Source organism: Halorubrum amylolyticum (assembly GCF_004114995.1).
In the GTDB taxonomy this organism is placed as follows: domain Archaea; phylum Halobacteriota; class Halobacteria; order Halobacteriales; family Haloferacaceae; genus Halorubrum; species Halorubrum amylolyticum.
Window position 1 is genome coordinate 1 of the sequence record NZ_SDJP01000025.1, and the last position, 42,200, is coordinate 42,200.

The 42,200-nt window shown below is 64.5% G+C and carries 32 protein-coding genes and 4 pseudogenes; 8 read left to right on the forward strand and 28 right to left on the reverse strand.

The features are described 5' to 3' along the window. Positions 1-606 (forward strand): transposase (locus ESO89_RS14330; protein WP_241686243.1); only part of this gene is annotated, 606 nt, incomplete at its 5' end. Between the two features lie 144 nt (positions 607-750). Here the strand turns inward: ESO89_RS14330 and ESO89_RS14335 are convergent. Then, the gene (locus ESO89_RS14335) at positions 751-2,082 is read right to left on the reverse strand and encodes a nucleotide sugar dehydrogenase (protein ID WP_128906151.1); all 1,332 of its coding nucleotides are present in this window, start codon (positions 2,080-2,082) and stop codon (positions 751-753) included. 228 nt (positions 2,083-2,310) lie between these two features. After that, complete coding sequence (locus ESO89_RS14340) at positions 2,311-3,345, reverse strand: DUF354 domain-containing protein (protein ID WP_128906152.1); 1,035 nt, start codon at positions 3,343-3,345, stop codon at positions 2,311-2,313. A 395-nt stretch (positions 3,346-3,740) separates the two neighbouring features. Between ESO89_RS14340 and ESO89_RS14345 the strand changes: the two genes are divergently transcribed. After that, positions 3,741-4,721, forward strand: coding sequence for a DUF1616 domain-containing protein (locus ESO89_RS14345; RefSeq protein WP_164932809.1), 981 nt, complete (start codon positions 3,741-3,743; stop codon positions 4,719-4,721). A 27-nt stretch (positions 4,722-4,748) separates the two neighbouring features. Here the strand turns inward: ESO89_RS14345 and ESO89_RS14350 are convergent, their stop codons facing one another. Continuing rightward, positions 4,749-6,662 (reverse strand): hypothetical protein, encoded by a 1,914-nt coding sequence (locus tag ESO89_RS14350; protein WP_128906154.1) that lies wholly within the window; start codon positions 6,660-6,662, stop codon positions 4,749-4,751. A gap of 121 nt (positions 6,663-6,783) precedes the next feature. After that, positions 6,784-7,575, reverse strand: coding sequence for a glycosyltransferase (locus tag ESO89_RS14355; protein WP_206731771.1), 792 nt, complete (start codon positions 7,573-7,575; stop codon positions 6,784-6,786). A gap of 644 nt (positions 7,576-8,219) precedes the next feature. On the opposite strand from ESO89_RS14355, the pseudogene ESO89_RS14360 reads away from it, so the two are divergent. Further along, positions 8,220-9,556: pseudogene (locus ESO89_RS14360) on the forward strand (ISH6 family transposase). A gap of 181 nt (positions 9,557-9,737) precedes the next feature. On the opposite strand, the gene ESO89_RS19050 reads toward ESO89_RS14360, so the two are convergent. From ESO89_RS19050 to ESO89_RS14375, 3 genes and pseudogenes are all read right to left on the reverse strand, one after another. Beyond that, a complete protein-coding gene (locus ESO89_RS19050; RefSeq protein ID WP_241686244.1) occupies positions 9,738-11,501 on the reverse strand; it encodes a TraM recognition domain-containing protein in 1,764 nt (587 codons plus the stop codon). A gap of 437 nt (positions 11,502-11,938) precedes the next feature. Then, positions 11,939-12,187: pseudogene (locus tag ESO89_RS14370) on the reverse strand (hypothetical protein); the annotation flags it as partial. A gap of 238 nt (positions 12,188-12,425) precedes the next feature. Next, positions 12,426-12,673 (reverse strand): annotated as a pseudogene (locus tag ESO89_RS14375) (transposase); the annotation flags it as partial. 84 nt (positions 12,674-12,757) lie between these two features. Here ESO89_RS14375 and ESO89_RS14380 point away from each other — a divergent pair. Further along, complete coding sequence (locus tag ESO89_RS14380) at positions 12,758-14,149, forward strand: ATP-binding protein (RefSeq protein ID WP_128906156.1); 1,392 nt, start codon at positions 12,758-12,760, stop codon at positions 14,147-14,149. A gap of 155 nt (positions 14,150-14,304) precedes the next feature. Here ESO89_RS14380 and ESO89_RS14385 read toward each other — a convergent pair. From ESO89_RS14385 to ESO89_RS14455, 15 genes and pseudogenes are all read right to left on the reverse strand, one after another. Continuing rightward, positions 14,305-15,129 (reverse strand): annotated as a pseudogene (locus ESO89_RS14385) (IS5 family transposase). Between the two features lie 64 nt (positions 15,130-15,193). Further along, positions 15,194-15,469: a hypothetical protein gene (locus tag ESO89_RS14390; protein WP_128906157.1), complete on the reverse strand. Its 276-nt coding sequence runs from the start codon at positions 15,467-15,469 to the stop codon at positions 15,194-15,196. A gap of 36 nt (positions 15,470-15,505) precedes the next feature. Then, positions 15,506-16,045 carry a CBS domain-containing protein gene (locus ESO89_RS14395; protein ID WP_123620037.1) on the reverse strand — a complete coding sequence of 180 codons (540 nt, stop codon included), beginning with the start codon at positions 16,043-16,045 and terminating at the stop codon, positions 15,506-15,508. Between the two features lie 105 nt (positions 16,046-16,150). Further along, entirely contained in the window at positions 16,151-16,531 is a 381-nt protein-coding gene (locus ESO89_RS14400; RefSeq protein ID WP_128906158.1) for a DUF555 domain-containing protein, read from the reverse strand. Positions 16,532-16,626: 95 nt separating this feature from the next. After that, positions 16,627-17,625: an isocitrate/isopropylmalate family dehydrogenase gene (locus ESO89_RS14405; protein WP_128906159.1), complete on the reverse strand. Its 999-nt coding sequence runs from the start codon at positions 17,623-17,625 to the stop codon at positions 16,627-16,629. Next, positions 17,622-18,278 carry a 3-isopropylmalate dehydratase small subunit gene (gene leuD / locus ESO89_RS14410; protein WP_128906160.1) on the reverse strand — a complete coding sequence of 219 codons (657 nt, stop codon included), beginning with the start codon at positions 18,276-18,278 and terminating at the stop codon, positions 17,622-17,624. Before leuD ends, ESO89_RS14405 begins: the two co-directional genes overlap by 4 nt. Continuing rightward, entirely contained in the window at positions 18,275-19,741 is a 1,467-nt protein-coding gene (leuC, locus tag ESO89_RS14415) for a 3-isopropylmalate dehydratase large subunit (RefSeq protein ID WP_128906161.1), read from the reverse strand. Before leuC ends, leuD begins: the two co-directional genes overlap by 4 nt. Before the next feature lie 70 nt (positions 19,742-19,811). Further along, positions 19,812-20,870: a ketol-acid reductoisomerase gene (ilvC, locus tag ESO89_RS14420; RefSeq protein WP_128906162.1), complete on the reverse strand. Its 1,059-nt coding sequence runs from the start codon at positions 20,868-20,870 to the stop codon at positions 19,812-19,814. A gap of 34 nt (positions 20,871-20,904) precedes the next feature. Then, the gene (gene ilvN, locus ESO89_RS14425) at positions 20,905-21,624 is read right to left on the reverse strand and encodes an acetolactate synthase small subunit (RefSeq protein ID WP_128906163.1); all 720 of its coding nucleotides are present in this window, start codon (positions 21,622-21,624) and stop codon (positions 20,905-20,907) included. Beyond that, the gene (ilvB, locus tag ESO89_RS14430; RefSeq protein WP_128906164.1) at positions 21,621-23,447 is read right to left on the reverse strand and encodes a biosynthetic-type acetolactate synthase large subunit; all 1,827 of its coding nucleotides are present in this window, start codon (positions 23,445-23,447) and stop codon (positions 21,621-21,623) included. Before ilvB ends, ilvN begins: the two co-directional genes overlap by 4 nt. Before the next feature lie 403 nt (positions 23,448-23,850). Further along, the gene (locus tag ESO89_RS14435; RefSeq protein ID WP_128906165.1) at positions 23,851-25,032 is read right to left on the reverse strand and encodes a homocitrate synthase/isopropylmalate synthase family protein; all 1,182 of its coding nucleotides are present in this window, start codon (positions 25,030-25,032) and stop codon (positions 23,851-23,853) included. 363 nt (positions 25,033-25,395) lie between these two features. Then, on the reverse strand, positions 25,396-26,223 hold the full coding sequence (locus tag ESO89_RS14440; protein ID WP_128906166.1) for an ABC transporter ATP-binding protein: 828 nt from the start codon (positions 26,221-26,223) through the stop codon (positions 25,396-25,398). After that, positions 26,207-27,016, reverse strand: a complete 810-nt coding sequence (locus tag ESO89_RS14445) for an ABC transporter permease (RefSeq protein WP_128906167.1) — start codon at positions 27,014-27,016, stop codon at positions 26,207-26,209. Before ESO89_RS14445 ends, ESO89_RS14440 begins: the two co-directional genes overlap by 17 nt. 1 nt (position 27,017) lies before the next feature. Further along, entirely contained in the window at positions 27,018-28,001 is a 984-nt protein-coding gene (locus ESO89_RS14450) for an aliphatic sulfonate ABC transporter substrate-binding protein (RefSeq protein WP_128906168.1), read from the reverse strand. Positions 28,002-28,253: 252 nt separating this feature from the next. Next, entirely contained in the window at positions 28,254-29,813 is a 1,560-nt protein-coding gene (locus ESO89_RS14455) for a hypothetical protein (RefSeq protein ID WP_128906169.1), read from the reverse strand. A gap of 152 nt (positions 29,814-29,965) precedes the next feature. Here ESO89_RS14455 and ligA point away from each other — a divergent pair, with 152 nt between their 5' ends. Together ligA and ESO89_RS14465 are read left to right on the forward strand one after the other, a co-directional pair. Further along, positions 29,966-31,846, forward strand: coding sequence for an ATP-dependent DNA ligase LigA (ligA, locus tag ESO89_RS14460; RefSeq protein ID WP_128906170.1), 1,881 nt, complete (start codon positions 29,966-29,968; stop codon positions 31,844-31,846). A gap of 75 nt (positions 31,847-31,921) precedes the next feature. Continuing rightward, positions 31,922-32,656 (forward strand): MBL fold metallo-hydrolase, encoded by a 735-nt coding sequence (locus ESO89_RS14465; protein WP_128906171.1) that lies wholly within the window; start codon positions 31,922-31,924, stop codon positions 32,654-32,656. Positions 32,657-32,696: 40 nt separating this feature from the next. On the opposite strand, the gene ESO89_RS14470 is transcribed toward ESO89_RS14465, so the two are convergent. From ESO89_RS14470 to ESO89_RS14495, 6 genes are all read right to left on the reverse strand, one after another. After that, complete coding sequence (locus ESO89_RS14470) at positions 32,697-33,710, reverse strand: ABC transporter permease (RefSeq protein WP_128906172.1); 1,014 nt, start codon at positions 33,708-33,710, stop codon at positions 32,697-32,699. Beyond that, entirely contained in the window at positions 33,707-34,840 is a 1,134-nt protein-coding gene (locus ESO89_RS14475) for an ABC transporter permease (RefSeq protein ID WP_241686246.1), read from the reverse strand. The genes ESO89_RS14470 and ESO89_RS14475 overlap by 4 nt, the downstream gene beginning before the upstream one ends. Further along, positions 34,837-36,420, reverse strand: coding sequence for an ABC transporter ATP-binding protein (locus ESO89_RS14480; RefSeq protein ID WP_128906173.1), 1,584 nt, complete (start codon positions 36,418-36,420; stop codon positions 34,837-34,839). Before ESO89_RS14480 ends, ESO89_RS14475 begins: the two co-directional genes overlap by 4 nt. Before the next feature lie 47 nt (positions 36,421-36,467). Continuing rightward, positions 36,468-37,580 (reverse strand): BMP family lipoprotein, encoded by a 1,113-nt coding sequence (locus ESO89_RS14485; protein WP_128906174.1) that lies wholly within the window; start codon positions 37,578-37,580, stop codon positions 36,468-36,470. Positions 37,581-37,845: 265 nt separating this feature from the next. Then, positions 37,846-38,619: a hypothetical protein gene (locus tag ESO89_RS14490; protein ID WP_128906175.1), complete on the reverse strand. Its 774-nt coding sequence runs from the start codon at positions 38,617-38,619 to the stop codon at positions 37,846-37,848. 134 nt (positions 38,620-38,753) lie between these two features. Beyond that, positions 38,754-39,899 (reverse strand): PGF-CTERM-anchored ABC transporter substrate-binding protein, encoded by a 1,146-nt coding sequence (locus tag ESO89_RS14495; RefSeq protein WP_128906176.1) that lies wholly within the window; start codon positions 39,897-39,899, stop codon positions 38,754-38,756. Between the two features lie 62 nt (positions 39,900-39,961). Between ESO89_RS14495 and btuC the strand changes: the two genes are divergently transcribed. After that, positions 39,962-41,104 (forward strand): vitamin B12 ABC transporter permease BtuC, encoded by a 1,143-nt coding sequence (btuC, locus tag ESO89_RS14500; RefSeq protein ID WP_128906177.1) that lies wholly within the window; start codon positions 39,962-39,964, stop codon positions 41,102-41,104. Further along, on the forward strand, positions 41,101-42,200 hold a 1,100-nt coding region (locus ESO89_RS14505; RefSeq protein WP_128906178.1), incomplete at its 3' end, for an ATP-binding cassette domain-containing protein. The genes btuC and ESO89_RS14505, both read left to right, overlap by 4 nt.

The window sequence follows — 42,200 nt, forward strand, 5'->3', positions numbered from 1 at the left end:
GTCTCCGAATTGTCGTTGCTATTACCAATTTTGAGCGGGGAAATAATCCGGGCCGTGAGAAGCTCAAGCTATGAGACGGATTCTATGACAGGCTCTGAGTGGGTACTCCATCGTCTCTCCCGTGCTGTCGTGGAGTTCGCAGAGCAATTCCCGAACCCAGTAATTGTGTTCGAGGATATGGAAGGTATCCGCGACGAAATCAAGTACGGCACGTATATGAACCGACGGTTACACAAACTGCCGTTCCACAAGTTCGAGAAGTTCGTCTCGTACAAGGCGACGTGGCGAGAGATTCCTACGGACACGGTGGACGCCTACTACAACTCGAAGACGTGTTCGTGCTGTGGTGAGCACGGGTATCGGCAGGGACGGCGGTTCTGGTGTTCGAACGACGAGTGTGGCGTGGTGCAAGACCACGCCGACCGGAATGCGTCGGTGAACATTGCGTGGCGTGAGAAGGCGAAACTCGACGGCAACGAATCAAATCACCGGACTCACAAAACCCAGCCGCAGGTTCGGTTGGTGCGTCTGTCCGGGTCGGGGCGTGTAAGCCGCCCAACCTCATCCCGCTCGCTTGCCGAGCAGGGAGTGCTAGCGCACGGCTGAGGAAATTAGAAAAGCCTCGGGTCACCGCGCCCGAGGCTGTTTACCCTCGCTAAAAGCGACTTTCTGGACAGCCACCCATCTTTTGACGCCACCACCCATGGAGAGAGCCGGGAGCAACCCGACGGCAGGGACAGGTCGACTACTTCATAGCTGCTTGTAGGCGAATCCGCAACGCTCCGCGTTCTCGGCGTCGAACATGTCCTCGATATCGACCAGAAGCGGAGCTTCGTTCATCTTCGAATGAGCGTCTTCGAGGGAGAGGGACTGAAACTCGTCGTGACCTGTCGTGAAAATTAGTCCGTCGACACCGTCGAACGAGACTTCTTCACAAATGGGGATGTCGAACTTGGATCGCAACAGTTCGTCGTCGACTTGCGGGTCATATCCGGCGATCGAGATGTCGTACCGTTGCAGCTCGGAGATGAGATCGTTCACCTTCGTGTTTCGGACATCGTCTACGTTGGCCTTGTACGAGAGCCCGAATACGAGCAGACGGCTCTCTTTCGGAACCTTTCCGCAGTCGTTGAGCCCGCGAATTGTCAGTTCCGTGACAAATTTTGTCATAAACTCGTTCATATCGCGTGCCGTATTGACGATCTGTGGCGTGAATCCCGCGACCTCGGTGCTATGAGCGTAGTGTGCGGGGTCGACCGGTATGCAGTGACCCCCGACTAGCCCCGGTGAATACTCGTGGAAGTTCCACTTGGTCCCGGCAGCCTCAAGCACCTCATCGGTGTTCAGCCCCAAGTGCTCGCAGGCGACCGCCAGCTCGTTTACGAGAGCAATGTTCACGTCGCGCTGGACGTTCTCGAACACTTTCATCATCTCGGCGACCTCGATGCTGGGCGCAGTCCGAACCCCGGCGTCGATAACATTGCTGTACAGTCGTCTGATCCGTTCTCTCACCTCTCTATTCTGCCCACTAACGACTTTTATGACATCCTTGATACCGCGGTTCTGATCGCCAGGTGAGATACGCTCCGGGGAGTATCCGACATCGAACTCCTCACCCGCGGTGAATCCGGATGTCCGTTCAAGTGCCGGAATCAGTACTTCGCGTGTCGCTCCTGGGAATACCGTCGATTCGAGGACGACTGTCGTTCCCGGAGAAAGATTCTCTCCGATCGTCTCGCCAGCCGACTTTACGTAGTCAAGGTTTGGTGTCTCTCGATCATCTGTCGGTGTCGGCACAGCAATAATAACGAAGTCGGTGTCAGAGACGAACCCAGGGTCCGTGGTAAAGTGGATGTTGAGATCTGAGAGTTCCCGTTCTGAGATGACATTCGAAGAAGGGTTACCGTTCCGCAACCGATCGATAGTTGATTCACTGATATCGTATCCTACTACGTCCCAACCCGTCCTGTCGAACGCTACTGCCACTGAAAGCCCGACGTATCCAAGACCAGCCACTCCGACCGTCTCAGTCGACCGTTCGACATCCACTTCGGATGAGGTTTTTACATCCTGTTTGCTCATGTGAATTGGTTGAGCAATGATACCAATATCATATTGTTATAGAGACATTACAGACCTCGGGATCACAATTCAGAAACTGACGGCTTTGCCGACAGACTGGAGAAGACAAAGATGTATCTATTCAGTAATTGCTGGACCATGATGTGTATCAGGAATCATTTGGTGGCGGCCATGAAACGCAATAGGGCAGCCGGCTGACGCGGCAAGTGATATGCCACCTGCAACCAGTCAATTGTGGGACGCCACCGCGCGGATCTGTTTGAGAATGGCGCACGTGGTGTCTACCTTGTCTTCGAGGAGGTCGTCGCGACGACTGCGCCACGTTTCGGCTGAGTATCCATCGAGTATCGAAACTGCCTTCGAAAGCCCGCGGAACTGACGGTCGTCACCGTCGAACTGGAAGACAAGCCCGTATTTGTCGGCCAACTCGTCGATGTATCCCAGATGGATCGGACTCACGAAGATCGCCGGCGTGCCGAGAACGGCCGACTCGGCCGCCATCGTCGCACTCTCGCCGATGAAGAGGTCCGCATCACGTAGCACCTGATGGATCTCCTCAGGCGCCGTCGGCATCAGATAGTCGTCGAATCGATCCGGGAGTTCGCTTTCGGACGTGATGATGACGCGGGTGCCCGTCGATTCAAGTTGCTCAATGACCGCCTCAAGTTCACTAAAGCCGGCACTGCCAACATCGTGGAGGGCGTTCCAAGCCACAAGGCGAAGCACTACGTACTTATCGTCGGGATCAACATCTGTGTCGTCAAACACCGACGGATCAGGCGTGAACCGATCGGGATGTAGGTACGCTAGTTCGTGGTACCCTGGATATGTCCATTGCTTCTTCCCAATATTGTCCCAGTAGCAATCGGGGGTACAGATCCGGTCAGCGAGGGGGAAGGCGAGCATGTTCTGTATCGTCGCGTTCTCTGTATCCGTGAATATCAGTCCATTCGTCTGTAATAACGTCGCGACGTGCGACACCCCCGGTTCACCCATCCCGACGATGACATCAGGATCAATCCGCCGGCAGTTACGGAGGAGACGAGTCTCGTAGAGCGCCTGCGTGAGGACGAGTCCCGCAAAAGACTTTGTCTCTGAGGCCAATCGGTTGTACTCAATACCGTAACCGTCGAGCAAGTCCGTCGCGACATCGTTCTCCCTGACAAACACGAACACGCTGTCCCCCGATTCGACGAGCTCGCGGATCGCGTTCCTGAACAGGTGTACGTGCGCAGGATGCTGGATCGTGAATGCAACCCGCATTCTCAAGTCCTCTCCTCAAGGGATCCGTTGTGAGAGTGATATATACGGACAGTTCCAGATCGATGTTTCATTCCCATTTCTTGACCGTACCGTGTACCGGATGGGGAAAGACAGCTATTGTTATGTATTTGTTAATTGATGGGGCGACTCATAATATAATCCACAGCGATGAATCCACCTTGTTGGACGATTCATACCGTTCAACAGGAGGTTCCTAATTATACGGATTCGTCACTATATCCGAAACGAGGCGAGCTGAGCAGCTCACCGAAATCACGAGCAGACTACCACACCGAAGCCACGACTCATATGCGAGCACTCACACACGATTCATTCACGGAGGGCATGACGACGGCTGGAGAATGCCGCAATGCTCAATTTGGAGCAATCAGCAGATGATTCAGGATATTCCTGACGACGTATGGGCCTCGTTGGCCGCGGCCGTCGTCCTCGTCACCGTGGTCATACTTGAACTGGAGTCCAGTATCAGAGTCGCTATCGTGCTCCCCATACTCCTATTCTTGCCCGGATACGCTCTTATGACCGCTTTGTTCCCCGAGAAACGCATAAATGTTCCGAACGCTATCGGCCGACGCGCTCCCCAGAATCTGACAACATTTCTGCTGGGCGAAGATCCAATTCGACTTTCACCGACTATTCGGTTTGTCCTCGCCGTGGGGGGCAGCGTCGCGTTACTTCCGTTGTTGGGACTACTTACGTCGGCCGTGACCGGAACAATCACGGCCAAGACGGCAGTGGTAACCTTGGCTCTCTTCATCTTCGTCGCCACCGCCGTTGGGACGGTGCGCCGGCTTCAAACGCCCATCGATGACCGCTATGCGCCATCGTTCGCAGGGAAGGTGTCACTGATTAAAGCAAGTGTTTCCGGGCAAACACGGTGGGAGTCGATACTCAATACCACCCTCGGAATCTCTCTTCTAGTTGCCGTCTTCACCACCGGTTTCGTACTGACCGTCCCCAATGACGGAGAATCCTACTCGACCGCCGCCCTGTACGGGACGGACGACGACGAACTCGTTTTGGGAAACCTCCCAGACGAAATGACCCGAGAACAGACCGAGGAGGTCATCTTTGTGGTGAATAACCACCACGATCAGAGTGTCGACTACACCGTGGTCGTAAAGTTGCAACGGCAAAACTCGGACGGTACGGTGATCGATGAACAACGGCTCGACACGTTCAACAAAACCATCGCGGCGGATCAGAGGTGGCGGCACTCACACGGACTAAGCCCGACATTCGTCGGTGAGCGAGTCCGCGTCATCTACCTCGTGTATGAAGGGAAGCCGCCGGAGACGCCGACACGGTCGAATGCCGACGCCGATGTGTACCACTGGCTAACCGTTACGGAGTAGTGACGTCCGTACAACCACGCCCCACTATCAAACCGCCGACGGTGCTAAGAATGTCATCCGTCTAGGTTCGGAGACTACGTCGCTAGGATCTCCCATCGTCGTTTCGTACGTTGGTTCGATATAGTAGAGGCGGAAGCTATCGTTCGAGATGAGTTTGCTCACGCCGGGTTGCTCGTCCAAGTGATCAAACCCGCGACTGGTAAACCGGAACCCGTTGTAGACGATAACTTCTCGATCGTAATCGCGTTGTAGGACAACTAGATAATGCGGATCGTCGTAGTATGTCGTCATATTTCCACGGTTGAATACCTGATCCGGAATCGGCTCATCGGCTCGATTGATATCCATCTTTTCACTCCCGTTGCGGCCGTACACCGCGTCAGCATAGCGTGCCGTCCCACCACGGATATTTGTGAAGATCACTTCGTCGCTTCGGTTATCGATAGCAGTCTCATATCCCGTCAGTTCCATCTCTGTGATATGGGCCGACTGCTGATACATATAGGGCGACTGATACACAGAGGCAGTTGATAAAAGCAACATGACGACGAGAATGGGTCCAGCGACTCCGACGACCGACCGGGTGGAGAACCGATCGGCGAGCACGGTCAAGCCGTCCGACAGCATAACCGTGCCGAGTATCGACGCAACCATCGCGAGGAGCCCGAGCTGTCGGTAGTGCTGTGTCGTCACGCTCGACAGGAAGTACATCAGGAATATTACCGTCAGCGTCGAAAAGGATATTGAGAGGTACTTGATAACGGTTCGTTGATTCACGTCTTTCCAGTTCACTCTACTCACGTAGCTGAGAAGCATCAACAGTCCAGCGACGATGAAGAACAGAAGTGTCACGAGAAACAGTTTGACAAAGAGTTCCTCGATACTGCCACCGATATCGCTTAGCGACCTCCCACGTTGTGTGGCACCATCAACGGGTGATTCACTGGAGCCGGTGACAAATTGGATAATCCGTTCGATGATGATACTCCCTGATCCGGTTGCTCGTGAGTGTTGTGGTACCCACAGTCCGAAGAGGACGCCAAGAAAGAGGGCAGGAGGATAAGCGAGCCGCTCTGTGGCGATATCATAGTTACCGAGTCGATCACCGACACCTCGATATATCGTCTGTACAACCGAGATAGTCACGAATATGACGAGAAGGTTTGCAGCCTGCTGTGGGTGGACGAAGAGGAGGGACGCCACCGCGACGTACAAGAGTACACTCCACGAGCTCGCGGAGAAGCCGAACCACTCGATATCAGAGGGCCCCCTGAGATACCGAAACGTCACAAAGAACACGAACGGAAAGAAGAGGATGGCTTGCGTCGTCGGATGCATCATCCTGAAGACGCTCACGTTGTTGACGGGCAAAAAGAGGGCGGCGGCGTAGAGACCAAACGGGACCGCCCAGTCGCTATCTGAGAGGTAGGCAACACATAGTGGGAGAAACAGGAGGTACAGTACGAAGTAGATGACGACAGTCAATTGTCCCGCCCGCGGAAGCCGCATACCGCCAACTTCGCCGAACAGAAGCGCGATGACGTGTGTTGCCGGATAGAGAATATCGAAGGGTTGCAAGGCTCCCGTACGGAAGTCGAGAACCCAACCGAGGTGAGTCAGTGAGTCTGCCGGACCAAAAAAATGGTAGTTTCTAACGATAGGGATCGAGATGATGGCCACGAAGATGCTTACGCCGAGAAAGAGCGCTATCGTCCGCAGATGCGGCGAACGGTCGCGATCGAACGCGACGGCTAGCGAGGCGAGAGTACTCAGCGCCATGCAAGCCCAGAAGGGAACTGGCGTCGAGGTGTATGGAGACAGTTCGTATCCCGAGGCCGGTTCGGTGTATGCTGCAAGGAGCCCGACCGTAAGCAGTACGAACCCGAGCGTGAGGAGAACCTTCGATCGAATAGCCCCGCGCCGGTGTTTCCTACGAGACATCGGAACGGATCACATCTGAGGAATCGTCACTGTCAGATACGACTCGGCCCATCTCTGCTACAGTACCACAGCGGATTTGTACTTTGTTACGCCCTAGTTATTGGTCCTCAGACCATACATTCTAGTCGACATCGGGACACTGCACGCCGACAGACTCGTAGATATTGAGAATACTTTCCTTCATGTTCGTGAGACTCGTTATGTTTTCTGACTCCCGGCCATCTGATCGTTCGCCGGCAGCGAGAACGGAAACAAGAGCGTTCACCAGCTCCTGGTCGCTCTCGCAGACGTACGAATGAGAAACGTTGTTAACGCGTTCAGCGACATCGCCGACATCCGTTGAAACGATGGGCAAGTTACATGCGAGTGCCTCACGGACGGCGTTGGGTGACCCTTCCCACTTCGATGTCATGAGAAAGGCGTCCGCAGCGTTGATGTAGAGCGGAACTCGTTCGTGTGGGACATCGTAGACGGTCTGTATCACTACGTTCTCATCCACCTGACCAGCCGCCTCATCAACGATGCGCTCCGCGCGAGGGAAGTCTTTGACGTGTCGGTCCGGATCGTATGGAAAAAGAATGTGTTTCGCATTGGCGTTCCAGTCCACTTTGCGTCTGGCCTCCGCCTGTGGAATCGGCTCGAACAAATCGAAGTCGACACCGTGCGGGATAACGTTTGTCTCCACATTCACCGCGTCGTTCATCTCATCGGACATGACGATAACGGCGTCGGTCCACTGGATGCATCGGTCTGTGACCCAGCCATATTCCCCGAAGACATCCGTTCCCCAAAGAGAGGCGACGACCGGTCGAATCGGTTGAGCGAGTGCAAACGGGAGCGTGAGCCCAAAGTTCGCATGGATCAAGTCGTACTCCTCTGTCACCAGTTTCGAGAGGATACGTCCGTAGAACATTGCATACTCATGTCCCACCCGATGTCCATCCGCAGGCGGAACTCGAACGACGGTTGACGACACGCCGCTCCGCTCAAGAACTTCCACCTGTTGTCGAAAGAACGGCCGTGGCGTCGTCACGAGTTGCAAGACGTTGATCGACTCCCCGTCAGATCTCATTGGTCACTCCCAACAATTTTCGTAAGGACCCGCCGTCGGGTGTTCGATAATTCGGACTGGAACCCATAATTGAGGCGGTGCGTTTCGCATCCTCCTATTGGCGGACGTATCGTTCTCGAACTGGTATACGGAGACGGTCTCCTCTCGGTGAGACGTGCTTTCGAACTGTCGTCCATCTTCTCTCCGTCTTTTTGCTCTGACATTATTGTTATGCGTTGATTGCATCGACCGTCAAGCACACATCGTCGTCCCGGATGATATGCGATGATTCGTGACTGTGACGCAACACAATAGATACTATTAATAGAGAATTAACACTTTTTTGTCATTTGTCCTGCAGTCTCGACGCGTCCGATCGCTTCGAGATCATATATTGGTCGCGTCGCAGAATCGTTTAGAATCAGGTCGCCACTCACCGCAACGAAGTAGCAGTTGATACGTCACAGGAAGGGGACTGCTCCGGTGTTGGAATGGAAGAGTCCCCGATCGAGATCACACTCACCGTCCAATTGACTCTGACGATTGATCCTACCGAGCAGTATCCACTCGCAGTGATCAGTGAGGTTCTCGCCAAGCAGAACATCACTTCCATCCTCGTTGAGGCACTTGTTGAGTGCCTCAACGAGCGTCTCGTCGAGAGCTTCTGCGGTGTAAAACACAGCCACGGCAACGGAACCGAGCGGTTTCAACGCTCTGCGACGTGTACTCGCTCGGCGGTGACTACCGCCGGCGAGCACACGTTCACGCTGGACTACGTCGAGGACACTGCTGCCAGCGAAGATGAGCAGTCTCACTTCCGCCCTGTCGAGAACCTCATCCAGTTCGATGGAAAGAAGTGCTATCAAGAGGATATCTCCGCCAAGGCAGTCAATCTCGCCATGACACTGTCGTATCGGGACGCTGCGTCGGCGGGCGACGGCTTCGAGAAGACGCCGTCGCCCGACACCATCCAGCGGCGAGTTAAAGAGTACGGGAAGAAACTCTCAGCATTCGTTTCTGACCACATTCCAGGTACAGAAGCTGACACCGTCATTCCTATGGGACGAAGTGCCACAGTCAGGATGACAACCGTAGCCAGCACGAAGTTCAGATCACACTCGCAGAGGACGATGATGGAGAATCTCGATCAGTCCTTGATGTCTCGGTTAACGCTGACTGGAACAGCATAGCCGCTGATCTTGACGAGCAGAACGCGATCACTGACGACGCGGCGGTCGTCAGTGATAGCGAAGACAGACTTGTGACGGCCTTTACTGGAGAGGATCGTGAACATCAACTTGATCTCGCCCATGTTCCGCGGTCACTCAGACACAGGTTGTCTGTTGATGGCGCACTGGAACTGGAGACACGGAAAGAGATTATTTCAGACGTGAGTGGAGAGTTGTTCCATCTGAAGAATTCGGTGGAGAAACACCGTCCAGCGGAGGAGTATTCGGCGATCCGTAACCGGATCGCGCGAACGCGCGAGCGAATAGAGAAGACAGCGTGGCAGTTGGGGCAGTTCTGCTCGGATAAAGCAGCAGCGTATCTGCGACGTGGACTGCCATCAATGCTGACATTTGCAGAGGAAGCACTCGACGGGGTCGAGGTGCGGTGGACCTCGAACCCCCTCGAGCGGGCAATGGGAGAAGTCGCCAAACGGTGCAAGCGGGACTGGATGCAGTGGAGTCGGGACGGATTGAATGCGGTACTTCAGCTCCGGCTGGTCAGGTACCAGGACCCAGAACGCTACAGCCAGTTCTTCGATGAGGTTCTGTGCCGATCAACTCACGAGGAAATTCACTGCACCGCCTCGGTCGAGGCTACTGGGGGTGAAGTCTAAACGGTTCTGCGACGCGACCAAAAAATCACCACGATTCCATGATGAGTTTTGGGAAGTATTCAAGCAGTACCAGTGATATTGTCACGTCTCGATAACGGATAGCCTACCCCGCCGCCCACGTTACTATCATATAGTAACGAACACTCGCCATCAACGCCGATCTCCGGTTGTCGCCCCGGACCTATTTACGCCGTACTAACCCGTATACACCTACACACCGGCACCGGCCGGCACAACCCCCTATGAGCGATAGGGACACACCACCGAGAGACGAACAGTACTGCTCTTCTTCGGGCGGGCCACGCCGAAGCGACGCGCCCGGACGCCGGTAGCGCTTGTTGGGGAGTCGAGTGACGTCGTCGTCACCGATCGTCCCAGCTGCACCGGGCGCTTCATCGCCTGCGGAGATGTGCTGTGCGCCGTCATTCTCGCCGGTGAGTGCGCCCCACGCGTCCCGGAACGTTTTCAGCTCACCATCGCTCTCGACGAGCCGGTCGATAGTCGTGTCACCCGTCGCTGCGAGGGTGAGGTCACCACGGAACTCGCCCGGCTTGGGGTTCGAGATGAACAGCACGTCGCCGACGCTCGCCATCGTCTCGATCTGGGACTTGCGCCACACCGTGAGCTTCACCTCGCCGCCCACCTGCCCCGGCTCCGCCACGTTGGGCGCGATGTCTTCGAGGTAGAGAATCTGTTGTTGACCGTCGGGCGCGTTGGGGACGTACGCCTTCGTGACGCGCGCCATCACCGTACAGCCGGGCCAATCGCCGTCGATTTCGGCGAACGACTGCGTGGCGTCGCCGTGCCACAGCTGCTCCATCGCCGGCTCAAGCGTGTCGTAGTCGCCGGGCAGCGCATTGAGGGCGTTCTGTCGGATCTGCTCGGCCCACACCGCTTCGAGGAAACACTTCGTCAGGTCGCTTTCCCCACCGAGGTGCATCAACGCGTGTTCGGATTCGTCAAGGTTCTGCTCAAGGGCGTCGACGCCGTACTCCTTGAGGTTCTCGCCGATGATCGCTTCGGCCTCGGCGGGCGTCCGCCGCGCCGGATAGGGCGCGAACGTGTCCGGCGCAAGCGGGTCCGACCGCATCGGGCCGTCCTCGTCCATCGTCGAGATCGTCGTCAGGGCCGTATAGGCGGGCAACGACATGAGCGTCCCCGAATCGATGGCGTCCTCGTCGAACCGCTCGGAGATGATCCGGGCGTCGTCCACCTCCGTCACACCGAAACTCAACAGCGTATCCGTGTTCCCGAACATCTGCTTGAGCGTCTGCGGGGCGATGTCGCGCACCTGTGAGGGGTTCTGGAGACGGGTGACGACCCCCATCTTCCCGGAGCGCGCCTTCGAGAGCATCTTGTCGAGTGCCATGTTCTCGGAGGCGATGTCGTCAAACTCGTCCATGATCGCGAAGAAGGGCTCGCGATCCGCCTCTTCGACCTTCTCGCGTTTCCGGATGGTTGACCACACCCGACGCATGATTCCCGTCGAAACGACCTTCCGGATCTCGTCAGATCGGACGGTGTTCCGCACGAGGATGATCTTCCCCTCTTTGACGGCGTGTGAGATGTTGATTGTGCCGTCTCGATGGGCCACGATCCCCCGACTCACGGGGTCCTCCACCCAGTCCTGAATCCGCCGCAAAACCGGGTCGATCTCCTCGACATCCATCTCGGCGATTTTCGTCGTGTACTCGTGGATGAAACTCATCCCCACTTGGCTGACGACGTTCGAGAACTTCGCGCGGCTCTCGTTGTCGGCCAGCACGTAGTACATATCCACGACGTCGAAGATATCGTCACGGGCGTCAAGCGCGTCGAGGTCGATCTCCATCTCGTCGGCCCGGCGCTTCTGGAACTTCCGGATGAGGTTGTCCGCGACGTTGTCGTTGTACTGGCTCTTGATCTTCGCGCGGGTGAGCTCGCCGTGGATGAACTTCCGATACACCTCGTTGAACGTTCCTGCTTCTCGGGCGAGGAGTCGATGTCGACCGTCGCCGTGGGTGTGTCCGCTTCGTCAGCGTCGCTCTCGGTCTTGTCGTCGAAGAAGAACCGCATGAGGGTGCCGAGCCCCTTCATGAATACCGAGTCCTCTTGCTCGGGGGCGTCCGTTCCCACGGTATCCGACGCTTCGGCACGGTCACTCGACAGCGACGCCATTGCGGACGCCTCGCCGCCGAGTTCCGACAAATCGCGATTGACCCGCATGTCGGGCGGCTTGGTCGTCCGGTTGGCCTGTGCCGGCGGGCGGTTCCCGACACCCTTCCGCGTCCAGTCGATGTTGGTCTGATCGACGTCCTCGCCGGGGAGGTGAGCTAAAACTCAGTAGCTAATCGCAATCGGAGCAGAATTCCTCCCGGCTGAGAATGGCAACAGAGGCGCTACTTAATCCAGATCGTATCCCCACTCCCGGAGCGTTGCAGCGATCTCATCCGTGTGTTGAAGCCCAACAAGGAGCGCAGCCTCACGGAGATCGGCCTTCTTGACCTGTTTGCCGAGCTCTGACTCAAGCGTTCGTGTCGCCTCCCGCTGTGTGTTGACCGTTGACTGTTGGAGGTGGAGCTGCACTGTTTGATCGCGGCCGTCAGTGATACGGTTCCGCGTGAGTGCCCACGGGAGATCTCGCTGAGACGATTGGACCACACTTTCTGTCGTTCGTAACTTAACAGTGCTGTTTGGAAGACCCACAGTTCCGGAGGATAGATCAATTTTGGGTTGAACTTCCATCAATTCGTAGTGATATTCACCGATCAATCATCGATTTTGAATCCTTGTGGTTGGACTGCCGGGCGAACGTGAGAAATTGCGTAGATTTTGATGCTGCTGAATAGCGTTGCCACTCTTGAGCAGCTAACTGGCGAGAGTCAGACGGTTAGTCAGCCGGAATCAGCGCGGAGGCAATCACCTCCGCAGATTCGCCCGCAGTCAACACGGGCGCGTAGGCCATCTCGCCGTCGACACCCGCTTTCAGCAGGAAGTCGGTCAGCCGCCAGATGTTGTACAAGGGTACCGCGAACACGAAGTAGAACAAGCGAACCCAGTAGTCTTTCGAGGAGGTCTTCGCGAGAAAGTCGTTTTGATCGATTTGTACTCACTCTCGATCTGCCAGCGGCGGCTGAACTATCAACAGAACGTGGCTGGTCGGGAGTATCTCGTTCACGCCGAAGAACATAAGTCATTATCTCAATAATCATTAAGCAAAGTATGACCTTCTATAATCGGCAGGATGAACTCGATTCACTAGAAACGGCGTACTCATCGCCGGGCTACGCCTTTTACGTTGTATATGGGCGTCGGCGGGTTGGGAAAACAGCGATGCTCAAAGAGTTCTGTGCTGATCGGCCGCATCTGTACTATCTTGCGGCTCAAGAAGCTGAAGATCGTCAGCGAGAGAAGTTTGTCGAACAGATTGCCGACGGGTTCGATGACCGTGTCCCACGTATCGACCATTGGGACGATGCATTCGAGTACCTTGGTGAGAAGCTCAAAACGGACGACTGCATTGTCGTTATCGACGAGTTTCCGTATCTGGTCGCAGAGAACGATTCTCTGCCGTCATACCTCCAAGCGTTCGTCGACGAGCAACTGCAGCACACTGACTCGATGCTGGTTCTGTGTGGGTCAAGCGTGAGTACAATGGAGTTGGAAGTGCTCGGTCACGAAAGTCCGTTGTATGGTCGCCGGACTGGACAAATCGATCTTAACCCGTTTTCGTTCCAGCAAGCCAATGCTGTCATTGCGTACGATATTGCAGACGCGATCCGGTCGTACTCGGTCACCGGTGGGACGCCGATGTATCTCACCCTCTTCGACTACAACCAATCGATAGCCGAGAACATCCAAACACAGATTCTCTCACCGACAGCAGTACTCTATAACGAACCAGAGTTCCTGCTTCAAACGGAGTTGCGAAATCCGGCCCGTTACCTCAGTATTCTTGAGGCAGTCGCAATCGGACACACGACACCCAACGAGATCTCTGGTGCAACTGGGATCGATTCAGGGCCGCTCTCGAAATACCTCCAGACACTTCGCCAGCTTCGGCTTCTCAAGCGTGAGGTACCGATTACAGCGTCCGGTCAGAAGTCCAAACGATCTCACTACCGCGTCGACGATGAGTTCCTTCGATTCTGGTTTCGCTACGTCGAACCGAACCGGTCTAGCATCGAAGAAGCGCCTGCGATGGTCTTCGACGGCACGATTGAACCTGACCTCCCAACACACGTCTCGACGACATTCGAAGATATCTGTACAGAGGCTGTCTGGGAGCTGATCAGACGCGGCGAACTCGACTCGTATTCAGCCGTCGGGCGATGGTGGTACGGTGAAGACGAAATCGATATTGTGGGACTTGCTCCCGCAGATGATCGACTCCTCCTTGCCGAATGTAAATGGACCAATGAGCCGGTGAGCCACGGACTTGTTGATGATCTTCGTTCGAAGGCCGACAGCGTCCGATGGGGACCAAGCGATCGGTCTGAACAATTCGCGCTGTTTTCCAGAAGTGGATTCGTCGATGGTCTTGCTGGCGAGCTCAACGATAACTGGTCACTGTTTGAACTCGACGATCTCGAACAGATATTCAGCAGCATCTAGAATCTGTTCACTATTCTCCATCTGATGAGTCGCCAAACTTCTTCTGAAAGCCGTCGAGAATTCGTCCAAAGCCGGACTGGAGGAAGAACTCGGCATCCTCCTTCGATTCAAGAAGATGTTTTTGTCTGCTGTGTTGAATAGATGCTGAGTCACGGTTACAGCGGTTCACACACCGATTCGATGTTGATGATGGCGAACATCAGAACGATTTCACGGAACTGTCGATACCAGCCGAGCGCTCGCACGGCGTCGCCGAGCGAGCGCTTCGTTGTCGAATACGATGTTTCGGCCATCCACCGCTGAGAGTAGCCGTTTGCTCGGTTGAGCGCGTTGTTCGCGGCTGCGTTGGCTGACGAGCCGCGGTAATGAACAAGGTACTCAACGTCATGTGCGGCGATTTCGTACTCGGTGTGCCAGTCTTGGAAGCCGTTGTCGGCGGCGACGGACTGCAGGTCGTCCGCGTTTCAGCGGACGACCTGCAGTCCGGTCTTCGTATCGTGCTTCCACCGCGCTGTGATGTGAACGTCAAGAACAGCAAATGATTCCACATCAGCCAATATCGTCACTTTCAGCGTCTGTACCGTCCGTCCTGCCCGCTGGCGAAAGTACGATGATGCACGTCGGCGGTCGAAGAACGTGCTGTCGAGAGCGGCATGGCCGGACTGCGTGTACTGCTGCGCGGAAACGCGCAGCAGCGCCCGCCACACCCACATTTTGAGCCGATCAAACGACTTGTAGAGCGTGGTGTGATCGGGGAGGTCGTCCCGATCAAGATTGAGAGCGTCACGAACTTCAGCCATGTACTTCAGCCGATTCGGCGTTTCACGGTAGCTGTGGCCGTTTTCGAGCCGAAAACAGTGCAGAACGACGTGGACCCAGCGGGCGAACCCGCCGCTGGCGGGCTCACCCGCGTGCTTCCCCAACGCTTGTTTAGCTAGATCACGACACTGCTCACTGAAGTCGAGGATATCGATCTCCATGGCAGGTTCGATCTCCTCGGCTTCATCCTTCTAAACCGGTGATATCGGCAGATACGATCGCTATTCAACACAGCAGTTCTGATTTCTTTCCTAAGTCAACAATGGCATCTGTCCATGACAAGATCGCAACTACCAAAGCCACCGTAAGGAGAAATTCTCGGGATGCAGCTTCCCAAATAATGGCACCTGCTAATAGTGCTGTTCCGACCGCAACTGCTAGTGAAATAACACGGTCGATTTTCTCGTACCACTCTGCCATTAGATAGTGAGTTTTATATACATATTTTAGATTCGCAATCACCTCCTCGACGCGATCTACAAGTGGAGAATCATCAGTCATGGTCTAGATGGTACTCTTATTTTTGAATAAATCTTCCTACGACAGATGCGCGGCGATATCGGCCTCGGTGATGATTCCGACCGTCTCCCCGCCGTCGGTCACCATCACGGCCTTGTAGTGGTCGAGTAAGTTCCGGACCTCGTCGACGGTCGCGCCCGGCGCGACCGTCGGGAACGACTCGCTCATCACCTCGCTGACCGGGTGGTCGCCCACGTTCTCGCCCGCGTGGACCACGTCGCCCTGACTGATCGAGCCGACCGGAACGCCGTTCTGTAACACCGGGAGCTGTGAGTACGCCTCCTCCTCCATCAGTTCGACCGCCTCGCGCACCGCGTCGTCCGGCGCGACGCTGATCACCGTCTCGTTCATCAGGTCGCTCGCGCGGACGACCTCGCCCTCCGCCTCCTGCAGCGCGTTGACGATCCGGCGGAGCGTCGAGAGCCGCGGGTCGACGTCGCCGCCCTCGATCCGCGCGATGAGCGGCTGGGAGACGTCCGCGGCGTCGGCGAGCTCGCTCTGCGTCAGCTCCAGCGTCGTCCGCCGCTCGCGGAGGTCCTGTGGCGTCGGGAGTTCCATACGCTGAATAACTAGGGGTTATTAGAAAAGGTTTCGGCAACGACCGATATCGCGGGCGAGGCGTCGTCCCCGCCGACCGATCCGACAGTCACCCGTCGGAGAGGCTCACTCCCCGGCGTCGACGTCGGCGTCCTCCTCGTCGCCCTCGGTCTGGATGACCTCGATGATTTCGAGGGGAACGTCGCGGAGCGCGCCGCCGACCTCGCTTTTCGCGATCCGCTCGGCGTGCTCCTCGCTGTCGGCGTTGAAGATGTCGATCTCCAGAAGAAGTCCGACGAGGGCGGTGTTCGCGGCGAGGAACGCGGCGTCGAACGGCTCCCCGCAGACCGGACAGCCGGTGACGCCGGGCTCGACCTCGACGTACTGCTTGTCCGTCTCGTTGAGTCGCTTGCCGGCTTCGCTGACCGCGACGCCGATGGCGTCGTCGGTCTCCTCGACGTCACGGACCAACCAGGCGGCTTCCATCGCGACTTCGTAGTTGCTCATACGAGAGTCGACGGGCCGCAGGGTTTCCTTTCTTGTGGTTCGCCCGCGGTCACGGACGGACCGTCGATCGGAACGGATTCGGGACGGTTCCGCGCTTACAGCCGGTCGACGATCGCGGCCGTGACCTCGTCGGTCGTCGCGTCGCCGCCGAGGTCGCCGGTTCGCGGGCCGTCGGAGAGGACGACCTCCACGGCGTCTCGCACTCGCTGGCCCTCCTCGACGTGGCCGAGGTACTCCGACAGCATGGCCGCCGAGAGGATCGCGGCCGTCGGGTTCGCGATCCCCTCGCCCGCGATGTCTGGCGCGGTGCCGTGGACCGGCTCGAACAGCGCGTTGTCGTGGCCGACGTTCGCCGACGGGAGCAGGCCGAGCCCGCCGACGAGGCCGGCGGCCAGATCGGAGAGCACGTCGCCCGCGAGGTTCGGACAGACGATCACGCCGTACTGGTTCGGATCCAGCGGGAGCTTCGTCGCGAACGCGTCCATCAGCTCCTCATCGGCGTCGACGCCGCGCTCCTCGGCGACCGCGAGCACCTCCTCGCGGAACCGGCCGTCCGTCTCGCGCATCACGTTCGCCTTGTGGGCGACCGTGAACCCCTCGTCGCGATCGCCGTCGGGACCCCGGCCGTCCTCGACGAACTCGCAGGCGAACTCCGCAATCTCCCGCGACGCCGACGAGGTGACGACCCGCGTCAGCGTCGAGAGGTCCTCTGAGAGCCGGTCCTCGTGGCCCGCGTAGACGCCCTCGGTGTTCTCGCGCAGGAAGACCACGTCCGTCTCCGGCCGGAGCGCGTCGACGCCGGGGTACGCCGTGGCGGGCCGGACGTTGACGAACGAATCGACCGCCTCGCGCAGCGGAAGGATGACGTCGGCGGCGCTCTCGCCGGCCGCGCCGAACAGCGTCGCGTCCGCGTCAGCGGCGCGCTCGTACGTCTCGGCGGGGAGCGCTTCTCCCGTCTGCTCTTCCACCGCGTCGCCCGCCTCGGCCGCGACGAACTCGAAGTCGACCGGGAGCGCCTCCAGCACCTCGATGGCCGCCGGGACGACCTCGCGGCCGATCCCGTCGCCCTCGATGACGACGACCTCGTGGGTCACGCCTCGTCCCCCGAGATGTGCTCGGCCGGCACGTACGGCAGCGACCGGGCCGTCTCGCGGACCGCGTCCTCGTTCGCGCCCATCAGCGCCGTGGTGTCCCAGATGCCCTCGACGAGCGCCTTCCGTTGGGCGTCGTGGACCGTCGCGTCGATCACGGTGTCGCCGTAGGTGATCGTCTCTTCGGCCACGTCGATGTCGACATCGGTGTCGGGGTTGGCCTCGACGTAGTCCTGCAGCGCCTCGATATCCTCCTGGTCGGCCGTGACCGTGGGAATGCCGAGCGCGAGGCAGTTGCCCGCGAATATCTCCGCGAACGACTCGCCGACGACCGCGTCGATCCCCCAGCGCATCAGCGCCTGCGGAGCGTGCTCGCGCGAGGAGCCGCAGCCGAAGTTGGCGTTGACGACCAAGACGTTCGCGCCCTGATACTGCTGTTCGTTGAACGGATGGTCCTTCTCGTTGTCCTCGTCGTCGAACCGCTGGTCGAAGAAGGCGAACTGCCCCAGTCCGTCGAAGGTGACGACCTTCATGAACCGCGCCGGGATGATCTGGTCGGTGTCGATGTCGTTGCCCCGGACCGGAATCCCGGTGCCGGTGACCTCGGTGACCTTCTCCGCCGGCGCCTCGCCGTCGCTGAACTCGGGCGAACTCATACGGTCGCCACCTCCTCCATCTCGCGAACGTCGGTGACCTCGCCGGTCACCGCCGCCGCCGCGACCATGATCGGGCTCATCAGCACGGTGCGCCCGTCCTTCGAGCCCTGCCGGCCGACGAAGTTCCGGTTCGACGAGGAGGCGCTCGCCTCGTCGCCAACCAGCTGGTCGTCGTTCATGCCGAGACACATCGAACAGCCGGGTTCGCGCCAGTCGAAGCCGGCCTGCTTGAAGACCTCGTCGAGCCCCTCGGCCTCGGCGGCGTCGCGGACCCGCTGGCTGCCGGGGACGACCATCGCGCGCACGTCGTCGTCTACCTCGCGGCCCTCGACGAACGCCGCGGCCTCGCGGAGGTCCTTCAGCCGCGCGTTGGTACACGAGCCGAGGAACGCCACGTCGATGTCGTACCCCTCCATCGTGTCGCCGGGCTCGACGCGCATGTGCTTTTGCGCGCGCCGCGCCGTGTCTTGGTCCTCCTCGGACAGGTCGTCGGGGTCCGGGATCGGTTCGGTGATCCCAGCCGTCTGGCCGGGCGTGGTCCCCCACGTCACGGTCGGCTCGATCGCCGAGCCGTCGATGGTGACCACGTCGTCGTACTCGGCGTCGTCGTCCGTGGTGATCGATTCCCAGTAGGGTTTCAGCCGCTCGAACTTTTCGGGATCGTCACCGGATTCCATCCGGCTGCCAGAGGCGCTTTGCGCCTCGCTGTCCTCGAAGGCGTCGGTCTCCTTCAGCCACTCGTAGGTGGTCTCGTCGGGGTTGACGTACCCCGCGCGGGCGCCGCCCTCGATCGACATGTTACAGATGGACATCCGCCCCTCCATCCCGAGATCCTCGATGGCCTCGCCGGCGTACTCGTACACGTAGCCGACGCCGCCGTCGGTCCCGAGCTCCCCGATGATCGTGAGGATGATGTCCTTCGCGGTGACGCCCTCGCCGAGCTCGCCCGTGACCTCGATTTTGCGGACCTTCTGTTTCTCCATCGCGACACAGCCCGTCGCCAGCACGTCGCGGATCTGCGAGGTGCCGATGCCGAACGCCAGCGCGCCGAACGCGCCGTGCGTCGAGGTGTGCGAGTCGCCGCAGACGATCGTCATTCCCGGCTGGGTGAGCCCCTGCTCCGGCCCGATGACGTGGACGATCCCCTGATCGCCGGAGTCCGGGTCGGAAAAGTCGATACCGGAGCCGCGGACGTTCTCTTCCAGCTCCGCCATCATGTTTTCGGCGGCCTCGTCGCGGTACGGCCGGTCGCGGTTGCCGGTCGGCACGATGTGGTCGACCGTCGCATGCGTGCGCTTCGGGAACGCGACCTCCTTGTCGCGCTCCTGTAACATTCCGAACGCCTGCGGGCTCGTGACCTCGTGGACGAGGTGGAGCCCGACGAACAGCTGGTCCTGTCCGGTGGGTAACCGAGTCACCTTGTGCCGGTCCCACACCTTGTCGTACAGCGTTCCCTCACTCATCGGCACTCACCCGCGTGACGCGCCGACGGCGTGGTTTCGCGGGACCGGTTCGCGTCGCCGCGTACCCCCATCAGGCGGTCACCTCGGCCGACTCCTCTTCGTCCGCTTCGTCCTCGTCCTGCCACGCGAACAGGCCGCGCAGCTCCTCGCCGACGGCCTCGATCTCGTGGTTCTTCTCGGCCGTCCGGAGCTGCGTGTAGGAGGGCCGTCCCGCCTGATTCTCGGAGATCCACTCGCGGGCGAACTCGCCGTTCTGGACCTTCTCTAGGACCTCCTCCATGTTCTCGCGGGCGTGCTCGTCGACGACCACGTCGCCCTGCGTGAGCCCGCCGTACTCCGCGGTGTCGGAGACGGAGTCCCACATCTCGCCGAGCCCGCCCTCGTACATCAGATCGACGATGAGCTTCAGCTCGTTGAGACACTCGAAGTACGCCATCTCCGGGGAGTAGCCGGCGTCGACCAGCGTCTCGTACCCCTGCTTCACCAGCGAGGTGACGCCGCCACAGAGGACGGCCTGCTCGCCGAACAGGTCGGTCTCGGTCTCCTCGCGGAACGACGTCTCGACGACGCCGGCGCGGGTACAGCCGATCGCGGCCGCGTACGCGAGCCCCTCGTCGTGGGCGTCGCCGGTCGCGTCTTGGTACACCGCCAGCAGGCCGGGCGTCCCCTCGTCGTTCTCGTAGTTGCGGCGGACGAGGTGGCCCGGCGACTTCGGCGCGACCATCGTCACGTCGACGTCCTCGGGCGGCTGGATCTGGTTGTAGTGGATGTTGAACCCGTGCGCGAACTGGAGCGTGTCGCCCGCCTCTAGGTTCGGCTCGACGGCGTTCTCGTACACGTCCGGCTGGACCGTGTCGGGCACGAGCACGCTCACGATGTCGGCCTCGGCGGCCGCGTCCGCGGGGGTCTCCACGCGGAGTCCGTCGCTCTCGGCGGCGCTCCGGGAGGAACTGTCCTCGCGGAGGCCGACGATCACGTCAACCCCGCTCTCGGAGAGGTTCTGCGCGTGCGCGTGGCCCTGCGAGCCGTAGCCGAGCACGGCCACGGTCTTGTGGGCGATCGCCTCCTCGTTCGCGTCTTCGTCGTAGTATACTGTCGAGTTGAACGTCTGCGTGTCGTCTTCGGTCATGTGTATCGTGTGAGTTCGCGTGTGTGTTCGCGCGTCAGTCGTCGTGCGTGGTCGGTTCGCCGGCCGTTCCGGGTTTCTCTCCGGGCGCCGTCGGCGTGTTGCCGCGCGCGAGGGCGGTCGGTCCCGTCCGCGCGATCTCGACGATGCCGAACCGCTCGAAGGCGCCGATCGCGTTGTCGATCTTGGCGTTGTCGCCGGTGAGCTCGACGGTGATCGTCTCCGGGCCGGCGTCGACCGTCCGGCCGTCGTACATCTCGGAGACGGCGTGGACCGCCGCGGGGTCGTCCGCCTCCACCTTCAGGAGGACGAGCTCCGAGGTGACCGCGTCGCCGGCGACCTCGCCGACCGAGATGACCGGCTTCAGCTTCGCGATCTGCTTTTCGATCTGGTCGATGCCGGGGTCCGTCTCCTCGACGACCATGGTGATCCGCGAGTGGCCCTCGACGGTCGTCGGGCCGACGGTGAGGCTCTCGATGTTGAACTGGCGGCGGGAGACGAGCCCGGAGACGCGCGCGAGCACGCCCGGCTCGTCCTCCACCAGCGCCGAGATGACCGCGCGGCGCGACTCGTGTTCCGCCTCGACGACGGGGTCGATGCGGATCCCCGCGAGGTTTCGGCGCCCCTCGGGGTGGTCGCGTTCCTCGGGACCGGGCTGCTCGCTCGGCACGGGACGGGAGTCGGCCTCGGGAGCGCCGGCAGAGGAGGCGGAGCCGCCGTCGGTTGCGGGTCGGGAGTCGGGCGAGTCGCCGCTCATAGCTGGTCCTCCGCGGTGGCGAACTTCCCGTTCGCGCCGCCGCTCGGCACCATCGGCAGGACGTTCTCCTCCGGATCGACGTGGAAGTCGATCACCGCGGGGCCGTCGTAGTCGAGCGCCTCCTCGACCGCTGGCGCGACCTCGTCGTAGTCGTCGACGCGGAGTCCGAGGGCGCCGAACGCCTCGGCGAGCTTGTCGAACTCGGGCATCCACGTGTAGTCGGAGGCCATGTGACGGCCTTCGTAGAAGGCGTCCTGCCACTGGCGCACCATGCCGATGTACTCGTTGTTCAGCACCGCTATCGTGACATCGAGGTCCTCGCGGACGGCCACCGACAGCTCCTGCATCGTCATCAGGAAGGAACCGTCGCCGTCGAAACACACCACGTCGCGGTCCTGCTCGCCCATCGTGTCGGCCGCGACGCGCGCGCCGACCGCGGCGGGCACGCCGTACCCCATCGTCCCCAGCCCGTGCGAGGAGACCCACGTCCGGGGCTCCGAGTACGTCCAGAACTGGGAGGCCCACATCTGGTGTTGGCCGACGCCGGTCGTCACGATGGTGTCGTCGTCGGTCGCCTCGTCGAACGCCTCGACGACGAACTGCGGCTTCAGCGGCTCGTCGTCGGGCGTCGCGTACGTGAGCGGGTACGTCTCCTTCCACTCCGCGCAGCGCTCGCGCCACGCCTCGGCGTCGGGCGCCTCGCGGACCGCCGCGGTCAGCTGATCGAGGACGCGCTCCGCGTCGCCGATCAGCGGGTAGTCGGCGTGGACGTTCTTGCTTATCTCCGCCGGGTCGATGTCGACGTGGACGACCTCGGCCTCCGGCGCGAACGTGTCGATCCCGCCCGTCAGCCGGTCGTCGAACCGGGTGCCGACCGCGATCAGGCAGTCGGTGTGGGTGATCGCCATGTTGGCGTAGCCGGTGCCGTGCATCCCCGCCCACGAGAGGCACAGGTCGTCGTCCTCGGGGAACGAGCCGATGCCGGGCATCGTCGTCGTCACCGGGATGCCGTACGTCCGCGCAAACGTGCGCGCGGCGTCGCTCGCGTTCGCCTTGATGACGCCGCCGCCGAACAGGCAGACGGGCCGTTCGGCCGCCTCGATCGCGCGGGCCGCCTCCTCGACCGCGTCCGGGTCGGCGTTCGGGTCGGGGTCGGTACCCGCCGGCGGCGTCGCCGGACCGGGCGTCTCGTTCGTCTCGTCCTGCGTCACGTCCTTCGGCAGGTCAACGAGCGTCGGCCCGGGGCGGCCCGCGCGCGCCAGCTCGAACGCCTCGCCGACGGTGTCGCCGACGGTGTCCGCGCCGTGCGCGAAGTAGTTGTGCTTCGTGATCGGGCGAGTGACGCCGACCGTGTCGGTCTCCTGGAACGCGTCGTTGCCGACGAACTCGGTCGGGACCTGTCCCGTCAGCGCGAGCATCGCGTCGGAGTCCATGTCGGCGTCGGCGATGCCGGTGACGAGGTTCGTCGCGCCCGGCCCCGAGGTCGCCAGACAGAGCCCCGGTTCGCCGGCCACGACGCCGTAGGCGTCGGCGGCGTGGGACGCGCCCTGTTCGTGGGCCATCGTCACGTGGCGGATCGAGGAGTCGTACAGCGCGTCGTAGACGGGCATGATCGCGCCGCCCTGCACGCCGAAGGCGGTCTCCGCGCCGGCGGCCTCCAGCGCGGCGACGACCGACTCGGCGCCGGTCGACACCGGTCCCGCGGCGGGACCGTCCGCGTCGGTCGGGTCGTCGGTATCGGCCGCGGCCGACTCGTCCGCGCTCGCCGCGTCGTCCGGCTCCTCCGCGTCGTCCTCTCGTGGCTGTGCTGCTGTGTCGCTCATTGTCGTGGTGGTGTTCGGTGGTGCATCTCGCGGGTGTGAGACTCGGTCGGTCCGAACGCCGCGTCGCCGGACAAGTACGTTCTCGCCCGTCGGCGTTCGTCGATGCGTGGCGTCGGTGAGGAAGGAATGGTGTAGGGGGTTATACCCCTACAATACGCGGCGCGACGGCTCCGGCGACGTCGGCGGTCGTCGGAATTTCGGGGTGTCGTCGCATCTCGACTCCACCAACGCGACCGGGGTATAAATCCCTGTCGGGGAGCGGAACCGGCGGACCGGTTCCGGAGGCCGGATCGGATCGGGCGACCAGATCGGAGCGGGCGACCAGATCGGAGCGGGCGATCGGTTCCGCCCGCGCGACCGCACGGCGGTCGCTCGGCGGGCTCCCCGTGCAGGGAGGCGGCCATCAGACCCGGACCTCCTCCTCGCGGTCGACGTCCGCCTCCTCGGCGAACCGCTCGACGTCGCCGGCGGTCACCTGCCGCTTGCCGGAGCCGTACTCCTTGACGCGCTTGGTGATGCGCCGGACCTCGCCGTCGCTCGGGTCGAAGCCGGCCTCCACCAGGTGCTTGCGCACGCTGTGGGTGCCGGTGTGTTTCCCGAGCACGAACTCGCGTTCGGCCCCGACCATCTCCGGGGTCATCACGCCGGTTTCGAACGTGTCGGCGTTCTCGATGACGCCCGCGGCGTGGATGCCCGACTCGTGGGCGAACGCGTTCCGCCCCGTGACGGGCTTGTTCGCCGGCACCGGGATGTCCGAGGCCTCCTCGACGATCCGGGCCAGCTTGGTGATCTGGGCCGTGTCGATGCCGGTGTCGACGCCGTACACCGATTCGACCGCCATCACGACCTCCTCGTAGGCGGCGTTGCCGGCGCGCTCACCGATCCCGTTGACCGACACCTGCGCCTGCTCCGCGCCGTTCTCGAAGCCGGTGACCGCGTTCGCCGCGGCCATCCCGAAGTCGTCGTGCGTGTGCACGTCGACGCGGGCGTCGGTCGCCTCGACGACCGCCTTCACCGTCTTCCCGAAGCTGGTCGGCATCGCGACGCCGCACGTGTCCGGGATGTTGATCCAGTCGGTGCCCGCGTCGCTGACCGCCTCGACGATCTCTCGCAGGTAGTCGGGGTCGGTCCGCGTCGCGTCCATCGGCGAGAACATGCACTCGACGCCGGCGTCTTTTACCTGCTCGACGGCGTCGATCGCGCGCTGTTTCGCCTCCTGCCGGGTCGCGTGCATCGAATCCTCCAGCTGTACGTCGCTGGTGGAGACGAACACGTGGACCATCTCGACGCCGGAGTCGATGGCGGCGTCGATGTCGCCCTCGACGACCCGCGCCAGCCCGCAGACGGTGGTGTCCGTCGCGGCGGCGATGTCGCTCACGGCCTCGAACTCCGCGTCCGAGTTCACCGGGAACCCCGCCTCGATGACGTGGGTGTTCATGTCGTCCAGCGTCGCCGCTATACGGCGTTTCTCGTCGTAGCTGAACGACGTACGCGGTGACTGTTCACCGTCTCGTAACGTCGTGTCGAAGATCCGTACAGGACCGATATCGATGTTAGAAGCTATCGTGCCCTGGAAGAACTCGATCCGCCGGGGTGTCCGACGAAGCCTCCGTGATGTCTGTCATCGACTCACGGAAACAGGGTCAGGAACTTAACGCTTGTGCCGGTCGCAAAAACGGCCCGTCCGAGAGGTCCCGGGATTCGAGCGCCGATCCCGAAAACCGCAGGACACCAACGGGATCGGGTGGCCTTATACACATTATACACACACCGAGACGATCGGGAGGATGTGGTTTCGGAACCCGATTAATAAGCCGAATCGACGTTCGTTTCGTTCCGTGCGAAGCCGGCGCGCGGTCAGCGCGCAGTCGCGAGGGAGGGTGACGGGCGGTCGCGAAGGAAGTCGTCGGGCGATCGCGTGGAGAGTCGACGAGCGGCCGGGAGGGGATCAGAGCCCGAGCGCGTCCGTGATCTCGCGGCGCGCTGCGAGCAGCGCCTCGTCCGTCCGGTCGCGCGGTCGGTCCGCTTCCACGTCGACGACGGTTTCGACGGTTCCGGGTTGGCCGCCGAGCACGACGACGCGGTCCGCGAGGTACGCCGCCTCCTCCACGTCGTGGGTGACTAAGGCGACCGTCGCCCCGCGCTCGCGCCACACGTCGAGCAGGTTGTCCTGCTGTTCGTACTTCGTCAGCTGGTCGAGCGCGGAGAACGGCTCGTCCAACAGCAGCACCTCCGGCTCGTAGGCGAGCCCGCGCGCCAGCGAGACGCGCTGGGCCATCCCGCCCGAGAGCTCGCCGGGACGGCTCTCGGCGAACCCGTCGAGCCCGACCGTCTCGATCAGGTCGTCGACGCGCTCGCGCGCGGCGGGATCGTCGCGGTCCACGTCGCTCGGGAGCCCGACCGCGACGTTCTCCCGCACGTCCGCCCACGCGAGCAGGCGCGGCTCCTGAAACACCATGCCGACCGCGTCGCTGCCGCCGTCGCGCACGTCGACGCCGTCGACCGCCGCGCGCCCCTCGAACCGCACCTCCAACCCGGTGAGCACGCGCAGCAGCGTCGACTTCCCGCAGCCGGAGGGGCCGACGACCGCCACGAACTCCCCGTCGTCGACCGCGAGGTCGACCTCGTCGAGCGCGACGGTGTCGCCGTAGCGCTTCGTGAGTCCGCGGACGGCGAGGGCGGGGTCGTCCGTCGGCGCTTCCGAGTCGCGCGTCGACTTCGCCGAGTCGTCGGCGGCCGCATTCGCCTCGGCCGTCTCCTCACCAGTCGACGACACGCTGTTCCACCTCCTTGACCGCGAGGTCCGAGAGGTTCCCGAAGAAGGCGAAAAGCAGGATCGAGCCCACGATGATGTCCGGCCGGGCGAGCACCCGCCCGTCGCTCATCAGGAAGCCGATCCCCTGGCTCGCCGCGATCAGCTCCGCGGCGACGACGAACATCCACGCCAGCCCGACGCCGCCGCGGATGCCGACGAGCAGGCTCGGCACCGCGGCCGGGAACACGACCCGGCGGAGCGACTCGAACCGTCCCAAGTCGTACACCTCGGCCACCTCCAAGAGGTCCTCGCTCACGTTGCCGATTCCCGTCGAGAGGTTGAGGTAGACGGGGAAGAACGCCCCGACGGCGATGAGCAACACCTTCGCGCCCTCGCCGATGCCGAACCACAGCAGGAACAGCGGCACCCACGCCAGCGAGGGGATGTTCTTGAGGCTCTGTAACAGCGGGTCGAGCAGGTCCCGGGCGAGCCCGTACAGCCCGGTTATCGTCCCGAAGACGATCCCGGCGCTCACGCCGAGGAGCGTTCCGAAGAACACGCGCTGGAGCGTGATGGCGATGTGTCCCCACAGTTCGCCCGTCGCCGCCATCCCGTAGAGCGTCTCGACCACGCGGAGCGGCTCCGGAAGCTGGTGGGCCGCGAACACGCCCGTCGCGACCAGCAGGTGCCAGACGACGACGAGCGCCGCGGGCACGACCAGCCCGAGCAGCCACCGGAACCGGTCGGCGTCCGGGAGCGCGCCGGCGAGGCTCGACCCGATATCGCCGGTTTCCGTCTCCCGCGTGGTCGCCATCTTACTCGCCTCCCGCGGCGTCGGCCGCGAACTCCGAGTCGAGCAGGTCGCCGATGCTCCTCGCCGGGTCGGCGTCGTCGTTGACGAGCCCTTCCTCTTCGAGGATCGGCGCGAGGTTCGACAGCAGGTCGCGGTGCGCGTCGCCTGGGATCGGCTCCGAGAGGTCGTTGCGCTGCGTGAACACGCGCTCTGCGACCGGTTGGGACATGTCCGACTCGCTCGCGAGGATCGACGCGGTCTCCTCGGGGTTGGCGATCGCCCACTCGCGGCCGCGCTCGTAGGCGTCGATCACGCGTCGGGCGTCCTCCGGGTGGTCCGCGAGGAACCCGTCGAGGAAGTTCAGGAACCCGTAGGTGTTGTACGCGGGCTCGCGGAAGAACAGCTCCGCGCCGTCGTGTTCCAGCTCCAGCTCGGCCATGTGCGGGTCGAGCCCCGCCCACGCGTCCACGTCGCCCTGCACCAGCGAAGACTGCCCCTCGGGGTGTTGGAGGTGAACGACCTCTACGTCGTCCTCGCTCAGGCCGGCGTCGTCGAGCGCCTGCAGGAGGAAGAAGTACGGGTCGGTGCCTCGGGTCGCGGCGACCCGCTTGCCCTCCAAGTCGGCGACCGTCTCGATACCGCTCTCCTCGAAGGTGACCAGCGCGGTCCACTCGGGCTCGGAATAGATGTACGGCGTCGTGATCGGGACGCCGTTCGACCGGGCCATCAACGCCGCGATCCCGGCGGTCGAGGCGACCTCGGCCTCGCCTCCCTGAGAGTACTCGTTGGCCTGATTGCTGCCGAGGCTCAACACCCACTCGATCTCCACGTCGGTGTCGTCGAACGCCTCCCCCATCCACCCCTTCTCGCGTAACACGAGGCTGACCGGGTTGTAGTAGGCGTAGTCGACCGTCACCGTCCGAGAGTCGTTCCCGCCAACGCAGCCGGCGAGCAGCGAACCGCCGATCGCCGCGCCGGTTCCGCTGAGGAACTGTCTTCGCTCCATCGTACCACCTCGTACCGGTCCCGCGCATAAGGTAATATGGCTATCGAGAATATTCAACTGCACCTATGATGTTTTGAGGTTATAAAACACGACGCGTGAGACACAGACACAGGGGCGTATCGGGGGTTACAGACCTCCTACTGACGCTCTACGCGCTCGAACTGCATATCGGACGTCGAGGCGCTCCAGAACCGTCGTGCGGGATTCAGGAACGGATTGCCGCTATGATCGGCTCGACACCGACTCGGCGTCTCAGTCGTCGCTCGTCCACGCGGAGAACCCGCCCTCGATCAGCGTCTCGGCCTGTCGGTCGACGTACTCGCGCTGGGTGTCGTGGACCGCGGCCTCGAAGTCGGCGCCGGCGTCGAGGCGCTCGCGGACCCGATCCCGCTTCCAGCTCGCCGGCGTCATCCGGTTCGCCACCCGCCACCGGAGCGGGGCGAGCCACGCGGCGGCCTCCTCCTCGGGACAGCCCGCGGTCCGGAGCCCCGCCTCGGCGTGATCGAGGAGGTCGGCGTACAGCGCGTCGGTGTCGGTCGTGTGCTCCCCGCCGAGCCCGATCCACTCGATCTCCGCGTCGAGCCCGTCGGCGACCGCGGCGTAGAAGTTGTCGCGGGCGGTCTCCCAGTCGAGCCCGATGACGGGATGCTCGCGCTGCGGGAGCGCCTGCATCAGCCCGGCGAACGCCCCCTGAAAGGCGATCGAGTCGCGGACGGTAGGTTGGCCCGGGATCGGCCGGAACTCGATCCGGGCGTTGGCGCTCGACCGGCTCGCGCCCTCGAAGACGGGGCGGACCCAGCGCCAGTAGCTGCCGTGTTTCGTCCGGAACGTCGCGAACTCGTCGTCGAACCGGTCAGAGCCGTCCGGCTCCGGCACCGGGATCAGCGTCTCGTCGGCGACGATCCGGTCCACCGCGGTTTCGAGGTCGTGGACGTCGCGCGGGAACCGCACCTTGTCGTCGTCGGTGCGGGCGTTGAGCACCGACTCGAAGACGTGGATCCGGTTTTCTGTCGCGCCCTCCGCGAGCACGCGCTCGCCGTCCCAGCCGTCGTCGTACAGCTCCGGCGGGAAGAACGGGGAGTTGACCCCGAGCGCGAGCAGGGGACCGGCGATCCGGAGCGCGTACCGGAAGTGTCGCGGCAGGGTCTCGGCCTGCGCGACCTGGTAGTGCGGCTGGACCGAGGTGATGAGGCTCTCGGGCATCACCGTGTCCGCCGCGAGCGACACCCCCGGCGCCTCGATGACGGTCCCGCGCCGCTCGTCGGCGCCCGCGTTCGCCATCGCGTGGTACCGCACCGCGTCGCTCATGTTGACGGCGACGGTGACCCCGTCGACGTCGACGCTGTCGGTGAGGTACTCGCGGGCCGTCTCGCCCGCCGGCGGGATGGTCCAGAGGCCGTCCGAGACGAGCCGCATCCCCTCGACGCCGGTGGTGTTCTCCGCGGCCTCCAGCCGCGCCCGGACCTCCGCGAGCTGCGCCCGGAGCCCGTGGTCCGAGAGGGGCTGCGGGCTCGTCGACATCTCGGCGTTGTGGAGCCCGAGTTCCTTCTCGAACCCCATCAGCTCCAGCAGGCGGCGAGGGACCCGCATCAGGGCGTACTCGCCCGCCCGCGACTCCTCGCTCCACCGCCCGTCGGCGACCGCGTAGAACTCGTACTCGAAGCCGACGATCGACTGGTGGTTGTCGAAGGCGCCGTCGCGGAGCGCCTGCTTGACGACCTCCGCCTCCTCCTCGGCGCGCGCGGCGAACTCGTCGGGATCGACCGCGAGCGCCTCGCGAACCCCGTCGGCGAGGGCGGACTCGGTGCTCATGGGACGGTCGACGACCCCGCCCGGTAAAAAGGCCTGCGCCCGATCGGCGGCGTGAGACCGATCGCCACGCGGCGAGTCCCCGGCGGAGCCGACCCGTATCGGGGTGCTGTCCGTACCGGGGCGCTTTTGCCGAGCGATCGCCGACTCCGTGCATGGAGTTCGCAGCGTTCGCCGAGCGGGCGGAGGGGTTGGCGGCCGAGCCCGCCGACATCGAGACGACGCGGCTCGTCGCCGACCTGCTCTCGTCGGCGGGAGGTCACGCCGGGAGCGACGACGGGGACCGCGAGGGCGACGGAGACGCCGAGGACGACCTCGCGACGGTCACCCGATTCCTACTCGGCCGCGTCTTCCCGGCGCACGACACCCGAACGCTCGACGTGGGGCCGGCCCGGTGTCGCGAGGCGATCGCCCGCGCCGCCGGCCCGAACGTGACCGCGGCCGACGTGGAGGAGCGGCTGGCCGAGGAAGGCGAGATCGGCGCGGTCGCCGCCGGCTTCGAGTTCGGCGGCCAGCGCGGGCTCGCCGCCTTCGGCGAGGGACGCGACCGGCTCACCGTGGCCGCCGTCGACGCGGAGCTGCGCGAGCTGGCGGCCGCCGCCGGCGACGGGAGCGAGTCCCGCAAGCGCGACGCGCTGTTCGGGCTGTTCAACCGGTGTGAGCCCGCCGAGGCGAAGGTGCTCGCCCGCCTCGTCCTCGGCGAGATGCGGCTCGGCGTCGGCGAGGGGGCGGTCCGCGACGCGATCGCGGAGGCGTTCCTCGCGGACGAGGAGGATGACCCCGATCCCGAGTCCGACAGCGACGACAGCGACGACAGCGACGACGACGATCCGATTCTCCGCGCCGACGACGAGGCGGTCGCCGCGGTCGAGCGCGCGCTGCAGGTGACTAACGACTACGGGCGCGTCGCGGTCCTCGCCCGCGACGAGGGGATCGAGGGCCTGCGCGCCGAGGGACTGGCGGTCGGCCGGCCGGTGCAGGCGATGCTCGCGCAGGCCGGGACGGCGACCGACGCGGTCGAGGCGTTCGGCGAGGTCGCCGTGGAGACCAAGTTCGACGGGGCGCGGGTGCAGGTCCATTACGTGCCGGAGTCCGCAGTCGAGAGCGGAGAGGCGGTCGGCGTCGGCGGTTCCGGCGACAGCGACGGCGACGATGAGGGCCCCGCCGATGCCGGGCTCGGCCCGCGGATCTACTCGCGGAACATGGACGACGTGACCGACGCGCTCCCGGAGATCGTCGAGTACGTCGAAGCGCGCGTCTCTGTCCCGGTCATCCTCGACGGGGAGGTCGTCGCGGTCGACGACGACGGCGACCCGCTCCCGTTCCAGGAGGTGCTGCGTCGCTTCCGGCGGAAACACGACGTGGACCGGATGCGCGAGGAAGTTGGGCTCCGGCTCCACGCGTTCGACTGCCTCCACGCGGACGGCGAGGACCTGCTCGACGAGCCGCTTCGCGCCCGCCACGACCGGCTCGACGCGGTCCTGCCCGACGCGGCCGCGAGCGTCGAGTTCGCGGACGATCCGGCGGCGATCGAGGCGGCGGAGGCGGCCGCGCTCGACGCGGGCCACGAGGGCGTGATGCTGAAGAATCCCGAGGCGGCGTACACCCCCGGCGACCGCGGCCGCGACTGGCTGAAGCGCAAGCCCGACGTGGAGACGCTCGACGCGGTCGTGGTCGGCGCGGAGTGGGGCGAGGGGCGCCGGGCGGAGCTGTTCGGGACGTTCCTGCTCGGCGTACGGGCGGGAAACGACGAGTTCGCGGCCATCGGGAAGGTCGCGACCGGGCTCACCGACGAGGAGCTCGCCGACCTCACCGAGCGGCTGGAGCCCCACGTGGTGAGCGAGGACGGGACCGAGATCGCGATCCGGCCCGAGGTCGTCCTCGAAGTCGGCTACGAGGAGATCCAGACTTCGCCGACCTACTCGGCGGGCTACGCCCTGCGGTTCCCCCGGTTCGTCGGCGTGCGCGAGGACAAGTCGGTCGACGACGCCGACTCGCTGGAGCGCGTCTCGCGGCTCGCCGGGGACGAGGCGTAAGCGCCGTCGCGAGCGGCGGCGGGTGACGGGAGACCGATAGCCACCCTCAAGGCGCCCGCGGTCGGAGTCCGGCGCATGACGGTCCGACACGACGACTTCACGGTGGAGTGGCTCGGCTACGCGACGGCGCGGCTGGAGCCCGAGGACGGGCCCGTCGCCTACACGGACCCGGGGCGGTACGGCGTCCTCGACGACTACTGGGCCCGGGACGGCGACCTCGTCGTCGTCACGCACGACCACCACTACGACCCCGACGGGATTCGGTCGGTCGCCCGCGAGGACGCGACGCTCGTGATCTACGAGGCGGTCGACCCCGCGGGGATCGACCGCGACGTGGAGTCGATCGAGTCGCTCGCCGACGACTACGACGTGGTCCGGGTCGACGACGAGGATCGCGTCGACGTGGCGACCCCGGCCGGCGAGGTCGCCGTCTGGTCCGTCGCCGCGTACAACGACCCCGAGGGGCCCAACGCCGGGCCGGACGGCTCGGTGACGCACCCGCCCGGCCTCGGCTGCGGCTTCCTGCTCAGGCTCGACAACCGCACGGTGTTCTGGCCCGGCGACTCCGACGCGTTCGACGGGTTCGCGGAGCTCGACGCCTCGGTCTTCCTCGCGAACATCGGCGGCGGCGGGATCGTCTCCGATCGCCACGGGAGCGCGGCGCTGGCCGAGGCGATGGACCCCGACCTCGTCGTCCCGATCCACTACGACACGTTCGAGCAGTTGGAGGCCGACGGCGAGGCGTTTGCGGGCGACGTGGCCGCGCGCTCGATCCCCGTCGCGCTCGACGCGCGCTCGGCGAACCAGTAGCGCTGCGGAACCGCAAAAGGAGCGCCCGCTGCGCCCGCCCTCATTCCTCGGTTTCGTACGGCTCCCCGACGACGGAGGGGACCCGCGTCTTCCCCCACGCCGTGAGTACCACGAGCACCACGGCATAGGGGAGCAGGTTGACGAGGCGGGCGGGGACCTCGATCCCGACCGTCTGGAACTGGACGTTCAGCATGTCCAGCGCCCCGAACAACAGCGCGGCAGCCGCGGCGCCGATCGGGTTGTAGTTGCCGAACAGGTACGCGACGATCGCGATCCACCCGCGGCCGTCGACCATCGTCTGCCCGGTCCCAACGAAGTTCCCGGCGTGTGCGAGCAGCACGGCGCCGCCGAGCCCCGCCATCGCGCCAGAGAATATCACGGTCGCGTAGCGAACGCGGTTGACGTCGACCCCGGCGGTGTCGAGCGCCTCCGGGTTCTCGCCGGCCGCCTGCACCCAGTAGCCGTACCGGGTGCGGTAGAGAACCATCCAGCCGGCCGCGACGAGGAGCGCCGCGAGGAACACCAGCGGCGACTGGCCGAACACGACCGCGTTGACGCTCGCGAGCCCGGGGCTCGATCGGCTCCCCCAGACCAGCGCCGCGGTGAATGGGGCGAACCCGAGCCCGACGAACCAGACGGCCAGTCCGGCCACGATCTGGTCCGCCTTGAACCGGATCAACAGCACGGCGAACAGCGCCGTCAGGACGGCCGTGACCAGCACCGAAACGACGATGGCAACCCAGATGTGCTCCTGGGTCGGCGAGGTGCCGCCGAGTGCGAACATCGTCGCGGCCGCGGTGAACGCGCCGACGATCATGAATCCCTCCAGTCCGATGTTGAACACGCCGCTCTTCTCGGCGTAGAGCCCGCCCACCGCCGCGAGCGCGATGGGGGTCGCCATCTCCAGCGATCGGGTAGCGAAGCCGGGAGTGAGGACCCGGTCGATCCCGCCGCCGGTTGGGGCCGTTCCGAGCACGCCGACGAAGACCGCGATCAGCAGCCCGAGGCCGCCGAGCCGCCTCCGGGACGGCCGTACCTTATCGAGGAAGCTCATTCGGCCTCACCCCCCAGTCCCGTGCGGGCGGCGATCATCCGGAACAGCTCCGGGGCGGCGACGAAGAGGACGACGAGCCCGACGATGCCATCGATCAGCTGGACGGGAACGTCGCTGTTGATCTGCACGTGCGACCCCGCCGACTCGAGCCCCCCGAACAGCAGCCCCGCTGGAAGGACCCCGAGCGGGTTGTTTGCGGCCAGCAGGCTCACGGCGATCGCGTCGAACCCGTAGTTGCCGATGCCGGACGGGTCGGTGTAGTATCCCTGAATCATGATCACGAACAGCGCACCGGTCAACCCGGCGATCATGCCGGACAGCGTCATCGTCGCGATGACCATCCGCCTCGCGTCGACGCCGGAGTACGTCGCGGCGGTGTCCTGGTATCCGCTCGTCACCATGTCGTAGCCGAATCGGGTCCGATCCATCAGCGCGGCGACGAGTGCGACGACGCCGACCATGAGGAGGAGGCCGACGACCGACAGGTTCGGGTCGTCGAACACCACCCGCGGCAGCCCCACGGTGTCCGGGAGCCGCCGGGTCCGCGTCGCTGTCGCCTCGGGATCGCCGAAGGGACCCGCGACCAGCCACCCCACGAATCCGGTGGCGATGAAGTTCAGCATGATGGTCGTGATGATCTCGTTGGCGTCGCCGTACGCCTTCATCACGCCGGGAAGCGCCCCGTACAGCCCGCCGGAGACGACGCCCGCGAGGCTCCCGGCGAGCATCAGCGCCACGCCGCCGAACGTCTCGTCGGGAACGAACGCCGCCAGCCAGACGATCGCGACGACGGTGGTGAATCCGCCGACGACGAACTGCCCCTGCACGCCGATGTTAAACACGCCAGCCCGGAACGCGACCGCGACGGCGACGCCGGTGAGGACGAACAGCGTCGTGCTCCGGAGGGTGCGGGCGATCGCCCGCTCGTTCCCGAACGCCCCTGCGAGCAGCTGCCCGGCAAACCGGGTCGAGTCGTATCCGGCGAGCGCCGCGATGGCGAGGCCGATGAGCAACGCCGCCGCCGTCGACGCAATCGCGATCCCGATCCGTTCGAGCACGCTTGCGCGGAGCAGGCGGTCGGCGACCGCGTCGAGCGCCGCGCGCGCTCGCCCGGCGTCCGCGCCGCTCACGTCTCCACACCTCCGTCGGACGCGGCGTCCGCTCTTTCACTCTCGCCCTGACGGCCGTCCAGCGACCCGCCGGCCATCAGGAGCCCGAGATCGGACTCGGTGACCGCTTCCGGGTCGACGATGTCGGTAAATTCCCCTTCGTACATCACGGCGATCCGGTCGGCGAGCTTCTGGATCTCCTCTAGCTTGGAGGAAATAACGAGGATGCCGACGCCACGGTCCCTGAGTTCGAGCAGTCGCTCGTGGATGAACTCGATCGAGCCGATGTCGACCCCGCGCGTGGGATGCGAGGCCACGAACACGTCCGGGTCGTGGCCGATCTCACGACCGACGATGAACTTCTGTTGGTTCCCCCCGGACAGCGACCGCGCCTCGGCGTCCGGGTCCGGCGGCTGCACGTCGTACTCCTCGATAACGTCCTCTGCGTGGTCGTCGACCGCGTCCCAGTCGATGATCCCGCGGGTGGCGTAGGGCGCGATCGTCTGGTTGCCGAGGAGGGCGTTCCGACCCAGGCTGTACTCCTGTACCAGCCCCTCGGTCTGTCTGTCCTCGGGCACGTACGCGATCCCTCCCTCGATGCGGGTGCGCCGGCTGCGGTCCGTGATGTCGTCCCCGCGCAGCCGGACCGTGCCCGAGTCAGGGCGACGGAGCCCCGTGATCCCCTCGACGAGTTCGGTCTGCCCGTTTCCCTGTACCCCGGCGACGCCGACGATCTCGCCCTCGCGGAGGGCGAGATCAACCCCCGAGACCTGCTCGCGGCCGCGGTCGCCCGTCACCCGAAGCCCCTCCGCTTCGAGGACGGGGTCGCCCGGATCGGCTTCCCGTTCGAGCCGGTCGAAGAGCACCTCCCGGCCGACCATCATCCGCGCTAAGTCCTGCTCGGTCGTGTTCGTCGCGGGGACGGTGCCGACCGCCTTCCCGTCCCTCAGGACCGTGATCTCGTCTGCGATCGCGAGTGCCTCGTCGAGCTTGTGCGAGATGAAGATCAGCGAGCGGCCGTCCTCGCGGAGATCGTTCATCACCGACATCAGGCTGTCGACCTCCTGCGGCGTCAGGACCGCGGTCGGCTCGTCGAGGATCAGGACCTCCGCGCCGCGGTAGAGGCTCTTGACGATCTCCACGCGCTGTTGAACGCCCAGATCGAGGTCCTCCACCGGGGTGTCGAGGTGTTTATCGATGTCGAACCCGTACCGCGAGCAGATATCCTCGATATCGGCCCTGGCGTCGGCCTCGTCGACGAATCCGTTCTGGGTCGGCTCGTGGCCGAGGACGATGTTCTGGAGAACCGTCATCGGCTTCACGAGCTGGAAGTGCTGGTGGATCATCCCGATCCCGGCGTCCATCGCATCTCGGGGCGACTCGAACTCCCGCTCCTCGCCGTTGACCCGGATCGTTCCCTCGTCTCGGTCGTAGAGCCCGTACAGAACGCACATCAGAGTGGTCTTACCGGAGCCGTTCTCGCCGAGGAGCGCGTGGATCGACCCGGGCTCCAGCGTGAAGTCGACGGCGTCGTTCGCGACGACGTCGCCGAAGCGCTTCGTTATCCCGTCGAGACGGACCGCAGGTGCGTTACGCGTCATCGTGTTCTCATTGTGAGTGTATAAACAACGGAAGGCGGGGATGCCGTTCAGCAGCTGGTCGGCCCGCAGGTCAGGTCGATCTCTCCGTTCTCGAAGCCGGTCTTGGCGTCCTCGATGTTCTGTGAGAGCGCATCAGGGAGATCACCCTCGAACGCCTGTCCGACGACGAAGTCGATGCTTCCCTGCGCGACGCTGAGGTTCTGTTCGCCGACGTACTCGGAGAAGTTGCCATCGACGACCGCCTCGGCGACGGTGTAGGTCGCCTCGTTGAGTGCCTTCACCGCCGATCCGAGGATCACGTCCTGGTACTGCTCTTCGGTCACCGACTGGTCGACGTCGACGCCGAGCGCGAAGCGGCCGTTGTCCTGCGCCGCCGAGAAGACGCCGCCGCCGGCCGCGGACGCCGCGTGCCAGACGATGTCGGCCCCGTCGTCGATCTGCGACTCCGCAACATCGTTGGCCGCCCCCGTGTCGGAGAAGCTTCCGCCGTAGCCGGTGAGCACCTCGATTCCGTCGTCGACCCACTCGACGCCCTCGATGTACGACTGTTCGAAGGCGTTGATGAGGGGGATATCCTCGCCGCCGACGAACCCGACCGTCGCGCCGTCGGGGTCGGTGGCGCTGCCCTCGTACTCGAACTCCTGCTGGGTCATCACGCCCGCGGCGACGCCGGCGAGGAACGACATCTCGTTGTTCATCTCGATCCAGCCGGAGACGTTGTCGGCCCCTTCGATCACGTTGTTGATCAGCATCCAGTTCTGGTCGGGGTACTCGCTCGTGTTCGTCTCCAGCGGGTCGGTGTGGTTGTCGCCCACGCAGACGATGAGATCGTAGTCGCTCTCGGCCGTGTCGGCTTGGGTCGACTCGTACTGGGCCTCCTCGGTCGCCTCGACGGTCGTGTACGTGAGATCGAAGTCGTTCGCCGCCTCTTCGAGTCCCTGAACCGCGTTGTCGTTGAACGCGTTGTCGTCGAAGCCGGCCGGGCTGGAGATGATCGCCACCTCGGTTCCGGCGGTGTCGTCGCCGCCGTCACCGCCGTCGCCGCCCTCGCCGAGACAGCCGGCGAAGACGGTCCCCGTCGCGAGCGCGCTTCCCGAGGCGAGCACCGTCCGCCGGCTGACGCTCCCCGTCCCGCCGATCGATTTGCGGCCTTCTGTCATGGATGTGTCTTATCATCCTTCATCATCCATTATAAATACAGGTGCCACGGAGTTTCGGTGTCGAGTACACGACCCCGGCAGAGAGGCGCTCCGATGTCGATCGTCGGCTGTTCGCACCTCCGCATCGATCGTCGGCTGTTCGCACCTCCGCATCGATCGTCGGCTGTTCGCACCTCCGCATCGATCGTCGGCTGTTCGCACCTCCGCATCGAGAAGGGGGACGAGTCGTTCTCGCGGTTTCGGTCGGGAAATCGTCGTGAGCCGACTAGAGTTCGGGCACCCGTGTCGCGTCGGCCGTCCCGGACGTCGACCCGCCGGGACCGGTTTGTTCATCTCGCAGCTGCCGGTACGCCGACGCGATGATCGCGTAGTACGGCAGGAAGAACACGGCCGTGAGAGCGCTGGTTACGACGTCGGCGGCGACCGAGGCGCCGGCGAGATCCAACAGGGGTCCGACGGCGCCGATGAAGCCGCCGAACAGCGCGGACGCGACGACGAGGAGACCGAGTTTGAGCCGAGACCCGCGAGCCAGCGCCCAGCTTCGTTGAAGGCTCCCGACGAGGCCGAGGTCCTCGACGGCAACCGCGAAGATGAAAAACAGGAACGACGCCGCGAGGAAGAGTCCGGGGAAGAGCAAGAGGATGGTGCCGATCAGAATCGAGACGCTCACGATCAGTCCGCCGACCAGTGCGATGCCGGTGGCACGCCCGAGCCGCCGCGTCACCGCCGCGGGGAACGTCGACATCTCGCTGCGGGGTTGAGCAAGCGTTCGCGAGAGGATGACGAAGTACGTCGAACTCAGGACCGTGAGCACGACGAACAGGGCGAGCCCGACGCGTCCGGAGATCGGGAGGGCGAGCCCGGTATTGCTCCGAAACTGCTCGGCTATCTCCGGCGGGAGAAAGCCCAACAGAGCGCTGTTGACGCTTACCTGGAGGCCGATCTGGATGGCAAAAAGTCCCACGAGCAGGAGTCCACCAGTTCGGGTGAGTGTACGCCGAATACCGTCGCTGACCGCATGGCTGAGTTGGAGGGCCATACTGGTACGAAGTGTCCGACCGGCTGTAATAAAACAATCGGAGTATCTCGGGGCCAGTGACCCCGCGGAAACGCGAGTCCCACCGGATCAGGCGGGCGTGCGGCGGTCCCCGTGCGATCGGTGACGTCGGGCGATCAGCGGCGTCGGGCGATCAGTGTCGCGGCGAGCGTCCCGATCAGAGCCGTGACGACGCCGAATCCGGGCGCTTGGCTCCGTGATCCGTTTTCGCCGTCGTTGCTCGCCTCGCCGTCGTTGCTCGCCTCGCCGTCGTTGCTCGCCTCGCCGTCGTTGCTCGCCTCGCCGTCGTCGCGATCGAGTTCCTCGACGGCGGCCGCGAGCGTCTCCGTCGCCTCGATCGCGCTCCGCGGTGCCGGCTGGTTGAGGTGGTTCGCGTTCATCTCGACGTAGTTACCCTCGACGCCGGCGGTCGTGCTGGCGTACGGCTCCTCGTCGAGGATCGACGCCTCGGGATCGGTGACGAGGATCAGTTCGGGGTCGGTCCGGAGGATCACCTCGTTCGAGAGCTGCGGGTAGCCGTCCCCCTCCGCGGCGGCGACGTTGTCGGTCCCGCCCACTCGCATGATCTCGTCGATGAACGTGTTCCCGCCGGCGACGAACCCGTCGCCGAGGGGGTACAGCGCGGCGGGCCGGTCGAGATCGGCGGTCCGGTTCTCGACGTCCGCGACGGCCGCGTTCATCTCGTCGTTGGTGGCGGCGGCGGCCTCGCAGTCCCCGACGAGCCGCCCGGTCCGTTCCGTCTTTGCCGCGATGTCGTCGATCGAGGTCGCCTCGGAGAAGTGATACACCGTGAGGTTCTGCTCCCGGAGGTCGGCGACCTGATCGGCCGACGCATTGGGCGCGAGCACCAGGTCGGGATCGGTGTCGACGACGCGCTCGACGCTGACGCCCAGCCCCTCGGCGGAGACGTCCGTCTTCTCGTCCGCGCCGTCGAGGTAGGCCGCGAACTGCGTCACGCCGACGACCCGGTCCCGCGCGCCGATCTCCCAGAGCGTCTGCGCGGCGGACGGGTTGGTCGTCGTGATCCGCTCCGGCGGCTCGTCGAGCGCGACGGTCGTCCCGGTCGCGTCCGTCAGCTCGACCGGGAACTCGCAGGCGTCGGCGCCGGAGACGCCCGTCTGTTGAACGGCGGCGCCGTCGACCGCGTGTCCGGTCACCGACGACGCCGCCGTCGGCTGTGCGCCCGCGACAGGGGCCGCGCCGGCGCCCGCGAGGGCGGTCGTCACGAGCAGGACCGTCGCGATGGCGTAGGCGGCTCGCATCGCATCGACGGTGGCGCTCGCCCAATAAGTACTTACCTACTACAAGTTTTGTTGGAGAACGAATGAGTGCTTGGCGACGGTCGGCGGGGTGGTCCGCGGCGTTAGCGGCGACGCTGGTCGCCGTGGCGGTCGTGAGCGCCGCGATCGGTCCCGTCCGAATCCCGCCCGCGGAGGTGGTGAAGGCGGTGTTGAACGCGCTCGCCGTCCCGGTCGGCGTCGAGACGACCTCGCAGGGCGTCGGACCGCTCACGCTGCCGGGCGTCGACCTCGCGTACCGGTCGCCGTTCGCGTTCCCCGTCGACGACGTCAACCAGCGGATCGTCGTCGGCGTCCGGCTCCCGCGGATACTCATGGCCGCGCTCGTGGGGTTCGCGCTCGCGGCCGCCGGCACGGTGATGCAGGGGTTCTTCCGCAATCCGATGGCGGACCCGTCGATCATCGGGGTCTCCTCGGGCGCGGCGGTCGGCGCGGTCGCGTTCATCGTCTTCCCCGCCGCGCTGTCGGCCTCCCTGACGCTCCCGGTCGTCGGCGCGGTCGACGTGGGGCTCTCGTACGGCGCCGGAGTCAGCCTCTTCGCGTTCCTCGGCGCGCTCGCCGCCGCCTTCGGCGTGTACGCCATCGCGACGCGGCACGGGCGGACACCGGTCGCAACCCTGTTGCTCGCCGGCGTCGCCGTCCAGACGTTCCTCGGCGCGGTCATCTCGTACCTCCAGCTGCAGGCCGGCGAGTCGCTCCGCCGGATCGTCGCGTGGCTGATGGGTCACCTCTCCGGGGCCGCGTGGAGCGACGTCGCCGTCACCGCGGTCGTGGTGCCGCCGCTTTTCGCCGTCCTGTTGGTGTACGCCCGCGACCTCAACGTCATGCTGCTCGGCGAGGAGGAGGCCCACGGACTCGGTATCGCGGTCGAGCGCACGAAACGCATCCTGCTCGGCGCCTCGGCGCTGATCACGGCCGCGGGCGTCGCCTTCGCGGGGATCATCGGCTTCGTCGGTCTTATCGTCCCGCACATGCTCCGGCTGGTCGTCGGCCCGGACCACCGCGTCCTGCTCCCGAGCGCCGCGCTCGCGGGGGGATCGTTCCTCGTCGCCGCCGACACGCTCGCGCGAGCCGGGAGCACGGAGCTGCCCGTCGGCATCGTCACCGCCGCCGTGGGCGCGCCCTTCTTCGTCTACCTGCTCGTGACCCGGGAGGTGCACGAGCTGTGACCGCCGAATCGCCCGCGGCGGACGGCCGGGAGTCCCTCGCGGCGGACGACACCGAGAGCGAAGCCGCCGTCGGCGACCCGGAGCCCTCCGCCGCCGGCGACACCGAGACCCCCCCGATCGAGGTCAGCGATCTCTCGGTCTCCTTCGGCGACGTGCCCGTCGTCTCGGGGGTCGACCTCCGCGTCGAGCGCGGGTCGCTCGTGGGGCTCGTCGGTCCGAACGGCGCGGGGAAGACGACGGTTCTCCGGGCGATCAAGGGGACGCTCTCGCCCGACGCCGGCGAGGTCCGGCTCGACGGCGACCCCGCCGGGTCGCTGTCCGCGCGCGAGGCCGGGCGGCGGGTCGCCAGCGTCCCGCAGGAGACGAGCCTCGCGTTCGACTTCGGGGTGCGGCAGATCGTCGAGATGGGACGGACCCCGCACCTCGGGAGGTTCGACGGTCACGGCCCCGACGACCATCGCGCGGTCCGCGAAGCGATGGACGCGGCCGGCGTCGCGCGTTTCGCCGACCGGGCGATTACGGAGGTCTCCGGGGGCGAGCGCCAGCGAGTCCTGCTGGCCAGAGCGCTGGCACAGGAGACCCCGTCGCTGCTGCTCGACGAGCCGACGGCGAGCCTCGACGTGAACCACGCGGTCCGGACCCTCGAACTCGTCAGGGACCTCGTCGACGGCGGGCGCGCCGCGCTCGCGGCGATCCACGACCTCGACGTGGCCGCCCGGTACTGCGACGAGATCGTCGTCCTCGCGAACGGCGGCGTCCGGGCCGCCGGCCCGCCCGCGGAGGTGTTGACGGCGGCGACGCTCCGGGACGCGTTCGACGCCGAGGCCTTCGTCGGCGAGAACCCGGCGACGGGGACGCCGGCGATCACCGCGTTCGACGCGGCCGACGGGGGCGATCCCGCGGAGCCGGCGGAGTCCGCCGACCCGTCCGACCCGCCCGACCGGCGCCGCGTTCACGTCGTCGGAAGGGGTCGACCGGCCGGGCGGGCCGTCGCGCGGCTGGCCGCCGCGGGCCACGCCGTCTCCGTCGGGGTCGTCCCCGAGGGCGACGCGGCCGCGGGCGTTGCCGCCGACGCGGACGCGCCGGTCGTGACGGC

Bases quoted from the DNA above. Each gene is read 5' to 3' on its own strand.
- ESO89_RS14335 (WP_128906151.1), bottom strand. From the start codon at position 2,082: ATGAGCAAACAGGATGTAAAAACCTCATCCGAAGTGGATGTCGAACGG.
- ESO89_RS14340 (WP_128906152.1), bottom strand. From the start codon at position 3,345: ATGCGGGTTGCATTCACGATCCAGCATCCTGCGCACGTACACCTGTTC.
- ESO89_RS14345 (WP_164932809.1), top strand. From the start codon at position 3,741: ATGATTCAGGATATTCCTGACGACGTATGGGCCTCGTTGGCCGCGGCC.
- ESO89_RS14350 (WP_128906154.1), bottom strand. From the start codon at position 6,662: ATGTCTCGTAGGAAACACCGGCGCGGGGCTATTCGATCGAAGGTTCTC.
- ESO89_RS14355 (WP_206731771.1), bottom strand. From the start codon at position 7,575: ATGTTCTACGGACGTATCCTCTCGAAACTGGTGACAGAGGAGTACGAC.
- ESO89_RS14380 (WP_128906156.1), top strand. From the start codon at position 12,758: ATGACCTTCTATAATCGGCAGGATGAACTCGATTCACTAGAAACGGCG.
- ESO89_RS14390 (WP_128906157.1), bottom strand. From the start codon at position 15,469: ATGACTGATGATTCTCCACTTGTAGATCGCGTCGAGGAGGTGATTGCG.
- ESO89_RS14395 (WP_123620037.1), bottom strand. From the start codon at position 16,045: ATGGAACTCCCGACGCCACAGGACCTCCGCGAGCGGCGGACGACGCTG.
- ESO89_RS14400 (WP_128906158.1), bottom strand. From the start codon at position 16,531: ATGAGCAACTACGAAGTCGCGATGGAAGCCGCCTGGTTGGTCCGTGAC.
- leuD (WP_128906160.1), bottom strand. From the start codon at position 18,278: ATGAGTTCGCCCGAGTTCAGCGACGGCGAGGCGCCGGCGGAGAAGGTC.
- leuC (WP_128906161.1), bottom strand. From the start codon at position 19,741: ATGAGTGAGGGAACGCTGTACGACAAGGTGTGGGACCGGCACAAGGTG.
- ilvC (WP_128906162.1), bottom strand. From the start codon at position 20,870: ATGACCGAAGACGACACGCAGACGTTCAACTCGACAGTATACTACGAC.
- ilvN (WP_128906163.1), bottom strand. From the start codon at position 21,624: ATGAGCGGCGACTCGCCCGACTCCCGACCCGCAACCGACGGCGGCTCC.
- ilvB (WP_128906164.1), bottom strand. From the start codon at position 23,447: ATGAGCGACACAGCAGCACAGCCACGAGAGGACGACGCGGAGGAGCCG.
- ESO89_RS14445 (WP_128906167.1), bottom strand. From the start codon at position 27,016: ATGGCGACCACGCGGGAGACGGAAACCGGCGATATCGGGTCGAGCCTC.
- ESO89_RS14450 (WP_128906168.1), bottom strand. From the start codon at position 28,001: ATGGAGCGAAGACAGTTCCTCAGCGGAACCGGCGCGGCGATCGGCGGT.
- ESO89_RS14455 (WP_128906169.1), bottom strand. From the start codon at position 29,813: ATGAGCACCGAGTCCGCCCTCGCCGACGGGGTTCGCGAGGCGCTCGCG.
- ligA (WP_128906170.1), top strand. From the start codon at position 29,966: ATGGAGTTCGCAGCGTTCGCCGAGCGGGCGGAGGGGTTGGCGGCCGAG.
- ESO89_RS14465 (WP_128906171.1), top strand. From the start codon at position 31,922: ATGACGGTCCGACACGACGACTTCACGGTGGAGTGGCTCGGCTACGCG.
- ESO89_RS14470 (WP_128906172.1), bottom strand. From the start codon at position 33,710: ATGAGCTTCCTCGATAAGGTACGGCCGTCCCGGAGGCGGCTCGGCGGC.
- ESO89_RS14480 (WP_128906173.1), bottom strand. From the start codon at position 36,420: ATGACGCGTAACGCACCTGCGGTCCGTCTCGACGGGATAACGAAGCGC.
- ESO89_RS14485 (WP_128906174.1), bottom strand. From the start codon at position 37,580: ATGACAGAAGGCCGCAAATCGATCGGCGGGACGGGGAGCGTCAGCCGG.
- ESO89_RS14490 (WP_128906175.1), bottom strand. From the start codon at position 38,619: ATGGCCCTCCAACTCAGCCATGCGGTCAGCGACGGTATTCGGCGTACA.
- ESO89_RS14495 (WP_128906176.1), bottom strand. From the start codon at position 39,899: ATGCGAGCCGCCTACGCCATCGCGACGGTCCTGCTCGTGACGACCGCC.
- btuC (WP_128906177.1), top strand. From the start codon at position 39,962: ATGAGTGCTTGGCGACGGTCGGCGGGGTGGTCCGCGGCGTTAGCGGCG.